This is a genomic window from Aureimonas sp. AU12 (genome assembly GCF_001463705.1).
Classification (GTDB): Bacteria; Pseudomonadota; Alphaproteobacteria; order Rhizobiales; family Rhizobiaceae; genus Aureimonas.
In genome coordinates, this window is record NZ_BBWH01000006.1 from 1 (window position 1) to 43,762 (window position 43,762).

Annotated in this window: 38 protein-coding genes; 23 read left to right on the forward strand and 15 right to left on the reverse strand. The window is 67.9% G+C overall.

The genetic code is table 11. The features are described from left to right. Nucleotides 1-172: 172 nt before the first annotated feature. Entirely contained in the window at nucleotides 173-904 is a 732-nt protein-coding gene (locus tag AUL33_RS03165; protein WP_082652281.1) for a GntR family transcriptional regulator, read from the reverse strand. Between the two features lie 256 nt (nucleotides 905-1,160). Here AUL33_RS03165 and AUL33_RS03170 point away from each other — a divergent pair, with 256 nt between their 5' ends. From AUL33_RS03170 to AUL33_RS03195, 6 genes are all read left to right on the forward strand, one after another. Beyond that, on the forward strand, nucleotides 1,161-2,150 hold the full coding sequence (locus tag AUL33_RS03170) for an ABC transporter ATP-binding protein (protein ID WP_062203573.1): 990 nt from the start codon (nucleotides 1,161-1,163) through the stop codon (nucleotides 2,148-2,150). Between the two features lie 40 nt (nucleotides 2,151-2,190). Continuing rightward, nucleotides 2,191-3,501 (forward strand): PotD/PotF family extracellular solute-binding protein, encoded by a 1,311-nt coding sequence (locus AUL33_RS03175; RefSeq protein WP_156419262.1) that lies wholly within the window; start codon nucleotides 2,191-2,193, stop codon nucleotides 3,499-3,501. Nucleotides 3,502-3,724: 223 nt separating this feature from the next. Beyond that, nucleotides 3,725-4,609, forward strand: a complete 885-nt coding sequence (locus tag AUL33_RS03180; protein WP_244491919.1) for an ABC transporter permease — start codon at nucleotides 3,725-3,727, stop codon at nucleotides 4,607-4,609. Nucleotides 4,610-4,612: 3 nt separating this feature from the next. Next, complete coding sequence (locus AUL33_RS03185; RefSeq protein WP_062203579.1) at nucleotides 4,613-5,497, forward strand: ABC transporter permease; 885 nt, start codon at nucleotides 4,613-4,615, stop codon at nucleotides 5,495-5,497. Between the two features lie 24 nt (nucleotides 5,498-5,521). Then, a complete protein-coding gene (locus AUL33_RS03190) occupies nucleotides 5,522-6,172 on the forward strand; it encodes an aspartate/glutamate racemase family protein (RefSeq protein ID WP_062203582.1) in 651 nt (216 codons plus the stop codon). A gap of 273 nt (nucleotides 6,173-6,445) precedes the next feature. Beyond that, entirely contained in the window at nucleotides 6,446-8,806 is a 2,361-nt protein-coding gene (locus tag AUL33_RS03195) for an EAL domain-containing protein (RefSeq protein ID WP_062203583.1), read from the forward strand. A 14-nt stretch (nucleotides 8,807-8,820) separates the two neighbouring features. On the opposite strand, the gene AUL33_RS03200 is transcribed toward AUL33_RS03195, so the two are convergent. The 4 genes from AUL33_RS03200 to AUL33_RS03215 all read right to left on the reverse strand — a co-directional run bounded on the left by AUL33_RS03200 (nucleotide 8,821) and on the right by AUL33_RS03215 (nucleotide 14,100). Beyond that, nucleotides 8,821-9,753 (reverse strand): sugar phosphate isomerase/epimerase, encoded by a 933-nt coding sequence (locus AUL33_RS03200; protein ID WP_062203585.1) that lies wholly within the window; start codon nucleotides 9,751-9,753, stop codon nucleotides 8,821-8,823. An 81-nt stretch (nucleotides 9,754-9,834) separates the two neighbouring features. Then, complete coding sequence (locus AUL33_RS03205; RefSeq protein WP_062203587.1) at nucleotides 9,835-11,376, reverse strand: glycerol-3-phosphate dehydrogenase; 1,542 nt, start codon at nucleotides 11,374-11,376, stop codon at nucleotides 9,835-9,837. After that, nucleotides 11,373-13,019, reverse strand: a complete 1,647-nt coding sequence (locus AUL33_RS03210) for an FGGY-family carbohydrate kinase (RefSeq protein WP_062203589.1) — start codon at nucleotides 13,017-13,019, stop codon at nucleotides 11,373-11,375. Before AUL33_RS03210 ends, AUL33_RS03205 begins: the two co-directional genes overlap by 4 nt. A gap of 118 nt (nucleotides 13,020-13,137) precedes the next feature. Continuing rightward, a complete protein-coding gene (locus tag AUL33_RS03215; RefSeq protein WP_062203591.1) occupies nucleotides 13,138-14,100 on the reverse strand; it encodes a sugar-binding transcriptional regulator in 963 nt (320 codons plus the stop codon). 721 nt (nucleotides 14,101-14,821) lie between these two features. Here AUL33_RS03215 and AUL33_RS03220 point away from each other — a divergent pair. The 5 genes from AUL33_RS03220 (at nucleotide 14,822) to AUL33_RS03240 (ending at nucleotide 20,158) form a co-directional block, all read left to right on the forward strand. Beyond that, entirely contained in the window at nucleotides 14,822-15,478 is a 657-nt protein-coding gene (locus AUL33_RS03220; RefSeq protein ID WP_062203594.1) for a DUF2291 family protein, read from the forward strand. After that, entirely contained in the window at nucleotides 15,475-17,016 is a 1,542-nt protein-coding gene (locus AUL33_RS03225) for a sugar ABC transporter ATP-binding protein (protein ID WP_062203596.1), read from the forward strand. Before AUL33_RS03220 ends, AUL33_RS03225 begins: the two co-directional genes overlap by 4 nt. A gap of 26 nt (nucleotides 17,017-17,042) precedes the next feature. After that, a complete protein-coding gene (locus tag AUL33_RS03230) occupies nucleotides 17,043-18,161 on the forward strand; it encodes an ABC transporter permease (RefSeq protein ID WP_062203641.1) in 1,119 nt (372 codons plus the stop codon). Between the two features lie 76 nt (nucleotides 18,162-18,237). Then, nucleotides 18,238-19,191, forward strand: a complete 954-nt coding sequence (locus AUL33_RS03235; protein ID WP_062203598.1) for a D-ribose ABC transporter substrate-binding protein — start codon at nucleotides 18,238-18,240, stop codon at nucleotides 19,189-19,191. 85 nt (nucleotides 19,192-19,276) lie between these two features. Further along, complete coding sequence (locus AUL33_RS03240) at nucleotides 19,277-20,158, forward strand: DeoR/GlpR family DNA-binding transcription regulator (protein ID WP_062203600.1); 882 nt, start codon at nucleotides 19,277-19,279, stop codon at nucleotides 20,156-20,158. A gap of 101 nt (nucleotides 20,159-20,259) precedes the next feature. Here AUL33_RS03240 and pqqE read toward each other — a convergent pair whose 3' ends face one another. The 6 genes from pqqE to AUL33_RS03270 form a co-directional block, all read right to left on the reverse strand. Further along, a complete protein-coding gene (gene pqqE / locus AUL33_RS03245; RefSeq protein WP_280137795.1) occupies nucleotides 20,260-21,378 on the reverse strand; it encodes a pyrroloquinoline quinone biosynthesis protein PqqE in 1,119 nt (372 codons plus the stop codon). Continuing rightward, nucleotides 21,375-21,668 carry a pyrroloquinoline quinone biosynthesis peptide chaperone PqqD gene (gene pqqD, locus AUL33_RS22005; protein WP_062203602.1) on the reverse strand — a complete coding sequence of 98 codons (294 nt, stop codon included), beginning with the start codon at nucleotides 21,666-21,668 and terminating at the stop codon, nucleotides 21,375-21,377. Before pqqD ends, pqqE begins: the two co-directional genes overlap by 4 nt. After that, entirely contained in the window at nucleotides 21,665-22,423 is a 759-nt protein-coding gene (pqqC, locus tag AUL33_RS03255; RefSeq protein WP_062203645.1) for a pyrroloquinoline-quinone synthase PqqC, read from the reverse strand. Before pqqC ends, pqqD begins: the two co-directional genes overlap by 4 nt. Further along, entirely contained in the window at nucleotides 22,423-23,397 is a 975-nt protein-coding gene (pqqB, locus tag AUL33_RS03260; RefSeq protein ID WP_306302787.1) for a pyrroloquinoline quinone biosynthesis protein PqqB, read from the reverse strand. Before pqqB ends, pqqC begins: the two co-directional genes overlap by 1 nt. Nucleotides 23,398-23,812: 415 nt before the next feature. Beyond that, on the reverse strand, nucleotides 23,813-25,015 hold the full coding sequence (gene uxuA / locus AUL33_RS03265) for a mannonate dehydratase (protein WP_062203607.1): 1,203 nt from the start codon (nucleotides 25,013-25,015) through the stop codon (nucleotides 23,813-23,815). A gap of 42 nt (nucleotides 25,016-25,057) precedes the next feature. Next, nucleotides 25,058-25,786: a GntR family transcriptional regulator gene (locus AUL33_RS03270; RefSeq protein ID WP_062203609.1), complete on the reverse strand. Its 729-nt coding sequence runs from the start codon at nucleotides 25,784-25,786 to the stop codon at nucleotides 25,058-25,060. Nucleotides 25,787-25,911: 125 nt separating this feature from the next. On the opposite strand from AUL33_RS03270, the gene uxaC reads away from it, so the two are divergent. The 11 genes from uxaC (at nucleotide 25,912) to AUL33_RS03325 (ending at nucleotide 38,539) form a co-directional block, all read left to right on the forward strand. Further along, complete coding sequence (gene uxaC, locus AUL33_RS03275) at nucleotides 25,912-27,312, forward strand: glucuronate isomerase (RefSeq protein ID WP_062203610.1); 1,401 nt, start codon at nucleotides 25,912-25,914, stop codon at nucleotides 27,310-27,312. A gap of 55 nt (nucleotides 27,313-27,367) precedes the next feature. Then, nucleotides 27,368-28,546 (forward strand): ABC transporter substrate-binding protein, encoded by a 1,179-nt coding sequence (locus tag AUL33_RS03280; RefSeq protein WP_062203612.1) that lies wholly within the window; start codon nucleotides 27,368-27,370, stop codon nucleotides 28,544-28,546. A gap of 240 nt (nucleotides 28,547-28,786) precedes the next feature. Continuing rightward, the gene (locus AUL33_RS03285) at nucleotides 28,787-29,899 is read left to right on the forward strand and encodes an ABC transporter ATP-binding protein (RefSeq protein WP_062203615.1); all 1,113 of its coding nucleotides are present in this window, start codon (nucleotides 28,787-28,789) and stop codon (nucleotides 29,897-29,899) included. After that, entirely contained in the window at nucleotides 29,896-30,804 is a 909-nt protein-coding gene (locus AUL33_RS03290) for an ABC transporter permease (protein WP_062203617.1), read from the forward strand. Before AUL33_RS03285 ends, AUL33_RS03290 begins: the two co-directional genes overlap by 4 nt. Nucleotides 30,805-30,808: 4 nt before the next feature. After that, complete coding sequence (locus tag AUL33_RS03295; RefSeq protein WP_062203619.1) at nucleotides 30,809-31,654, forward strand: ABC transporter permease; 846 nt, start codon at nucleotides 30,809-30,811, stop codon at nucleotides 31,652-31,654. Nucleotides 31,655-31,661: 7 nt separating this feature from the next. Next, a complete protein-coding gene (locus tag AUL33_RS03300) occupies nucleotides 31,662-33,137 on the forward strand; it encodes a mannitol dehydrogenase family protein (protein WP_062203622.1) in 1,476 nt (491 codons plus the stop codon). Nucleotides 33,138-33,777: 640 nt separating this feature from the next. Further along, nucleotides 33,778-34,668 carry a dihydrodipicolinate synthase family protein gene (locus AUL33_RS03305; RefSeq protein WP_062203624.1) on the forward strand — a complete coding sequence of 297 codons (891 nt, stop codon included), beginning with the start codon at nucleotides 33,778-33,780 and terminating at the stop codon, nucleotides 34,666-34,668. Nucleotides 34,669-34,693: 25 nt separating this feature from the next. Then, nucleotides 34,694-35,380: a GntR family transcriptional regulator gene (locus AUL33_RS03310; RefSeq protein ID WP_062203647.1), complete on the forward strand. Its 687-nt coding sequence runs from the start codon at nucleotides 34,694-34,696 to the stop codon at nucleotides 35,378-35,380. Nucleotides 35,381-35,449: 69 nt separating this feature from the next. Continuing rightward, a complete protein-coding gene (locus AUL33_RS03315; RefSeq protein WP_062203626.1) occupies nucleotides 35,450-36,787 on the forward strand; it encodes an ABC transporter substrate-binding protein in 1,338 nt (445 codons plus the stop codon). Next, the gene (locus AUL33_RS03320; RefSeq protein WP_062203628.1) at nucleotides 36,787-37,707 is read left to right on the forward strand and encodes a carbohydrate ABC transporter permease; all 921 of its coding nucleotides are present in this window, start codon (nucleotides 36,787-36,789) and stop codon (nucleotides 37,705-37,707) included. The genes AUL33_RS03315 and AUL33_RS03320 overlap by 1 nt, the downstream gene beginning before the upstream one ends. A gap of 31 nt (nucleotides 37,708-37,738) precedes the next feature. After that, on the forward strand, nucleotides 37,739-38,539 hold the full coding sequence (locus tag AUL33_RS03325; RefSeq protein WP_374754401.1) for a carbohydrate ABC transporter permease: 801 nt from the start codon (nucleotides 37,739-37,741) through the stop codon (nucleotides 38,537-38,539). Between the two features lie 16 nt (nucleotides 38,540-38,555). On the opposite strand, the gene eutC is transcribed toward AUL33_RS03325, so the two are convergent. From eutC to AUL33_RS03340, 3 genes are all read right to left on the reverse strand, one after another. Further along, entirely contained in the window at nucleotides 38,556-39,338 is a 783-nt protein-coding gene (gene eutC, locus AUL33_RS03330; RefSeq protein WP_062203632.1) for an ethanolamine ammonia-lyase subunit EutC, read from the reverse strand. Then, nucleotides 39,335-40,747: an ethanolamine ammonia-lyase subunit EutB gene (locus AUL33_RS03335; RefSeq protein ID WP_062203634.1), complete on the reverse strand. Its 1,413-nt coding sequence runs from the start codon at nucleotides 40,745-40,747 to the stop codon at nucleotides 39,335-39,337. Before AUL33_RS03335 ends, eutC begins: the two co-directional genes overlap by 4 nt. A 102-nt stretch (nucleotides 40,748-40,849) precedes the next feature. After that, complete coding sequence (locus tag AUL33_RS03340; protein WP_062203636.1) at nucleotides 40,850-41,887, reverse strand: NADP-dependent oxidoreductase; 1,038 nt, start codon at nucleotides 41,885-41,887, stop codon at nucleotides 40,850-40,852. A gap of 194 nt (nucleotides 41,888-42,081) precedes the next feature. Here AUL33_RS03340 and AUL33_RS03345 point away from each other — a divergent pair, with 194 nt between their 5' ends. Then, a complete protein-coding gene (locus tag AUL33_RS03345) occupies nucleotides 42,082-42,783 on the forward strand; it encodes a spermidine synthase (protein ID WP_062203637.1) in 702 nt (233 codons plus the stop codon). Here the strand turns inward: AUL33_RS03345 and AUL33_RS03350 are convergent. After that, nucleotides 42,773-43,678 carry an NAD(P)-dependent oxidoreductase gene (locus AUL33_RS03350; RefSeq protein WP_062203649.1) on the reverse strand — a complete coding sequence of 302 codons (906 nt, stop codon included), beginning with the start codon at nucleotides 43,676-43,678 and terminating at the stop codon, nucleotides 42,773-42,775. The two genes, AUL33_RS03345 and AUL33_RS03350, sit on opposite strands and share 11 nt — an antisense overlap. Nucleotides 43,679-43,762: the final 84 nt, after the last annotated feature.

Below are 43,762 nucleotides of genomic sequence, written 5' to 3' on the forward strand. Positions count from 1 at the left end.
GCTGGCCCTGATATCGCGGCGACCGGTCCACTGACGACGAGACATGGGGTCCGACCCGAAAGGCCGGCGTCGGACGTCCAACTCCTTGCGCGGTTCAACGATCGGCAGCGGCCTCCAACCCGCAGGCTCGCCTCGCACCGCAGTCCGAGGTCGCCCAAGCGCCGTGCCGGGATCAGGACGCCGTCGGCGCGCGCATCGACAGGGCGTTGGCGAGGCTGGTCCGGCGCGCCGGCTCGGCGCCAAGATCGAGGCCGGCGAGAAGCTCGACGAGGTGGCGTTCCATGAGCGCTGCCGCGCGCCCGCCGTCGCGGCGTTCCAGCGCATCCACAAGGGCGTGGTGCGCATGGCTTTCGCACAGCGTTTCCGGTCGCCGCCAGTAAAGCGCCACGACGAGCGAGGAGCGTGACAGGAGGTCGGCAAGAATGCGTTCGAGCACCCCATGCCCGGCGATGCCGGCGATGACGCGATGGAACTCGGCCGAGAGATGCACCGCCTCCTGCGGCCGGTCGGCTTCCACGGCGGCGTGCTCGCGCTCAAGGCAGGCGCGCAGGCCGGAGACGTCGTCCGGTTTGATCCGGGCCGCGGCCATCCGCACGAGATGGGGTTCGACGAGACCCCGCGCCTCGAAGATGCCCCGCGCCTCCTCCGGGCTCGGCCGCGCCACGCTGGCGCCGCGATGACGCCGGATCTCCACCACGCCCTCGCGCGCCAGCGCCTGCAAGGCAGCGCGTACGATCGTGCGGCTGACGCCGAAATGCGCGGCGATCTCGTCCTCCACGAGCTTGGCGCCGGGATCCAACCGATGCCGCACGATCGCCTCGTGCAGCCGGGCGTGGATCGTCTCCCAGGTGGCGCGCGGCGAAGATGGGTCCGGAGGTGGAGCCTGAGGATCGACAGGGAGCATCGGAGCTTTCGCGTTCGGCGTCGCGGAAAGTGTCGCAGATCCGCGCGATCAACCCAAGCAAAACTGTCGACGAGGATTGTACACAATTGAGGCTCAAGGCTGCCGTTTCCATAGGCAGAACTCCAAGCCATCCGTGGCACTCGCTGCCGTGAGAGCCACCGATCCCCGCAACTGTCGGTTTCAGGGGTGTCAAACCCAGTTGGCACGCCGCCTGCTTTAGCTGAGGAGACCAGACCTCCAAGGCAAGGGATCGCTCGTGGCCGGCGGACAGCTCGAACTCGTCAAGCTCACCAAGCGCTACGGCCAAGCCACGGCCGTTGACGCCATCGACCTGCGCATCCCCGAAGGCACCTATTGCTGCTTCCTGGGGCCGTCGGGCTGCGGCAAGTCCTCCACCCTGCGGATGATCGCGGGCCACGAGACGGCGTCGGAAGGCGACATCCTGCTCGGCAGCGCCAACATCACCAATCTGGTGCCGGCCCGGCGCGGAACGGCGATGATGTTCCAGTCCTATGCGCTGTTCCCGCATCTCACCGTCCTCGACAACATCGCCTTCTCGCTGAAGATGAAGGGCGCCTCCAAGGCCGAGCGCCACGCCAAGGCGCGCGTCGTCATGGAACTCGTCGATCTCACGAAGTTCGAGAGCCGCATGCCGGCGCAGCTTTCCGGCGGACAGCAGCAGCGCGTGGCGCTCGCCCGCGCGCTCGTCACCGATCCCGGCATCCTGCTGCTCGACGAGCCGCTCTCGGCACTCGATCCGTTCCTGCGCCTTCGCGTTCGCACCGAGCTGAAGCGCCTGCAGCGCGAACTCGGCATCTCCTTCCTCCACGTCACCCACGGGCAGGACGAGGCGATGGCCCTCGCCGACCTTGTGGTCATCATGAAGGACGGCCGCATCGAACAGGCCGGCACCCCGCAGGACGTATTCCACCGCCCCGCCAACGCCTTCGTCGCCCGCTTCATGGGCGGCCACAACGTGCTGACCCTCGACGGGCGACCGGTCACGGTGCGCGCCGACCGGGTGCGCCTCGGCACCGGCGGCGAAGCGGCCCGCACGATCAGCGGCGAGGTGCGCGGCGTCGAGTATGGCGGCGCCACCGTCACCGTCGTGATGGCCGCCGGGGAGGCCGGCGAGATCACCGCCGTGATCCCCGAGGAAGACTACGCCCGCACACCGGCCGAACTTGGCCAGAACCGGCCGATCCACTGGGCCCGCGCCGACGAATACGCCCTCGCGGCGGCCTGACACCACCCTTCGATCCCACGTTCCAGAGGAGATGCAGTCCATGACCGACACGAAGCAGCCTTCGACGCAGACGACCGGCGTCAGCCGTCGCACCTTCCTCAAGACCGGCACCGCCGCGGCGGGCGTCGCCTTCGTGTCGGGCGCCGCCGTTACCGGCTTCCCGTTCATCTCCTCCGCCCGCGCGCAGGAAGCCAAGACGCTGCGCTATCTCGGCACGGCCGTGAACCAGTCCACCGAGATCGCCGCGAAGGTGAAGGAAGATCTCGGCATCACCATCGAGTACATCCCCGTCACCACCGACGAGGTGACGAAGCGCATCATCACCCAGCCCAACACGTTCGACATCGTCGACACCGAGTACTTCGCCCTCAAGAAGTTCGTGCCGACCGGCAACCTGATGGGCATGGACGCCAAGCGCATCAAGGAATTCGACAACATCACCACCGTCTTCACCAAGGGCGAGGTCGACGGCAAGAAGATCGGCAACCAGGGCACCGCGCCGTGGAAGGTGCTCTACCTCGCCGGCAACAAGTCGAAGGAATTCTCGGCGACGCCGACCGAGTGGATCTCGCTGATCCCGACCACCTACAACGCCGACACGCTGGGCATCCGCCCCGACCTCATCAAGCGCCCGATCACCTCCTGGGCCGAGCTGCTGAACCCCGAGTTCAAGGGCAAGGCGTCGATCCTCAACATCCCCTCGATCGGCATCATGGACGCCGCGATGGTGATCGAGGCCACCGGCAAGTACAAGTATCCCGACAAGGGCAACATGACCCGCGACGAGATCGACATGACGATCGACACGCTGATCGAGGCCAAGCAGGCCGGCCAGTTCCGCGCCCTCTGGTCCGACTTCAACGAGAGCGTCAACCTGATGTCCTCGGGCGAGACCGTGATCCAGTCCATGTGGTCGCCTGCCGTCACCGCCGTTCGCGCCAAGGGCATCGACTGCGTCTTCCAGCCGCTGAAGGAAGGCTACCGCGCCTGGGCCACCGGCTTCGCGCTGCCCGCCACGCTCGAGGGCCCCAAGCTCGACGCCGCCTACGAGTTCGTCAACTGGTTCCAGTCCGGCTGGGCCGGCGCCTTCCTCAACCGGCAGGGCTACTATTCCGGCGTTCTCTCCACGGCGCAGAAGTCCATGGAGCCCTACGAGTGGGCCTACTGGATGGAGGGCAAGCCCGCGAGCCAAGACATCAAGTCGCCGCAGGGCCAGACGATCGCCCTCAAGGGCGCCACGCGCGACGGCGGCTCCTTCAACGAGCGCATGGGCGCCGTCGCCTGCTGGAACGCGGTGATGGACGAAGACGCCTACATGATCCGCAAGTGGAACGAGTTCGTCGCAGCCTGACGCGGGACCGGCAGGGGACAGCCGTCCCCTGTACCCCTGCCAAGGGGCTTGAAGCCCCTTGGGACCCACTACTCGTCTTTCGACCATTGGGAAGGGCCGGCGGCCCTCTCCAATGGTCGACACATGAAAAGAAGGGTCCGGGAGTTCGTTCCCGGGCGAGGATCGGGGCGGTAGCCCCGCCTTCCCGCGCATGCCCTTGATCCCGAGCCCGACTGGAGTCCCGATGGCCGCGTCCCGACGTGCCGGCATGGTGCCCTACCTTCAGGTGGCGCCTATGATGCTGGTGTTCCTGATCTTTCTCGTGGTTCCGCTGGTCTTCATCGTCCTCGTCAGCTTCTGGACCTACGAGAACTACCAGATCCAGCCGGCCTTCGAGTTCCAGAACTATCTCGACGTGTTCGACCGCTGCATCGTGCGGCTGCCGACGCTGTGCACGACCTTCAAGACCTATCTCTCGACGCTGGGCTTCTGCGCGATGGTCTGGGGCCTGACGCTCGTGATCGGCTTCACGATCGCCTATTTTCTCGCCTTCGAGGTGCGCTCGAAGGAGATCCAGTCGGCGCTCTTCCTTGTCTGCACCATTCCGTTCTGGACCTCCAACGTCATCCGCATGATCTCGTGGATCCCGCTTCTCGGTCGCTCGGGTCTGGTGAATCAGACGTTGATGGGCGCCGGGCTGATCGACCAGCCGATCGAATGGCTGCTCTACTCGTCCTTCTCGGTGACGCTGACCTTCGTCCACCTCTTCACCTTCTTCATGGTGGTGCCGATCTACAATTCGATGCTGCGGATCGACCGCTTGCTCATCGAGGCCGCGCGCGACGGCGGTGCCTCGGGCTGGCAGATCCTGTGGAACGTCATCGTGCCCCTGTCGAAGACGGGCATCGCCATCGGTTCGATCTTCGTCATCACCATCGTCATGGGCGACTTCATCACGGTCGGCCTGATGGGCGGCCAGCAGATCGCCTCGGTCGGCAAGACCATCCAGACCGAAATCAGCTACCTGCAGTTTCCCGTGGCGGCCGCCAATTCGGTGGTGCTCCTCTGCACGGTGCTGCTCATCATCGTCGCGCTGACGCGCGTCGTCGACATCCGCAAGGAGCTCTGAGCGATGTCCGACGCACGCACCCCCACTTTCTATGTGCTGGCCGGCTTCTTCGCGCTCTTCGTCCTGTTCCTCTATGGGCCGACGCTGACCGTCCTCATCCTGTCGTTCCAGGGACCGGAGGGTGGCCTCACCTTTCCGATGAACGGCGTCTCGACGCACTGGTTCGGCGTGCTCTGGCGGGGCCTCGGCGTCGTCGACGTCTGGGCCGCGTTCGGGCGCTCGTTCCGGCTGGGGCTGGTGGTGACGGTGCTCACCGTCGTCATTTCGGTGCTGGCGGGGCTCGCCTTCCGCCGTCGTTTCTTCGGCTCGACCTTGATATTCTACACCGCCATTGCCTCGCTGATCCTGCCCTCGATCGTGGTCTCGCTCGGGATCGCGCTGGAGTTTCGCATCTTCGACGACTTCGTGAAGGCCTACGGCCTCGGCGGCGCCGGCTTCCAGTCCTCGATGGGCCTCTTCACCTCGGCGCTCGGCGCGCATCTCACCTGGACGCTGCCCTTCGGCCTTCTCGTGATGTTCGCGGTGTTCAACCGCTTCGACCCCTCCTACGAGGAAGCCGCGCGCGACCTCGGCGCCTCGCCCTGGCAGACCTTCCGCCATGTCGTGCTGCCGATCATCCTGCCCTATCTCATCGGCGTCGCGCTCTTCGGCTTCACCCTCTCGTGGGACGAGATCGCGCGGACGAGCCAGGCTATCGGCGGCCCCAACACGCTGCCGCTGGAACTGCAGGGCCTGACCACCACCGTCACCACCCCGGCGATCTACGCGCTGGGAACGCTGACCACCGCCGTTTCCTTCTTGGTGATCGGGCTGACCCTCGGCACCGGCCTCCTGCTGCGTCGCCGTCGCCTTCGCGGCGCCTCGGATGCCGGCAAGGGTACGCTCTGAACACCGGCCTTCGAGCAGATCTCCATGCGCATCCTCTTCATCAATCCCAACGCCACCGCGTCGATGACCGACAAGATCGCCGCGGCCGCAAAACTGGCTGCCGGTGCGGGCACCGAGATCCTCGCCCTGACCAACCACGACGGCCCCGCCTCGATCCAGGGTGAGGCCGACGGCGAGGCGGCGGTGCCGGGCCTCTTGAAGCTGATCGCCGACAACGAAGCCGAGGCAGACGCCTTCGTCATCGCCTGTTTCGACGACACGGGTCTTGCCCGCGCCCGGACGCTGACGCGCAAGCCCGTCTACGGCATCGGCGAGGCCGCGATGCGCGAAGCCGCCCAGCTCGGCCGCTTCTCGGTGGTCACGACGCTGGCCGTCTCCATTCCCGTCATCGCGGCGAACGTTTTGGCTTATGGTTTTGCCGAGACCTGCGCCCGCGTCCGCGCCTCCGATGTCGCCGTGCTCGATCTCGAAGAGGACGGCAGCGCAGCCCGCGAGAAGGTCGCCGCCGAGATCGCTCGCGCCCTCCACGAGGACCGCCCAAACGCCATCGTCCTCGGCTGCGCCGGCATGGCGGACCTTGCCGACACCTACGCGCGCCGCTTCGGCCTGCCGGTCCTCGATGGCGTCGTCGCCGCGGTCCGGCTGGCGGAGCGGCAGTACGGCGCCGGCGACTGAGCATCACTGGCTTCGAGCCCGAGCGAGGCAGTCCGTCAGGAGTGGCAGGCCGCTCGATCACCGTGACGGGTAGCAAACCGTTCAGCGATCCTTCACGAGACTGAACTTTCCGCGAGGGTCTGCCGGGTTCGGTTTCCGGACATCCTCGCGGTGCATTCGAGGCATCGCCCACCCGAAGTTAACCCTCGTAGATCCTTTCGAGCAACGCTTGTTAACCGGCGTCTTACCAAGCCGGTTCGCCAAACGGTCATACCGCCTGTGCAACATGCGATCATGACCCTGACGCTCATGCAACTTGCGGCCCATCATTCGTTCGGCTTCGTGGCCACCGCGCTGGTCATATGCCTCGTCGCGGGCTGGCTCCTGTCGGTGCTGATCGAGCAATCCGAGCGCTCCTCGACGCTGGCGCGCCGATGGTGGCTCCTGGGGACCGCGATCGTCGCGGGCCTCGGCGTCTGGACGACGCATTTCATCGCGATGCTCGGCTATCGATCGGACATCGTCCTCAGCTACGGCGTGGTGACCACGGCCTGGTCCGCCATCCTCGGGATCATCGCCGTCGGCCTGCCGCTGACCCTGTCGGCGATCGTGCCGTCGATCGCGGCGCGGGCCGCACTCGGCGCCGTCGCGGGCCTCGGCATCGGCGCCATGCACTACACCGGCATGGATGCGATCGAGGGCTGCCTCCAGCTTCATTCCGACACGACCGGCATCGTCGCCTGCCTCATCGGCGCGACCTGCCTCGCGCTGGCGCGCGGCGTCAGGCCGGCGCGCCACGCCAATGCCTGGACCTGCGCCCTCTTCACGCTCGGCGTCTGCGGCACGCATTTCACCGGCATCTGGGGCACCACCTTCGTCAGGGTGCCCGACCTCGTGCCGGTGGCCGACAACAACATCACGCTGAGCATCTTCACCGCGGCCGGCGCCATCGTCATCTTCCTCGGCGCCTTCCTGACGGTGCTTGCCGCCAAGCGCTTCGAGGCACAGGAACGGGCGCATTCGACGATCCTTTCGACGGCGCTCCACAACATGTCGAACGGTCTCCTGTTCATCGACCAGAACGAGCGCGTCGGCCTTTTCAACGAGCGCTATCTCGAAATGTTCGGTGTCGAGGCCGATGGCCTGTGCACCGGCATGCCGCTGGAATCGCTGATGCGCGTCGTCTGCGATGCCAATGGCTGGGACAAGACGCTGCGCAACGCCATCATCCGGGACATCGTCGAGGGCGTCCGCACAGTCAGCGCAAGCCGCTGCGATGCGGAGATGCCGGACGGGCGCATCCTCGACATCGAGGTGCGGCCGGTCCCCGGCGGTGGCGCGATCCTCACCTTCGACGACGTCACCAGCGACCGCGAAGCGCAGGGCAAGATCTCCCATCTCGCCTTCCACGATCCGCTCACCGGTCTTGCCAACCGCCATGCCCTGCAGGTGCGGCTGGAGGGCGAGTTCGGCGCGTTGCAGCGCACCAAGCTCGTGCTGCTCGATCTCGACCGGTTCAAGAGCGTCAACGACACCTACGGGCACGGCGTCGGCGACCAGCTTCTCGTCGAGGTTGCGAACCGCATCCGCACCGTGGTGGGCGACCGGGGATTTGCCGCCCGCATCGGCGGCGACGAGATGGCGCTCCTCCTGCCCGGCGATGTCGACGAGGTCCTTGCGTTGGCCGACGAGATCATCGCGGCGCTGGCGCAACCCTTCGCCGTCGAGAGCATCATGCTGTCGATCGGCTGCAGCATCGGCATCTGCTGCTCGGACGATGCGGACGATCCGATCGAGCTGATGAAGAAGGCCGACATCGCCCTCTACGAGGCCAAGCGCAGCGGACGCGGGCGCACGTCCTGCTATCGCACCGGCATGGTCGAGGCGGCGGCGGCGCGCCACCAGATGGAAGCGGACCTGCGCCGAGCCATCGCCAACGAGGAGTTCCATCTCGTCTACCAGCCGTTCCTGTCTCTCGCCGACGATACGGTCATCGGTTTTGAGGCGCTGATCCGCTGGGATCATCCGACGCGTGGCGCCGTCGCACCGATCGCCTTCATCCCCCTCGCCGAGGAGACCGGCCAGATCCTGCAGATCGGCAAGTGGGTGCTGGAAGAGGCTTGCCGCGAGGCGGCGGGCTGGCCCGACCAGCGCCATGTCGCCGTCAACGTCTCGCCCGTCCAGCTTCGCTCGCCGCTCTTCCTCTCGCACGTCACCTCGGCGCTCGCCGCGAGCGGGCTCCTGCCCGGCCGCCTCGAGATCGAACTGACTGAGACCGCGCTCGTGGAGGATGGCGCCGAAGTCGCCCGGATCCTGTCGGACCTGCGCTGCCTCGGCGTGAAGGTTGCGATGGACGATTTCGGGACGGGCTACTCGTCCCTCGCGCATCTGCGCGACTTCCCGCTCGACCGCATCAAGATCGACCGCAGCTTCGTCGCCGCGGCCGAGACGGATCGCCATTGCATGGCCGTTCTCTTCGCCATCACCCAGATGGGCAAGATGCTGGGCATTCCGACGCTCGCCGAAGGCGTCGAGACCGAAAGCGAGCTGCGTCTCCTGCGCTCGCTCGGTTGCGATGCCGTCCAGGGCTATCTTATTGGCCGCCCGCAGCGCATGCAGGTCCACACGGACGCTGCCAGGCTGATCGCCTCGTAAGGGCCGGCAGCCCGTCAGACGCGCAGGTCGGCGACGCCCGTGTCGATATGCGGTGCCCAGAAGGCGATGCTTTCGGCGATGGCGGGCACGACGCGGCGGTCGTCGGGCTCGCGCTCCTTGAACGAGAGTTCAAGGCAGATCTCGTTGTCCACGGCGCCACCAGCCTTGAACGCCTCGAGCAGCGGTGCCGGCTGGATGCGGCCGTTGGCATTGTGCTCGGCGGTGAACGGGCGGTGGCCCGACTTGTCCATCTTCGACTGCTTGATGTGGATGATCGGCGAGACCGGCGGCACGGCGCGCGCCCAGGCATAGGGGTCGGTGTCGTCGGGGTCGGGCGAGGTCACGTCGCCATGGTCGATATCGGCCATCATCCACATCGGGATGGCCATGCCCGCGCCGGTCAGCCTCTCCTGAAGCGCCATCGTCTCGGGAATCGTGTGGCCGAACTCGCGGCCGACCGACATCGGCTCCCAGAAGATCGAGGTGAGGCCCGCCGCCTTCCCGTGCTCGGCGACTTCGGCCCAGCAGTCGATCGCCGTCTGGATCAGGGCTTCACGCCGTGCCGCGTCGTCGAAATCGTGGAACGTAAAAATCGCGAACTGGGTGCCGACCGAGGTGCCGCCGAGATCGGCGGTGATGTCGGCGAAGGTCTTGAACCAATCGACATAGTAGCGGCGCACGTCGCGGTCGGGATGGCCGAAATGGTTCAGCCGGCCGTAGGGGCCGGTCATGCCCGACGTCACGCGAACGCCGGTGCGCTGGAGGGCGGCCTCCATCTGCCGCGTCAACCGGCGGATCACCGGTGCGGGCCAGGACGGGTTGATGAACTCGTGGGTCAGCTGGAGGTCGCGGATCCGAAGGTCGCGCGCCACCATGTCGATGAGGTCGTCGGGATCGGCGAAGCGGTTCACCAGCGGATTGGTGTTGAGCGAGAGCGTCAGGGGCATCAGCGGGGACTTCGATCGGGAGAGAAGCGGACGGGACGGCCGGTCAGATGAGGACATGACCACCGGATGATCGGGCTCGATTCAGGCGGCAACCACCAGCTCACGCTCGAACCATTCGGCAAAGCTGCGGCGCTCGTCCTCACTCATGTGCAGCCCCTGCTTGGTGCGGCGGAAGAGGACGTCGTCGGCCGTCAACGCCCATTCGTGGGTCACGACATGGCGCACCTCCGCCTCGTAGAGCCGCGCGCCGAAATGCCGCCCGAGACCCGCCATCGAGGTGGCGCCGGCCAGCAGCTTCTCCGTCCGCGCGCCGTAGAGCCGGCCATAGTGCAGGACAAGGCCGCGCGGCAGCCAGGGATGGCGCTCGCGCATCGTCTCGACGAAGCCGACGAAATCGGCATTCTCGATCTCGCCGCCGGGCAGGATCGAGCCGCGCGTCCAGTCGCCGCCCATCTCGGGGAAGAACTTGGCGATCTTCTGGACGGCATGTTCGGCCAGCTTGCGGAACGTCGTGATCTTGCCGCCGAAGATATTGAGGAGCGGTGCGCCGCCGGTCTCGTCGAGATCGAACGTATAGTCGCGCGTGACGGCCGAGGGGTTGCCCTGCCCGTCGTCGAAGAGCGGGCGCACGCCAGAGAAGGTCTCGATGACGTCGGAGCGCCGCAGCTTCTCCTTGAAGTAGCGGTTGACGGCGGCGAGCAGGTACTCGACCTCCGCCTCGTCGGCCTTCACCTCCTCCGGGCGCCCCTCGTAGGGAATGTCGGTGGTGCCGATCAGCGCCTTGTCGCCCTCATACGGGTTGATGAAGATCACGCGCTTGTCGTGGTTCTGGACGAGATAGGCGTGCTGCCCGTCCCAGAACTTCGGCACGATGATGTGGCTGCCCTTCACGAGCCGCACGTTGCGGCTGCTGTTCGAGCCGGCGACGCGCCCGACGATGTCGTTGACCCAGGGGCCGCCGGCATTGACCACCACCTTGGCGCGCACGGTGCGCGTCGCTCCGGTGCGCTCGTCGCGCATCTCGATGCGCCAGGCCCCGTTCTCGCGCCGGGCCGAGGTGCAGGCGGTGCGGGTCAGGATCTCCGCGCCCTTTTCGGCCGCGCCCACCGCGTTGAGCACCACGAGGCGGGCGTCGTCGACCCAGCAGTCGGAATATTCGAAGCCCTTGGGATACTGGTCGAGGATCGGTGCGCCTTCGGGATCGCGCGTCAAGTCGAGCGAGCGCGTGCCCGGCAGCTTCTGGCGACCGCCGAGATGATCGTAGAGAAAGAGGCCGAGCCGCACGAGCCAGGCCGGACGGTCGTCGGGCGAGTGCGGCAGCACGAAGCGCATCGGCCAGATGATGTGGCTGGCCGAGTTCATCAGCACCTCGCGCTCGATCAGCGCCTCGCGCACCAGCCGGAACTCGTAATATTCGAGATAGCGCAGGCCGCCATGGACGAGCTTGCCGGAGCGCGACGAGGTGCCTTGCGCGAGATCGTCCTTCTCGCACAGGATGACCCTGAGACCCCGGCCCGCCGCATCGCGCGCGATGCCGGCGCCGTTGATACCGCCGCCGATGACGAAGAGATCGACGGTCGGCTGGACGGTCGAGGCCGTGCCGGCCGGGAGGATATCGGTCATGTCGTGCTCCTGTGCGCGGCCGTGCTGGCCGTCAGGGTCTTGTTGGTCGGTTCGGCGCCGTGCCCCCAAGTGTGGGAGCGGGCGTCGCCGGCCCGGTTCTCGGCCATGCGGGACCAGACCGGCCGCAGCGCCAGACGGGCCTCGCGGTAGGCTGTGAAGGATCGCTCATAGGTCGCGACGAGCGCGAGGTCGGGCGCCTCGGGCGCGCCCAGAAGCGGCGTCACCCATTCGCCGATGCAGGCGTCCATGTCCGGATAGGCGCGTATCGCCACCGCCGCCATCATCGCGGCGCCGGCCGCCCCCGCCTCCTCGCGCGCCGAGACGCGCACGGGCGCGCCGACGCAGGCCGAGAGCACCGCGCGCAGCGCCCGCGAGCGGGCTGCGCCGCCGGTCATCCGCAGTTCGGCCGGCATCTCGCCCATCGCCGCGTAGCAGTCGCGCGTGGCGAGCCCGAGCCCCTCGACGACGGCGCGCAGGATGTCGGGAAAGCGATGGCCGGCCGAGAGGCCGAGCAGGCTGGCGCGCGCATCGGCATCGACGAACGGGCCGCGCTCGCCGGTTTCGGAGATGTAAGGGTGATAGAGGATCGCGCCGGGGCGGCTGGCGTCGAGCCAGCTTTCGATGCGGGCCACGAGCTCGCCATGCGAAACCTCGCGTCCGGTCTCGGACATGAGGTCGCCGGCCAGACGCAGCGCCCAGTCGAGGTTCAGCGTCGCGGCCATGTTGGTCTGGACCTGCGTCACCATGCCGGGCACCGGCAGCGCGATGACGTAGCCGGTGTTCTCGGCATTGAGCACGACATCCTCGGACCGCACTGCGCGCATGTGGACCCCGGTGGAGCCGACCGTCGAGCAGGCGGCGCCGGGGTCGCCCGTATGCACGCCCGCGCCGAGCGCGGTCATCACCATGTCGACGAAGCCGAGGCTGACCGGCGTTCCCTCGAGGAGCCCGGTGGCCTCGGCCGCCGCGCGCGACAGCGGATGGGTCGTCACGCTGCCGTCGACGATCTCGGGCAGCAGCCGGCGATGCGGGGTGAGGCCGAGCGCCTCGACCACGAGGTCGTCATAGGCGCGCCGGCGGAAGTCGCCGAAAGTAAAGCTCGCCTCGGACGGGTCGGTGGCGCGAATGCCGGTGAGGTTGAGGTAGAGCCAGTCCTTGCAGTGCAGCGCCACTTCCGCGCCGACCAGCAGTTCGGGCGTGGTGGCCGCCATATGGGCGAGCTGCGCGCCCTGCTGACAGGTGTTGAGCCCGGTGCCGGTCGCCTCGAAGCGGCGGCGCGCCAGCGGCGAGGCGGCGAGGCGGCGCACGGTCGGCGCGGCACGGGCGTCGAGCCAGAGCCAGGCGTCGGTCACAGGGCGGTCGCCGGCCCCGACGAGCCACGTGCCGTCGCCCTGTGCGGTGACGGCAAGCGCCGCCGTTCGCGATCCCAGGTTGTCGACGCGAGCGCCCAGCTCGCGCAAGGCTCCGACGCAATCGGCCCAGGTGCGATCGAGCGACTGTCGGGCCGAGCCGTCGGCGCCGGTCACGTAATGGTTGAGAACAGACGCGACGGCGACCTGGGCCCCCTTGAGATCGAAGGCCACCGCCTTGATCACCGACGTGCCGGCATCGATGCCGATGAGAAGATCGCGCGCGTCAGCCATGCCGGGCACTCCGCCAAGCATCGCATCCCGTCTCGAACGTTGTGCCGATCGTCGGCCAGCTGTCTGCGCTCCGCATCGTCTCTCCTCCCGCGTCGTCCATGCGCCGCTCCCTCCCGTCTCAGGCCGTATCGCGGGCGAGCGCCAGGGCGGTCGGCTCGTCGGTGATCAGGCCTTTGAGAAAACCGCTCGCCAGCACCGAACGGATCGCCGAAACCTTCTCCGATCCGCCGGCCACCGCGACGATGCGCCGACCGGCGAGCGTCGCCAGATCGGGCGACAGCGTGCGGGCCGAGAGCGAGGTCCGGACGGCGCCCCCCGCCGCGTCGAAGAAGTGGCCGAGCATCTCGCCGACGCCGCCACTCGCCTCGACCTCGCGGATCTCATCGAGATCGATCATGCGGGAGGCCACGAGCTGCGCGCCGGGATCGGACGTCCCGATGCCGACGATCATCAGGTCGGCGCCTGCCGCGAGCATTGCGACATCCGCGACGCCGCGCTGCGCCAGCAGGATCTCGCGATCGCCCGGCGAGTTGGCGAGGAAAGGCACCGGCATGACATAGGCGACGGCCCCCGTCTTCTCGGCGAGGCGATGCATCACGTCGTGCGGGTTGGCGGCGTAGTTGCGCGTCAGGCCGCCGAGCAGCGACACGAAGCGCACGGTGCCAGCCTCCAGCCTCGGCGCGGCGGCGACCATCGCGGCCAGCGTCCGGCCGTGGCCGATGCCGATGATGCCGTCGGGGTTGGCCTCGATGGCGCGCTTCAGGAAGCCGGCACCCGCGATCCCGAGGGCGCGCAGCGGCAGTCCGGTTTCGTAGAGGTCGGGGACGACCTGACAAGTCTCCAAGCCGTAGCGCACCGAAAGCTGCTCTTCCAGCGCGATGCAGTCGCCGACATCGCCGTCGATCGTCACCTTCACGGCGCCGGACTGGCTGGCGAAGGCGACGAGGCGATGGGCCTTGGCAGCTGACACACCGAGCCGCGCGGCAACCTCGGCCTGCGTCAGCCCGGCGCCGAAATGCAGCCAAGCGGCCCGAATGGCGAGCCCCGCCTCGTCGGCGCGTCGGATCGCGGCTCCGCCCATCTGTCCTCCCGTGACGCGCTGAATTATTTTTCAGATTTCGGAAACTCTTTCATCAGATGGCCAACGTGTCAACGACATCACATAACGACGGCCGGCACGAAGCCCATTTATATGGCGTCGTGACCGAAAAGCGGACTGTATGAGAACGACGCGACAGGCAGAGCTTGAAGAAACGTATTGTTCCAGGCCCGGCCGGTAGGCTTGGATGATCTGTGACGAAACCACAGGGTTTTGGGCGAAATCGGGCCTTCGCGGTCTCAACACATGCAAGGGCTCGATGAGCCTCCGATCTTTTAGCCGTTAGCCAACCTGCCACCGATAACGGCAGCCTTGCGACAAAAGCGCCAAGTTCGTTTGCCATCCCGATTGACAGAGCGGTAGATTTATAACAGCCTGCCATCAGTTGATAACATAAAAATATCACGAGTCCCCGGAGCACCATGAGCATCTCCGGGTCACGAGACGAACTGCCGGAACCGGGAGAGACGGTTCGGGCAGTGGACCGGGAGGATGAGAGACATGCAGCGACCGGATTTCCGCGCGCCCCAATGCGCTGTCGCCTATGCCCCGTGCCCGGCACTTGCCGTTCCGGCGACACCTGCCCGCCCCTCGTTTTCGTCCTGACACGCGTGGCTCGCGCAGCCTGCCCCTGCCCGCCCGCCGGCTCCGTCTCGCGGCTTCACGCCGCATCGGCCCCTTCTTCCATCGAGGCTCTCCCATCATGACCGCTCAGTTCGACACGACACGCCGCCGTCGCGGCGGACCGGGCTTCGGAACCATCGCCGCATCCGCAGTGGCGCTCGCGCTTCTCGTCGGCATCGCCCTCGACACCACCGTCGTGCGCATCGGCTCCGACGCCGCGGCCGGGCCGGCCGGCTTCTCGGCCGAGGGCTTCGGCGGCACCGAGTTTCCCCGCGTGAAAGGCCTGATCGAAGAGCGCGCGGTGGACACCACGACGCTCGCCGCTGCGCTTCAGGCCGACAAGGCCGCGGCGACGACGCAATACGGCATCCCCGCCGGCGGCGCCTCGGTCTTCTCGGTCAAGTTCATGGGCACGGTCGGCGAGGGCAAGGCTGGCAACTACACCGTCGCCGTTCCCGGCTTGCCCGACGGTCAGGTCGTGCGCGTGCAGACGGGACCAGCGATCAACGGCACCGAACTGCGCGATGCCACCGGCACGATCGAGTTCGGCCAGTTCACCAACCAGATCGAATATCAGGACGCGGGGTCGGCGCTGAACACCGCGATGAAGGCCGCGGTGCTGGCCGGCATCGACACGAAGGCTCTGAGCGGCAAGACGGTGACGGTGGTCGGCGCCTTCCGTCTGGTGAACCCGAAGAACTGGCTCGTCACGCCCGTCGCGATCACCGTCCAATGAGCACTGCCGAACCCATCGCCATCGGCGGCACGAAGGGCGAGGTCGTGCTCTCGGCGCGCAACGTCGCGAAGTCCTACGGCAGCGTCCACGCGCTGAAGGGCGTCAACTTCGACATCCATCGCGGACAGGTCACGACGCTGTTCGGCGAGAACGGCGCCGGCAAGTCGACGCTCATGCGCATCCTCTCGGGCGTGACCCCGCCGACGTCCGGCGCCATCGTGCTCGACGGTGCGCCGGTGGTCTTCTCTTCGGCCAACGAGGCGCGCGAGCGCGGCATCTCGATCATCCATCAGGAGCTCAGCCTCGCGCCCAATCTCTCGGTGCGCGACAACATCTTCATGGGCCGCGAGATCCAGACCGCGACGGGCGTCGACTTCGCCCGCGAGGACGAGATCACGCGGGCGCTGATGGAGGAGCTGGAAGAGGACATCGATCCCGCGACCCCGGTCGAGGAGCTTCGCCTCGGGCAGCAGCAGATCGTCGAGATCGCGCGGGCGCTGTCGGTCAAGTCGCGCATCCTGATCATGGACGAACCGACCTCGGCGCTTTCGGCCTCCGAGGTCGAGGTCCTGTTCAAGGTGATCCGCGACCTCACCTCGCGCGGCGTCTCCATCGTCTACATCTCGCATCACCTCGAAGAGGCGCTGCAGATCACCGACCATGCCGTGGTGCTGCGCGACGGCACGATGACCGCCAGCGCCGAGCGCCGCGACATCGATCTCGAATGGATCGTGCGCAACATGGTGGGCGAGAACTTCGACCTCGGCTCACCGCCCAGCGGCTACGCATTCGGCCCCGTGGCGCTCGCGATCCGCGACGCCAGCGTCACCCTGCCCTCGGGCGTCGACGTCGTCGATCGTCTGTCGCTGGAGGTTCGCGCCGGCGAGATCGTCTGCATCTACGGCCTGATGGGCGCCGGCCGCACCGAACTTCTCGAAGCGGTGGCCGGCCGCGTCCAGCTCAGCGGCGGCGATGTCCGCCTGCATGGCGAGGACGTGTCCCGCCTGTCGATCGGCGAGCGCATCGGCGCAGGCCTCGTGCTCGTGCCCGAGGATCGCCAGCGCGACGGGCTGGTGCAGACCATGTCGGTGGGCGAGAACCTGTCGCTCGCCAGCATCAAGGCCTTCACCAGGCGCTTCTTCACCTCGCGCCGCATCGAGGACGAGCTGGTGAACGCCTCGATCCGTTCCGTCACCGTCAAGACCTCCGGGGGCGCGGCCGCCATCGGCTCGCTGTCGGGCGGCAACCAGCAGAAGGTCGTCATCGGCAAGATGCTGGCGACCCATCCGAGCGTCGTGCTCCTCGACGAGCCGAGCCGGGGCATCGACATCGGCGCCAAGGCCGAGGTGTTCAAGCTCCTCGCGGAACGCGCCCGCGATGGGATCGCCGTGGTGTTCTCGACCTCCGAGGTCGGCGAGTGCCTGTCGATCGCGCACCGGATCATCGTGATGAGCCGGGGCCGGATCACCGCCGAGTTCGGATCCGACGTCACGAAGGAGCGGATCATGGCCGCGTCGGGCGAAGCCGTGGCCCATTGATGAAGACCGAGACGGGAACCCCGATCATGACCACCCCCTCCGCCCCCGCCCCCGCCCCCGCTTCCGGCAAATCCGCTGCGCCGGCCAGCCCGGCCGCCGGCTTCGACCTCGCCAGGATCCTTCTCGAAGGACGCGCCTTCTTCGCCCTCGTGGTGATCATCGCGGTCTTCTCGATCCTGTCGCCGTTCTACTTCTCGGTGAACAACTTCCTGATCATGTCCTCGCACGTGGCCATCTTCGGCCTTCTGGCGATCGGTATGCTGCTCGTCATCCTGACCGGCGGCATCGACCTGTCCGTCGGCTCGACGCTCGGCCTTGCCGGCGTGGTCGCGGGCTTCCTCATGCAGGGCGTCAGCCTGCAGCTCTTCGGCGTGGTGCTCTACCCGCCGGTCTGGGCGGTGGTGGTGCTGACCTGCGCGATGGGCGCGCTCATCGGCGTCCTCAACGGCGTGCTGGTCGCCTATCTCAAGGTGCCCGCCTTCGTGGCGACGCTCGGCGTCCTCTACGTGGCGCGCGGCGTGGCGCTGCTGATGACCAACGGTCTGACCTACAACAACCTCGGCGGGCGTCCCGAACTCGGCAACACCGGCTTCGACTGGCTCGGCTTCAACCGCCTCTTCGGCGTGCCGATCGGCGTCATCATCCTCGTCGCGGTGGCGATCGTCGGCAGTATCCTTCTCACCCGCACCGCCTTCGGGCGCTGGGTCTACGCCACCGGCGGCAATGCCCGCGCGGCGGAGTTGTCGGGGGTCCCGGTCAAGCGCACGCAGATCCTCGTCTACGTCCTGTCCGGCGTCTGCGCCTCGATCGCGGGGCTCGTCCTCTCCTCGCAGCTCACCTCGGCCGGCCCGACCGCGGGCTCGACCTACGAGCTCACGGCGATCGCGGCCGTGGTCGTCGGCGGCGCGGCGCTGACGGGCGGGCGCGGCAACATCCGCGGTACGCTTCTGGGCGCCTTCGTCATCGGCTTCCTGTCGGACGGGCTCGTGATCATCGGCGTCTCCTCCTACTGGCAGACCGTCTTCACCGGCGCGGTGATCGTCCTCGCCGTCCTCCTCAACTCCATCCAGTACGGACGCCGGCCCAAGCGCGCGGCGCCGAAGCCGGATGCCCCCGCTTCCCCGCCGCAGGCGATCCAGGCCTGACGGGCCGTCCGACGCCGGGAATACGCAGAGCCGGAAGACCGGCGCCCACCACCACAAACATCTTGGGAGAGAGACCATGTTGAAGAAGAGCAAGAGCCTGCTGCTCGCCGGCCTCGTCGCCATCGCGCCGATCCTCGGCGCCGGCGCCGCCTCGGCCGAGGGTCTGATGACGATCATCGTCAACGACCCCTCGAACCCCTACTGGTTCACCGAGGGCGAGGTCGCCTCGGCGGCGGCCAAGGAACTCGGCTACGAGGCCACCGTCTCCTCGCACAAGGGCGACACGAACACCGAGAGCAACCTGATCGACACCGCGATCACCAACCGCTCGAAGGCCATCATCCTCGACCCCGCCAATGCCGACGGTTCGGTGGGCGCGGTAAAGAAGGCGGTCGCCGCCGGTATCCCGGTCTTCCTCGTCAACGCCGAGATCAACCAGGAAGGCCTCGCCAAGGCACAGCTCGTCTCGAACAATGCGCAGGGCGCGGCGCTCGGTGCCCAGCAGTGGGTCGAGACCCTCGGCGACACCGCCAACTATGTCGAGCTCCTCGGCGCCCCATCCGACAACAACGCTGCGACGCGCTCGAACGGCTACAAGACCGTGCTCAGCCAGTATCCCGACCTGAAGCTGTCGGGCTCCGAGGTCGCCAACTGGGATCGCCGCCAGGGCTATTCCAAGATGCAGAGCCTGCTGCAGGCCAATCCCGGCATCACCGGCGTCATCTCCGGCAATGACGAGATGGCCCTCGGCGCCATCGCCGCACTGAAGGAGGCCGGCGCCCTCTCGAAGATCACGGTCGGCGGCTTCGACGGCTCGCCGGACGCGGTCGCCGCCATCAAGGCGGGCGAACTCGCCTACACCGTGCTGCAGCCGGTGGCCGTGTTCTCGAAGGCGGCGGTCCAGCAGGCCGACTCCTTCCTCAAGACCGGCAAGACGGGCGTCGCCACCGAGAAGCAACTCTTCGACTGCGTCGTCATCACCAAGGACAATGTCGACCAGTACGGCTCGCCCTTTGTGATGAAGGACTAAGCTCGATCGATCGGGGCGCCCCTCGCCGGGCGCCCTTTTTTCTTCAAGGCACGACGGCCGAACCCATGGCGATCCCGGAGGCTTCTTGAGCGAACAGGGCGAGAGAACTGCAGCCGGGCTCGAGGGCTTCCTGCCGGACGAACTGCCGGGCGACACCCGCCAGACCCGGCAGCTCAACCGGCGGCAGATGATCGCCGAAGCCGTGATGGCCGAAGGCGCCATGCGGATCGAGGACCTGACGACGCGCTTCGGCATCAGCCTGATGACCGTCCACCGCGACCTCGACGAACTGATCGGCCGCGGCCTCCTGCGCAAGACGCGCGGCGTCGTCTCGGCCGCCCCCACAAGCCTCATCGAATCCAGCGACGTCTATCGGTTCAGCCGGCAGCTCGACGAGAAGCGCGCCATCGCGCAGGCCGCCATGCGCTTCGTCGAGCCGGGACAGGCGCTCTTCCTCGATGATTCCACCACCGTCCTCCAGATGGTGCCGCATCTTCACGCCAAGGCGCCGCTCACCGCCATCACCAACTCGCTGACGCTGATGACCGAACTGCGCGGCGTGCGCGAGATCGACATCGTCGGGCTCGGCGGCCAGTATTTCTCGTGGTGCAACGCCTTTATGGGGGGCATGACCACGGCCGAGATCGGCCGGCTGCGGGCCGACACGCTGTTCGTCTCGATGGCCGCGATCATCGACGACATGGTGTTCCACCCCTCGTCGGTCGTGGTCGACATCAAGCGCGCCATGTTCGAATCGGCCTCGCAGCGCATTCTCCTTGCCGACTACACCAAGTTCGAGCGCCGCGCGCTGCACGGCTTCGCCGCACTCACCGACTTCGACGTGGTGATCGTCGACGACGCCACGCCGGACCGCCATCTCACCCGGATGAAGGCCAAGGGCATCAACGTCGTGGTGGCGCCGGTCAAAACGACGGCGCAGGCCGCCAACGACGCGGCCGCGCGCTGACAGCGCCTCGTGGGACGGCGTGGGCCGGGTCGGTTTTCCGGTATGATCCGACCCACCGACCGCGCGGCAGGCGGTGCCTCCGCGCAATACGGCGAGCGGCTTCAGGCCAGCGTGTCGACGAAAGCGCCGATTCGACGGTAGGTGAACTCCGTCGTGGCGCTGGCCGCGTCCGCTTCGGCAAGCGCCAGAACCTTGCCATGCAGCGGCGAGAGCGAGCAGGCGGGATCCGTAGCCGCCGCGTCGCCGGCCAGGATCATCGCCTGACAGCGACAGCCGCCGAAGTCGATGTCCTTGCGCGCGCAGCTTCGGCAGGGATCCTTCATCCAGGCCGTGCCGCGGTAGGCGGCGAAGGCCGAGGACGATCGCCAGATCTCGGCCAACGGGCGAGCAGCCGCATTGTCGAAGCTGAGGCTCGGGATGCTGGCGGCGGCGTGGCACGGCATCACCGTGCCGTCCGGGGTGATCATGAAGGCGTCCTGCGCCCAGCCGCCCATGCAGGCCTTGGGATAGCGCGCGTAATAGTCCGGGGCGACGAAGTCGATCGCCAGCACGCCGCGCAGCCGCGCGCGCGCCGCTTCCACGATCTCCACCAACCGCGCGACCTCGTCGCGCGAGGGCATCAGGGCCGGGCGATTGAGCAAGGCCCAGCCGTAATATTGCACGTTGGCGATCTCCAGCCGCTCCGCCCCGAGGTCGAGGGCGAGTTGGATGAAGAGGTCGGCCTCGCCGATGTTCTGGCGATGCAGCGGCGCGTTGATCGTCAGCGGCAGCCCGGCCTCGCGCACGAGGCGCGCGGTCGCGAGCTTCTTCTCGTGCGCGCCGCGCAGGCGCCCGATCAGTTCCGTGGTCTCCGGCCGTCCGCCCTGAACGCTGAGCTGCACGTGATCGAGTCCGGCCTCGGCCAGCGCCGCCAGCGTTCCCGGCTTCAGCCCGACGCCGGCCGTGATCAGGTTGGAGTAGACGCCGCGCCGGGCCAGACCCGACACGAGTTCGGGAAGATCCGGCCGCAGCGTCGGTTCGCCGCCCGAGAGATGGACCTGCAGGATGCCGAGATCGGCGGCCTGCTCGAAGATCGAGGCCCAGGTGGCGGTGTCGAGTTCGCGATCGGCCTTGAGAAGGGCGAGCGGGTTCGAGCAGTAGGGGCACTGCAGCGGGCAGCGATGCGTCAGCTCGGCGAGCATGCCGATCGGCGGGCCGGGCGCGTCCGTCACGTCGCTCACAGGCGCACCACCATGCGGTCCGACCAGTCCTGCAGGAAGGCGACGACATCGGCGCGAACCGTCTCGGCATCGGCGCCATATTCGCGCGCGAGTTCGTCGGCGATCGTATCGACGCCCGCCGAACCGTCGCAGCGCCGCAGGATGGCGAGGCTCGTCTCGTCCGGCCACAGGATCTTCTCGGGCGAGAGCAGCGCCCAGGCCTGACGGACGGGATCGAAGTGCAGGCGGACATGGCGCGGCAGCGTGGGCCGGGACGCTCCTGTCGCCATTCGTCTGATCGGTATGGTCATGATCGCACGGGATCCTGCGGCACGAAGGCGCCGGGCGACACATGCCGCGGCTCGACATAGGCGAAATGCAGGGCGTCCAGCATCGCCCAGAGGATGTCGCACTTGGTCACGAGCGCATCGACGACTGCCTGCTGCGTCTCGCGCGTCACGGCATGCTGGCGCACGTAGCCGAGCGCGAGATCGACGTCGCGCGGGGCCTGCGTCAGGCGCGGCGTGAAATAGCCGAGCGTGTCGGCATCGATATAGGGGTAGCGCTGGAGGATCGCCGAGACGCGCTCGCCGATCACCTGCGGTGAGAACATCTCGGTCAGCGAAGAGGCGATCGCCTCCAGGAGCGAGCGCTTTTCGACGAAGGTCAGATAGGCGTTCACCGCGAAGCGCGTCGCCGGCAGGGCGAAGCGCTCGGCCTCGACGTCGGCGGCATCCAGCCCGAGACCGGTCGCGAGCTTCAACCAGCGCTTGATGCCGCCGGGCTGCCCGGCAACGCCGTCGTGATCGAGGATGCGTTCGCGCCAGGCGATCCGCAGATCGCGATCCTCGATGCGCGACAGGATGATCGCGTCCTTTCGCGGGATTACGGCCTGATAGCAGTAGCGGTTGAGCGCCCAGGCCTGCATCTGGCCGCGGCTGAGCCGGCCCTCCACCATCAGCCGGTGGAACGGATGGTTGATGTGGTAGCGCTCCGACCCGACGCGGCGGAGCAGGGCTTCGAGATCCGCGGTGGAGAGCGCGGCATCGATCCTGAAGTCCGCCATCATAGGGCGATGTCCATTCCGTCGTAGGCGACCTCCCAACCCTTCGCTTCGACGCGCGCGCGCTCGGGCGAGGCCTCGTCAAGGATCGGATTGGTGTTGTTGATATGGATGAAGATGCGGCGGCCGGCCTCGACCTCCGCCAAGGCGGCAAGCGAACCATCCGTGCCGTCGATGGCCAGATGGCCCATGCGCTGTCCGGTCTTCGCGCCGACCCCGGCCTCGGCCATCTCGTTATCGGTGAAGACGGTCCCATCGAAGAACAGGACGTCGCCTCCCCGGATCCGCTCGCGCAGCCGGTCGTCGACGGCGGCGCAGCCGGGAATGTAGTGGACGCGAGCCGCCGCCCCGTCCGCCGTGATCCGCAGGCCGATCGTGTCTTCCTCGTTCGCTCGGAAATCCGCTGCCGCATCCCCCGTTTCGAGGAAGAGCGCAACCTTGCCGGGCACCGCGAACAACTCGATCGTCAAGCCGGTCGGCCCGTCCGGCCCATGGATCGCGCAGGGATTGGCGAGCGTCAGGGGAATGCGGGTGACGTAGGCGGGATCGAGAACGCGGAAGATCGGGTTTTCGGCGAGAACGACGAGGACGCGGGCGGTGGCGTAGAGATGGAATGCCTGACGCTCGCGCAGCGACAGGAGGCCGGCAAGATGGTCGACATCGGCATTGGTCAGGACGACGGCGCGGATCGGCGTCGAACGCAGCGGCGCGTCGGGCGCCGGTTGAAGCTCGGGCGTTTCGTTGATCTGCTGGCGAATGTCGGGGGACGCGTTGAAGACGACCCAGCCCGCGTCGTCACCGGCGGACGCCGCGATGCTCGACTGCAGCCGGGGCATGACCCGACCGGCGCCCTCGCGCGCCGCCCGACTCAGCCGAAAATTGCAATTCCATTGTGGCACGCCGCCGCCTGCGGCCGAGCCGAGAACCTTTACGCGCAAAGCGTCGTCTTCCCCATGTGAGATCGGATCACGCCGCACGTCCTGCAGAGATGGTCTCGCTGGATCGGTGCATCCACCGAGGGCGTCATCCCGGCACGCGCCACGCCAGTTTGTGTAGCTTCCGTGCGGAGCGTCTCGTTCCATCGCCGTCGGCGAGCGTCGAACGCAGTTCGGGCGCAGATCCTGCGACCTGCGCCCGTCGACCGCCTACTTGGCGGTGTCGGCCTTGCGGACCTCGAGTTCGGCTTCCGCGTAACGCGAAATCTCGAAACCGGCGGCCACCTGGCACATCTGCGGCTTGCTCCAGGACTTCGTCATGTCGGTCTCCTTCTCGACGATCGAGCGACTGCTCGAACCATGACCGACGAAATAGGGACGACCGGCGGCAGAACCACCACGAGGCGCTTCAACACGTTTTGATACGCGAAATGATCGCGCGCGTGGAACCGCCGTCTCAGGCTGCCGATGGTTGTTCCGGTGGGTGCCCCAGCGCATGGAGAATGCCGCGCAGTTCGGCGAGGCCGCGCATCCGGCCGATGGCCGGATAGCCCGGCGTCACCACCTTGTGGAGGTCGTCGAGCATGCGATGGCCGTGGTCGGAGCGGATGACGATCGTCTGGCCCTTGGCCCGGGTGCGATCCTCGGCGACGAGTTCGCGCAGCACCGCCACCATATCGACGTCTCCCTCCAGATGCGCCGACTCGTGGAACGTGCGGGGATCGGCCTCGCGCGTCGTGGCGCGAAGATGCGAGAAGTGGATGCGCGGGGCGAAGCGGCGAACCATGGCCGGCAGATCGTTGTCGGCGCGCACGCCAAGACTTCCCGTGCAGAAGCACATGCCGTTGGCCGGCGACGGCACGGCGTCGAACAGGGCGGCATAGTCGTCTTCCGTCGAGGCCACGCGCGGCAGGCCGAAGAGCGGGCGCGGTGGGTCGTCGGGGTGCAGCGTCAGCTTGACGCCGAAGGCTTCCGCCGCGGGCGTCACGGCGGCTAGGAACTCGACGAGGTGCTGGCGAAGCTTGCCCGCGTCGACGTCGCGATAGGTTGCCAGCCGATCGCGAAAAGCCGGGATGGTCATCGGATCGGTGGTGGAGCCCGGCAGCGCGCTCGCGATGTTGCGCACGAGATCGGCGGCGGTGGCCTCGTCCATCGCCTCGAAAACGGCCTTGGCGCGCGCCTGCTCCTCCGGGGTGTAGTCGCGCTCGGCGCCGGGACGCTCCAGGATATGCAGCTCGAAGGCGGCGAACGTGTCGAAGTCGAAGCGCATGGCGGTCGCGCCGGTCGGGGTAACGAAGTCGAGATCGGTGCGACACCAGTCGACCACCGGCATGAAATTGTAGCAGACGATGCCGATGCCCGCCTTGCCCACGCTCTCCAGGCTGGCGATCCAGGCTTCGATCTCGGCCTTAGCCGCCCCGCCGGTGCGTTTCACCGCGTCGGGAATGGGGATGCTTTCGACCACCGACCAGCGCAGCGGCACGCGGCCGGGCGGCGTCGTCTCGATGAGGTCGCGGCGGCGCTCGACGGCCTCGCGGGTCCACACCGCGCCGATCGGCTCGTCATGCAGCGCGGAGACGATGTCGCTCGCCCCAACCTGCCGCACCTCGTCCAGGGTCACGGGCGCCTTCGGCCCGAACCAGCGCCAACCTTGCCGCATCGATCTTTCCTCCAGTGAAACGGGCCGTCGGCACGAGGCCGATCAGGCGAAATAGTCGGGGAAGCGTCCGCGAAGCGCCGCGACGTCGGGCAGCACCGCGCCGAGATGCACGTCGATCGCCCGACGCGCCTCGGCCTGGTCTCCGGCCGCGATCGCGTCGCGGATCACGACATGCTCGGCGATCACGTGGTTCATCCGGCCGAGCGCCGGCAGGGTCAGGCGCCGCGCCCGGTCGATCTGCATCTTCACCTGCATCAAGAGGCGCCAGATGCCGGGATGACCGCCGATCGCCGCGATCTCGGCATGGAAGGCCTCGTCGGCCTCGTGAAACAGCCCGAGTTCGCCGTGCTCGGCAGCAAGGCGCTGGCGCAGGATCACCGCGTCGAGGCGCAACGCCCGGCGCGGATCGCCCGATGCGGCCGCAGCCTCCACGGTGATGCCCTCCAGCGCCTTGCGCACGAGAACCGCCTCGGGAATCGCGGTGACGGGAATGCGCGAGACGAAGGTGCCGGACTGGGGAAAGACGTCGACCAGCCCCATCTCGGCCAGCCGGATCACCGCCTCGCGCACCGGCGTGCGGCTGACGGCAAATCGGTCGATGATCGCCTTTTCCTGCAGCGGCGTCCCCGGTGGAAGCTCGAGCGATACGATCTCGCCGAGCAGAGTGTCGAAGATCAGCCCGGCCGAGGTGACACGGCGGCGCATCGGTCCGGTGGCGGCACGGCGGGTCGAAACCGTCGACGCCAAAGCGCCCTCGCCTTCGTCCCGCATGCCGTCCTCCTCGCATCGCCGCTTCGGCGGTCGTTGACATTCTAGTATATCAATCGTTAGTTGATGCCAAGCGCGACCCCGAGGGTTTGCCGAGCCGGAAACCGGCCGAAGGGAGGACGTGGATCATGGCGCTCAATCCGGACCGGCTCCTGCCGATCGAGCCCGAGGCACGCGCGATCGCCCGTCGCCTGTTCGAGGGCGTGGCCAATCTGCCGATCGTCTCGCCGCACGGCCACACCGACCCGCTCTGGTACGCCGACAACCAGCCCTTCCCGGACCCCGCGGCGCTCTTCGTGGTGCCCGATCACTATATCTTCCGCATGCTCTACTCGCAGGGCGTGCCGCTCGAAGCGCTCGGCGTGCCGCGCACCGACGGGGGACCGAGCGAAACCGATCCGCGCGCCATTTGGCGCATCTTCGCGGAGAACTATCCGCTCTTTCGCGGCACCCCCTCTCGCCTCTGGTTCGAGCATTCGCTGGAGACGGTCTTCGGCATCGAACAGCGCCTGACCGCCGGAAATGCCGACGCGCTCTACGAACTGATCACGGAGCGGCTCGGCGACGACGACATGCGGCCCCGCGCGCTCTTCGACCGCTTCGGGATCGAGGCGATCTCCACCACTGACGCCGCGATCGACGATCTCGCCGCCCATGACCGCATCCGGCAGTCGGGCTGGAGCGGCCGGGTTCTTCCCTGCTACCGTCCCGACGCCGTGATCGACGCCGACCGGCCCGACTTCGCCGCCTCGCTCGACCGCCTGTTCGAACTGACCGGCCAGCCGCGCACCTACGCCGGCTATCTCGAAGCGCACCGTATCCGCCGCGCCTATTTCAAGGCGCGCGGCGCCACCGCCACCGATCACGGGCATCCGACGGCACGCACAGCCGCGCTGACGCCGGCGGAAGCCGCGCTGCTCTTCGACAAGGTCGTGTCGGGACGCGCGGAACTCGCCGAGACCGAGCTGTTCCGGGCGCAGATGCTGACCGAGATGGCGCGCATGAGCCTCGAGGACGGGCTGGTGATGCAGATCCACCCCGGCTCGATGCGCAACCACAACCCCGCGCTCTTCGCGCGCTTCGGGATGGACAAGGGTGCCGATATTCCGACCCGCACCGACTACGTGCGGGCGCTCAAGCCCTTGCTCGATCAGGTCGGCAACGAGCCGCAGCTCACCGTCATCGTCTTCACGCTCGACGAGACCGTCTATTCGCGCGAGCTCGCGCCGCTGGCCGGCCATTATCCAGCGCTGCGCCTCGGCCCCGCCTGGTGGTTCTTTGACAGCCCGGAGGGCATGCGCCGCTTCCGCGAGACCACGACCGAGACCGCCGGTTTCTACAACACGGTCGGCTTCAACGACGACACCCGCGCCTTCCTGTCGATCCCCGCCCGACACGACGTCGCACGGCGGGTGGACTGCGCCTATCTCGCCCGCCTCGTGGCGGACGGGCGTCTCGACGAGGACGAGGCCCACGAGGTGGCCGCCGATCTCGCCTACCGGCTCGCCAAGCTGGCGTACCGGCTCTGACAATCCGGCCCGCGGACGGGAGACCGCGCAAGGGCCCTTCGGGAGGAACACCACCATGCACCTGACACGCAGACGGTTCGTCGGCGGCGCGGCCGCGGGTTTTGCGGGCGCCACCCTCTTCGGCGGCAAGGCCTTCGCGGCGCTCGCCAAACCCTCCTCGCCGGTGACGATCACCGTGGTCGACGTCGCCGGCAATCTGGCGCTGACGCAGGCCGCGATGCAGCGCTACACCGAGATGAAGCCCGAATGGGCGAGCCGCATCGCCTTCACCAAGGCGCCTGCCCCCGAGCTTCCCGCCAAGCTGAAGGCCCAGCAGAACGCCGGACGCCTCGACATCGACCTCGTCCTCACCGGCACCGACGCGCTCTCGGCCGGCCTCGACCAGGATCTCTGGACGGACCTGACGCCTTACAAGGCGGACTTGCCGAACCTCGAGGTCCTCTACATCCCGCAGGCCTTCAAGATGCAAGCCATGGCCAAAGACCGGGGCGTCGTCGTCTCCTACTATCCGTCCGGACCGCTCATCGAATACATGCCCGACCGGGTGCCGACGCCGCCGAAGACGGCCGAGGAGCTGCTGGCCTACACCAAGGCCAACCCCAACAAGTTCATCTATGCCCGCCCCTCGAACTCCGGGCCGGGCCGCACCTTCCTCATGGGTCTGCCCTACCTCCTGAAGGACGCCGATCCGCGCGATCCCGAGAAGGGCTGGGACAAAACCTGGACCTTCCTCGAAGAGCTCGGCCAGAACATTGAGTACTACGCCTCCGGTACGACGCAGACGATGCGCGAACTCGGCGAGGGCACGCGCGACATCGTGGTCTCGACCACCGGCTGGGACATCAACCCCCGCGTTCTCGGCGTCGTGCCGGCGGAAGCGGAAGTCGGCACGCTCGCCGGTTTCCACTGGGTTACGGACGCCCATTACATGGTGGTGCCGAAGGGCGTCTCCGAAGAGAAGCTCGCCGTGCTCCTCGACCTCATGAACTTCATGCTGACGCCGGAGTCTCAGGCCTACGCCTACGACCAGGGCTATTTCTACCCCGGCCCGGCGGTGAAGGACGTGCCGCTCTCGATGGCGCCGCAGGAGAGCCAGGACGCCATCAAGGAGTTCGGCCGGCCGCAATACGACCAGTGGATCGCCGAGAACCCGCTGGAAACGCCCCTCGACGCCGACAAGCTCGTCGCCGCCTTCCGCATCTGGGACGAGCGGATCGGCGCCAAGAAGAGCTGAGTCGTTTAAGGGCGCAGCCGATGTCCCGCTGCGCTCCGGCGAACCGACAGCCCTCGTCCCGAACCCATCGAGGGACGAGGGCGCCGACTTTGATCGACCCACCCCCATCGCCCATCGAACCGTTCGGGACGGGGTGGATGAAGGTTCAAGCGCTCGATGACCTCATGCGGCCGACGACCGCTTCCACCGCCGGCGCGATGCCGGCGCTTCCCCTGACGAGCCGTTCCCGGAGCCCACGCCATGAACGCCCATTCCGCTTCCGTGAAGCCCAACGGCCCCGCAGGCTCGCCCCGCACCGGGGGCGGCCGGCTTGAACTTCTCGGCCTCCGGCGCTCCTTCGGCTCCTATAACGCGCTGGCCGGCATCGACCTGACGGTGGAGCGCGGCGAGTTCATCGCGCTGCTCGGCCCGTCCGGTTGCGGGAAGTCGACAGCGCTCAACTGCATCGCCGGCCTCCTGCCGCTGACCGGCGGCGAGATCCGTCTCGACGGCCGACGCATCGACGAGTTGCAGCCCGAGGAGCGCGGCTTCGGCATGGTGTTCCAGAGCTACGCGCTCTTCCCGCACATGACGATCCGCAAGAATGTCGGCTTCGGCCTGACGATGCAGGGCGTCGCGAAGGCCGAAGCCGAGGAGCGCATCGATCGGGCGCTCGACCTCGTGCGCCTGCGCGAACAGGGCGACAAGCTGCCCGGCCAGCTGTCCGGCGGCCAGCAGCAGCGCGTCGCCATCGCCCGCGCCATCGTCATCCGCCCGCCGCTCGTGCTCATGGACGAGCCGCTGTCCAATCTCGACGCCAAGCTGCGGCTGGAGATGCGCGCCGAGATCCGCGCCATCCACGACGCCATCGGCTCCACCACCATCTACGTCACGCACGATCAGGACGAGGCGCTGTCGCTCGCCGACCGGATCGTGGTGATGAGCGGCGGCGTGATCCGCCAGACCGGCACGCCCGAAGACCTCTACGAGCGGCCGAACCATCTCGACGTCGCCGACTTCATGGGCTTTCGCACCCGCATCGAGGGGCGCGTCGCCGACGCAGGCGTCGGGCGCACCACGATCGAGGCCGGCGGAAGCCGCTTCGTGCTGCATCGCTCGACCGACCTGCCGCAGGGCGCCCCGATCGTCCTCTCGATCCGCCCGGAAGATCTCGTCGCCGCACGCTCGGGCGAGGGCCTTCGCGCCGTCGTGCGATCCAGCGAGTACCGGGGCCGCGCCTATTTTGGCGTCGCCGTCCTGCCCGGCGAAGCATTGGCCTATTTCCGCTCCGACAGTCCGGTGGCGAACGGCGAGACGATCGTGCTCTCGCCCGATCCGCAGCGCACGCTGATCTTCGCGGGCGACGCCCGATGAGCGACCTTGCCCTTTCCTCACGTGCGCAGCCGCGCAACTCGCTGCGCACGCGGCTTGCGGCCAAGGGGTTCGACGCCACGACCCTCCTCGTGCTGCCCGGGCTCGTCTCGATCCTCGCCCTCTTCGTCTACCCGTTTCTGTATGGGCTGGTGGATTCGCTGACCCCCGAGACCGGCGCTTGGTACGAGAACTACCGGCGCTTCTTCTCCGACCCGTTTCTCTACAACACGATCGGGGCGACGCTCTGGCTGGCGCTGCCTGTGACGATCCTCAATCTCGCACTGGCCGTGCCCATCGCCTTCCGCGTCCGGCTGATGCGCCGGCAGAAGCTGCTGACGATCCTCCTCGTCCTGCCGATCACGCTCGGCACGGTGCTCGTCGCCGAAGGCTTGCTGAACTTCCTGGGGCCGCAAGGCTGGTTCAACCGGACGCTGATCCTCATCGGCCTCCTCGACACGCCCATTCGCCTGACGAACAACTACTGGGGCGTTTTCGCCTCGCTGCTGATCACCGGCTTTCCCTTCTCGTTCCTGCTGACGCTTTCCTACGTCTCCGGCATCGACCCCGCGATCGAGCATGCGGCGGCGACGCTCGGAGCCAACGCGTGGCAGCGGTTCCGCCGCGTGTTCCTGCCGCTGCTGGTGCCGGGGCTCGCCGTCACCTTCTGCCTTGCCTTCGTCCAGGCCTTCGCGGTCTTCCCCTCGGCGGTGCTGCTCGGCGCGCCGGCCGGGCCGACGCGCGTCATCTCGATCGCCGCCTATTCGGCGGCCTTCGAGGAGTACAATCACTCGCTGGGTTCGGCGATCGCGATCATCATGGGCGTGGTGCAGCTCGTCGTGGTGCTGGCCGTCCTGGCGCTGCGCCGCCTGTTCTATCGCGGCCCCACCGGCGGAACGAAGGGTTGAACCGATGATCAGGGATCGCGGCCTCGGGTCGAAGCTCTGGCGCGCCGCCGTCTGGGGCGTCACCATCCTCTTCGTCCTCAACCTCCTCGGCGTCATCGGTGCCGTCGTGACCAATTCGCTGGCGACGCGCTGGCTCGGCACGTGGCTGCCGACCGGCTGGACGACCCGCTGGTATTTCGACGCCTGGCGCGAGTTCCAGCTGACGGAGGTGCTTCTCGTCACCTTCCAGATCGTCTTCCTCGTCACGATCCTGTCGGGCCTCATCGGCATCACCACGGCCTATGCTCTGGCGCGACGCGAGTTCGCCGGCAAGCGTTTCGTGGTGCTGGTCTTCCTCCTGCCGCTGCTCGTGCCGCCTCTCACCTACGGCATCCCGCTGGCGACGCTGCTCTATCAGGTCGGCCTCGGCGGCACCTTCTGGGGCGTCGTCATCATCAACCTCGTGCCGTCCATTCCCTTCGTCGTGCTGGTGATGATCCCCTTCATCGAGCAGATCGACCCGCGCATCGAAGCCGCGGCGCGTGTCTTCGGCGCGCGCACCGGCAGCCTCTTCCTGCGCATCCTGCTCCCGCTTCTGCTGCCGGGGATGCTGGCGGCGCTGCTCCTGGTGCTGGTGCGCACGATCGCGATGTTCGAGCTGACCTTCCTCGTCGCCGGCCCCACCAGCCAGACGCTCGTCGTCTCGCTCTATTATGCCGTCTTCGCGGCGGGCGTTCGCGCCTCGCAGTCGATCGACGCGATGGCGGTGGTCTATATGGTGACGACGCTGTTCTGGCTCGTGCTCGCGCTGCGTTTCGTCAACCCAACCCAGATCGTCGCCCGCGCCAAGCAGCCTTCGAACGCACATTGAGACCCTCATGACCCGCCTCAGCAACCAGACGATCGACACCTTGCCGAAGGGCGTCGAGACACCCGCCTACCGCCGCGCCGACCTCAAGCCCGGCATCGTCCATCTTGGCCTCGGCGCCTTCCACCGTGCTCATCAGGCCGTCTACACCGAACGGGCGCTCGCTGCCGGGGACCTGCGCTGGGGCACGGTCGGCGTCTCGCTCCGCTCGCCCGACACGCGCGATGCACTGGCCCCGCAGGACGGGCTCTACACCGTGGCGGTGCGCGACGGGGCCGGCGACCGGTTCCAGGTGATCGGCGGCATCATCGGCCAGCTCGTGGCGCCCGAAGATCCCGCCGCCGTGCTGGCGGCGCTGGCCCATCCCGATGCGCGCATCGTCTCGCTGACGGTGACGGAAAAGGGCTACTGCCACCGGCCGGCGACGGGCGAACTGGACGAGGCGCATCCCGACATCGTCCACGACCTTGCCCATCCCAATGCGCCCCGCTCGGCGCCGGGCTTTCTCGTCGAGGCCATTCGCCTGCGCCGTGACGCCGGCCTGCCGCCGCTGACGGTGCTTTCGTGCGACAATCTTCCCTCGAACGGCCACACCGTCGCGAAGGTCGTGCGGCAGCTGGCAACCCTGCGCGATCCCGCCCTCGGCGCCTTCGTCGAGGCCGAGATCGCCTTCCCCTCGACGATGATCGACCGCATCGTACCGGCCACCACGGACGTCGACCGCGAGACCGTGGCTGCCGCGCTTGGGCTCGACGACGCCTGGCCGGTCATGACCGAGCCCTTCTCCCAATGGGTGGTGGAGGACCACTTCCCGAGCGGGCGGCCGGACTGGGCGGCGGCGGGCGTCACCTTCACCCACGAGGTCGGCGCCTTCGAGACGATGAAGCTGCGGCTTCTCAACGGCAGCCATTCGACGCTCGCCTATCTCGGCTATCTCGCCGGCCACGAGACTGTGTCGGAGACGATGGCGGCCGAGGGGTTCGACGCGCTCGTGCGGGGCCTGATGGAGGACGAGGTCTCGCCCACCCTGCCCGACCTCGCCGGCTTCGATCTGCCGGCCTATCGTGACGATCTGCGCGCCCGTTTCCGCAATCCGGCGCTGCGTCATCGCACCTGGCAGATCGCGATGGACGGCTCGCAGAAGGTGCCGCAGCGGCTGCTCGGCACGATCCGAGACCGGTTGGCCAGCGGGGCCGGCTTCGACCGTCTGGCGCTCGGCCTTGCCGGCTGGATGATCTATGCCGCTGGGCGCGACGAGCGCGGCGTCGAGATCGACGTACGCGACCCCCTCGCCGCGCGCCTGCGCGAAGCCGCCGGTGGCGCTGCGACCCCGGACGAGCTGGTCGCCGCCTATATGGGCTTCGGCGAAGTCTTCGGCACCGATCTGCCGACGTCGGCCGTTTTCCGCGACACGGTGGCCCGTCAGGTCGCGGCACTGCGCGAGAACGGCGCGGCTCGAACGGTGGCGGGCTTCGGCCCGCGGTAGGTATGCGGCGGGAGGCATGCGGCTTCGACGTTCTTGCGAGTAGCGGCATCGCACCGGACGAGGATCGTGTTGGCCTCCAACACTTCTTGACCCTCAGATCTCCGGCGCCCGCCGTCGCCCCATAGGCGCCCCCCATCAGCATCGTCATCCCGGACTTGATCCGGGATCCATGCCGAGGCGTGCGTCATACACGCTTAAGTGTGTCGTCATAGCCTGCCGGTCCAACAATAGACACGACGTGGCATGGATCCCGGATCAGGTCTGGGATGACGAACCGGGATGGGTTGAGGGTTGGGCCCGCCAACTTGAACAGAAGGACGCACTTGACCGGCGGACAGGTTGGCGTCGGTCTGAACTTGCTCCGGGCCTGAACCGGCCATCGATCATGGTTGATGGTCCGACATTGTCGGTCCATCTGTCTCGAGAGTCAGACGGTCAGAACCGTTCACCCCTTTTGGATGGCCTGTCCACCCGCCGTCATAGGAAACGTATCCGACGCCGCACCCCCCTCCAACCCCAGCCAACCGAACGACACCCACGCTGCAACGCAGCACAACCACCGCGGGCTCACATCGCGAAACACATTGACAGCCCACTGACATGTCAGTCACATGTTGGCAACGTTTCAAAGGATCCCGCGATGTCCGCCCAGCCCTTCGGCCTCTCCGCCGCCCTCACCGTCGCCTTCGCCGAAGACGGGTCGATCGATACGGCGCGGATGATCCGTCACGCGTCTTGGTGCCTCGACAACGGCTGCGCCAGCGTGACGCTGTTCGGCACCACCGGCGAGGGGTCGTCGATCTCCCGCACCGAGCGCACCGCCGTCCTGAAGGCGTTTCTCGATGGCGGCATTCCCGGCGATCGCATCGTGGGCGGCGTCATGGCCAATGCGGCGGCGGACGCGGCCGAGCAGTCGGCCGAGATCCTCGACGCCGGCGGGCGCGGCGTGCTGCTGGCGCCGCCCTCCTACTTCAAGGGCGTCTCCGAGGACGGCGTCTTCGGCTGGTTCTCCGACGTGCTGACGCAGCTGGGATCGAAGGCCCGCGGCATCATTCTCTACAACATCCCGTCCGTGACGGCGGTGGAGCTGTCGGTGGCGCTGATCGGCCGTCTTCGCCGCGCCTTCCCTGCCGCGATTTCGGGCGTCAAGGATTCGTCGGGCAACTGGCCCTACACGCAGGCGCTGCTCGCCGAGCACAAGGACCTGTCGATCCTCATCGGCGACGAGCGCTCGCTCGCGGCCGGCGTCCGGCTCGGCGCCGAGGGTGCGATCTCGGGCATGGCCAACATCTGCCCCGAGCGGCTCGTACCGATGATCCGCGACGGGCGCGACGATCACGGCCTCACCGATCTCGTCGCCGAGGTGCTGAAGAACCCGGTCACGCCGGCGGTGAAGGCGCTGCTCGCCCACCGGCTCGGCGATCCCGCCTGGGCCCGCGTGCGCGCCCCGCTCCTGCCGACCCCGGCGGCGCCGGCCGCGCAGCTCGGCGCGGCGCTTGGCTCGCTGAACGCCACGGCCGCCGCGGCCTGAGAGCGACTTGAACGCCGGCCACCTCATCGCCGAGCTCACCGAACCGGCCCCGCTCCCGCGCGAGGCCGACACCGGCAAGCTGCGCGAGCGCGCCTATGCCAGCTTCATCGAGCGGCTTCTGGCGCGCGAGTTCCTGCCCGGCCAGTTCGTCTCGCAGCGCCAGCTCGTCGCCGTCACCGGCCTGCCGCTCGGCGCCATCCGCGAGATCATCCCGCGGCTCGAGTCGGAGGGGCTGCTGACCGCGATCCCCCAGCGCGGCATCCAGATCGCGCATGTCGACGTCAACCTGATCCGCGAGGCCTTCCAGTTCCGCCTCTTCATCGAGAAGGAAGCCGTCGCGCTGTTCACGACGAGCGCCAGCGACGCGACGCTGGCGCGGCTGCGGGCGCAGCACGAGGCGATCTTGGAGCGGGCGCTGTCGCGCGACCTTACGAAGGACGAAGAGGACGAGGCGCAGGCCGTCGACTGGAACCTCCACGACAGCTTCATCCGCGCGCTGAAGAACGAGATTATCGCCACCGCCTACAAGGTGAACTCGGTGAAGACGCGGCTCATCAACCAGGACCGCTTCCGCATCGACGGGCGCGTGGTGCCGGTGATGCGCGAGCATCTCGCCGTCGTCGCCGCCATCGAGACCCGCGATCCCGCCCGCGCCGTCGCGGCGATCGCCGACCACATCAACAATGCGAGGGCATTGGCCCTGACCGTGTAGGGTCGATGTGCGAGACCAATCATCGAAGGGCCGACAAGAGCCCGCGAGCCATTCGGGAGGAGATCCACCATGACGAACCATCATCTCACCACCACACGCCGCCGGTTCCTGGCGGGCGCCGCCGCCATCGGTGCATTGGGCCTTGCCGGCGTTCGCCCCGGCTTCGCGCAGGCCGCGGTGGACTGGAAGAAGCACGCCGGCACGACGCTCGAGGTCAACCTGATCAAGAGCCCGCGCGGCGACCTCCTGAAGAAGTACCAGTCGGAATTCGAGGAGCTGACCGGCATCAAGGTCAATTCCGAGGCGACGCCCGAGCAGCAGCAGCGCCAGAAGGCGGTGATCGAGCTGACATCCGGGCGCCCGAGCTTCGATGTCGTCCACATCAGCTTCCACGTGCAGAAGCGCCAGTTCGAGAAGGGCAAGTGGCTCGCCGACCTGACGCCCTTCATGGCGGACGCGACGCTGACCGACGCTGCGCTCGTCGAGAGCGACTTCGCGCCGGCCGGCATGGCCTATGCCAAGGACACGGCCGGCGCGATCCGGGCGCTGCCGTTCTCGGTGGACTACTGGATCGTCTACTGGAACAAGGAGCTCTTCGCCGCCAAGGGCCTCGCCTATCCCGAGACCTACGACGCCATGATCGCGGCCGCCAAGACCTTGCAGGACAAGGACGCGGGCACCTCGGGCTTTGTCGCTCGCGGCATGAAGAACGCCAACACGCCGGTCTGGACCTCCCTGATGCTCGGCTTCGGGCAGAAGGCGGTCGGCGACGACGGCGCGCTGATGACCGACAACGACAAGGCGGTCGAAGCGGCGAAGATCTACCAGCAGCTGATGACGGAAACGGCGCCGCGCGGCGTCACCGGCTTCAACTGGTCGGAGTGCCAGTCGGCCTTCCTGCAGGGCAAGGTCGGCATGTGGCTCGACGGCATCGGCTTCGCCGCGCCGCTGGAGAACCCCGAGCTGTCGCGCGTCGTCGGCAAGGTCGGCTACGGCGTCATGCCCGCCGGCCCCTCGACCCGGGCCGCGCCGACCTTCGGCGACGGGCTCGGCGTCACCGAGGCGTCCGAGAAGAAGGAAGCGGCCTATCTCTACTGCCAGTGGGCGATCTCGAAGGAGATGGGCGCCCGCCTGTTCCAGACCGGCGCCGGCGTTCCCTTCCGCAATTCGATCGTCAACGATGCCGAAGTGCTCAAGGGCGTGAAGATGCCGGGGGACTGGGCGACGGCGGTCTCGGAGTCGGCCAAGATCAGCCAGATCTCGCTCCCCGTTATCATCCCCGTCACGGAGTTCCGCGACGTATTCGGCGTGGCGCTGACCGACCTCCTCGGCGGCGGCGACCCGGCTGCGGCGCTGACCAAGGCGACCGAGCAGTTCAAGCCGATCCTCGCGCGCTCGGAAGCCTGATGAGCGCCATCGCCCAGACCGAAACGGGAGCGGCGGCGCGAGCCGCCGTTCCCTCCCGAACGTTCGGCCCGTCCTACTGGCCCTTCGTCGTGCCCGCCCTCGTGGTGGTGGTCGGCGTCATCGTGTTTCCGTGGGCCTATACGCTCTGGATGAGCGCCAATGCCTGGCAGGTCGGCAGCGCGCCGGTCTTTGTCGGTTTCGAGAACTACCTGCGCCTCGCCTCGGACGCCCAGTTCTGGGAGTCGATGATCCACACGCTGCTCTACACGGCGCTGTCGGTGATCGCGCCGCTGATCCTCGGCACGTTCGCGGCGATCCTCTTCGATTCCAAGCTGCCGATGCGCGGCGTGCTGCGCGCCATCTTCGTGATGCCGATGATGGCGACGCCGGTGGCGATCGCGCTGGTCTGGACGATGATGTTCAACCCGCAGCTCGGCGTTCTCAACTATCTCCTGTCGCTTGTCGGCCTGCCCGAGCAATCCTGGATCTACGACCAGTCGACGGTGATCCCGTCGCTCGTCCTCGTCGAGACCTGGCAGTGGACGCCGCTGATCATGCTCATCGTGCTCGGCGGTCTCGCCTCGCTGCCGCGCGAGCCCTATGAAGGCGCCGAGATCGACGGCGCCAACGCCTGGCAGCAGTTCCGCTACATCACGCTGCCGCTCATCGCGCCCTTCATGATGGTGGCCGTCATCATCCGCTCGATCGACGCGCTGAAAAGCTTCGACATCATCTTCGCGATGACGCAGGGCGGCCCCGGCACGGCCTCGCAGACGATCAACATCTACCTCTACAACGTCGCCTTCGCCTATTACGACATCGGCTACGGCTCGGCGATCGCGGTGGTCTTCTTCGTGCTGATCATCATCCTGTCGCTCGTGCTGCTGCATCTACGCCAGCGCGCCAAATGGAACGACTGAGGAGATGCGCGCCGTGAACCTCCGCCGCATCATGGGCCGGATCGGCATGGGCTTCGTCGGGCTCGTGCTCGTCTCGCCGGCCGTCTTCTTCTTCCTCTGGATGCTGTCGCTTTCGCTGAAATACGAGATCGACAACGGCGCCTATCCGCCGATCTTCATCCCCGAGCGCTTCGCCTGGACGAACTACACGAAGATCTTCGCGGAAAACGACTTCCTCCTCTACTTTTGGAACTCGATTCTCGTCACCGGCACGGCGACGCTCTTCGCACTCGCGGTCGGCGTGCCCGCCGGCTACGGCATCGCCCGGCTGAAGGCCAACAAGGCGGCGATGGTGATCATGATCGCGCGGATGACGCCGGGCCTCTCCTACCTCATCCCGCTCTTTCTCCTGTTCCAGACGCTCGGCCTTCTCGGCACGCTCTGGCCGCAGATCATCATCCATCTCGTCGTCACCGTGCCGATCGTGATCTGGGTGATGATCGGCTATTTCGAGACGACGCCGATCGAGCTGGAGGAGGCTGCCGTCATCGACGGCGCGACGAGCTGGCAGGTCTTCTACAAGGTGGCGCTGCCGATCGCGCGACCTGGCATCGTGGTGTCGCTGATCCTGTCGGTGATCTTCTCGTGGAACAACTTCGTCTTCGGAATCGTGCTCGCCAGCCGCGAGACGCGGACCCTGCCGGTCGCCGTCTACAACATGCTCTCCTTCGAGCAGGTGAGTTGGGGCCCGCTCGCCGCCGCCGCCATCGTCGTGACGCTGCCGGTGCTCGTGCTCACCCTCTTCGCGCAGCGCCAGATCGTGGCGGGACTGACGGCGGGCGCGGTGAAATGACGATGCGGCGTCGCCCTCAGCCGAGGCGCGGCGCCTCGGGCTCGGCTGTCACCGCCGAACCTTCGTCTTCCTTCAGCTCGACACCGGTCAGCCCGCGCTTCAGCGCCTCGCGCACGAGCCAGGCCAGCTTGCCGGCGGCCTGCTCGTAAGTCAGCCCGCCGAGCCCGTGGACGTTCGAGATGCAGTTGCGCTCGGAATCGCGCCGGCCACGTCGCGGCTCGTAGGTGAGATAGACGCCGAGGCTTTCGGCAACGCTGAGGCCCGGCCGCTCGCCGATCAACACCGCGACGAGACGCGCGCCGAGCATTTCGCCGACATCGTCGCCAAGCGCCACGCGCGCCTGCGTCGCCACCACGACGGGCGCCACCGCGAGATCGCCGAAGCGTCGGATGCTCGCCTGGAGCAACGGCGCGGCATGGTGCTCGACGGCGGTGGCCGAAAGCCCGTCGGCGATCACGAAGGCGATGTCGAAGCAGGTCCCAACCTCTGCCAACGCTGGACGGGACTCCGGCGCGAGCCGGCGCCCGAGGTCGGGGCGTCGGAGATAGGTGGCGCGATCGCCCGCCTCGCTCGCCAGCCGGATCACCCGGTGCGGCGCCAGAGCAGCCTCCAGCGCCTCGACGTCGAGCGGCGCATGCACGGCGTCGCGCGCCTTGGCGTGAGCGGCCTGGAACTCCAGAACCGAGCGCAGCGGCATCGCATCGCCCTGCCGCCCCAGCCCGATGCGGGCGGTGGTGGCGAGGCGCAGCGCGCTCCACGGGTCGCTGGCGAGGGTGACGGGGGCCTTGGGCTCGCTCATGCCGCAGCGCCCGTCACGCGCGGGATGCGGTCGAGCATCCGGGAGACGCGGGGGTCGCGCAATTCGAGTTCGCGCATCCGCCCCTCTCCCGAGACCATGCCCATCTTCTCCAGCCACGCCTCGAACTCGGGCGCCGCCTTCACGCCCATCACCGAGCGCAGGTACAGCATGTCGTGGAAGGAGAGCGACTGGTAGTTCAGCATGATGTCGTCGGCGCCGGGCACGGCGATGAGGAACGTGCAGCCGGCCGCCGTCAGCAGCGTCATCAGCCCGTCCATGTCGTCCTGGTCGGCCTCGGCATGGTTGGTGTAGCAGACGTCGCAGCCCATCGGCAGGCCGAGCAGCTTGCCGCAGAAATGATCCTCCAGCCCGGCGCGCACGATCTGCTTGCCGTCGTAGAGATATTCCGGGCCGATGAAGCCGACTACGGTGTTGACGAGCAGCGGATCGAAGGCGCGGCAGACGGCGTAGGCGCGGGTTTCCATCGTCTGCTGGTCGACGCCGTGATGGGCCTCGGCCGAGAGCGCAGCGCCTTGGCCCGTCTCGAAATACATGACGTTCTGGCCGACCGTGCCGCGCTTCAGGCTCTGCCCGGCCTCGTGCGCCTCGCGCAGCACGTTGAGATCGACGCCGAAGGAGCGGTTGGCGGCCTCGCTGCCGGCGACCGACTGGAACACCAGATCCACCGGCGCGCCGCGCTCGATGATCTCGATGCAGTTGGTGACATGCGTGAGGACGCAGGTCTGCACGGGAATCTCGTATTGCTGGCGCAGCCCGTCGAGCATCTCCATCAGCGCCACCGCGTTCGGCACGTTGTCGCTGGCCGGGTTGATGCCGATCACCGCGTCGCCCACGCCGTAGAGCAGGCCGTCGAGCACCGAGACGGCGATGCCGCGAGGGTCGTCGGTGGGGTGGTTCGGCTGGAGGCGCGATCCCAGGCGGCCGGGTAGGCCCAGCGTCGTGCGGAAGGCGGTGACGACGCGCACCTTGCGGGCCACCGCAATGAGATCTTGGTTGCGCATCAGCTTCGAGACGGCGGCCGCCATCTCCGGCATGAGCCCCTTGGCGACGCGCGCGAGCGCGGCCGCATCCGCCTCGTGCGACAGGAGCCAGTCGCGAAAGGCGCCGACCGTGAGATGGGAGATCTCCGCGAAGGCCACGGCGTCATGCGTGTCGACGATCAGCCGCGACACCTCGTCGGCCTCGTAGGGCACGAGGAGATCCCCAAGGAAGACGCTCAGCGGCAGGTCCGCCAGCGCGATCCGCGCCGCGATCCGCTCGGCGTCGCTGCCCGCGGCAAGGCCCGCGAGCTCGTCGCCCGAGCGACGGGGCGAGGCCGCCGCAAGAAGGGTCTTGAGGTCGGCGAAGACATGGCGCTCGCCGCCGAGATTCGCGTGATAGGCCGCCATCCCGCCTCCTGATTGTGCCGCGATTCACCGCAATTTTTCTCGTAGCATAATCCTTCGGCAGTCGGCCACAACGGTTCCGCCGACGGCCCATCGATCGGGCCGTCAGTCGTCGGCGACCTCAACCACCAGCTTGCCGAAGTTGCGGCCTTGCAGCAGGCCGATGAAGGCGTCCGGGGCCTTCTCCAGCCCGTCCACCACATCCTCGCGAGGTTGGATGCGCCCCTCGGCGATCCAGCCGCCCATGCGCTGCTGAAACGCCTCGTAGCGACCGTCGCCATAGTGATCGCTGATGATGAAGCCGTGCACGAGCAGGCGCTTGCGCAGGATCGCGCCCATCAGGCCGGGCAGGCGGTCGGGCCCTTCCGGCGGCGCGATGTCGTTGTAGCCGGCGATGAGCCCGCAGACGGGAATGCGGGCATGGACGTTGAGCAGCGGCAGCACGGCTGCAAAGACGGCGCCGCCGACGCTCTCGAAATAGACGTCGATCCCGTCCGGGCAGGCGGCCTTCAGCTGCTCGCCAAAGTCGGGCGCGCGGTGGTCGATGCACGCATCGAAGCCGAGCGTTTCCAACGCATAGCGACATTTCTCCGGCCCGCCGGCAATGCCGACCGTGCGGCAGCCCTCGATCTTGGCGATCTGCCCGACCACCGCCCCCACCGCGCCGGTGGCCGCGCCGACCACCACGGTCTCGCCGGCCTTGGGAGCGCCGATGTCGAGAAGGCCGGTATAGGCTGTAAAGCCGGGCATGCCGAGAACGCCGAGCGCATGAGACGGCCTCGCCAGATCCGCCGGCAGCTTGCGGAGCGTCGCACCGGGCAGCACCGCGAAATCCTGCCAGCCGCCGCCGGCGAGCACGAGATCGCCCTCCGTGTAATCCTTGTGGCGCGAGGCGACGACGCGCCCGATCGTTCCGCCCTCCATCGGCGCGCCGATCGCCACCGGCGAGGCATAGGACGGTGCGTCGCTCATCCGGCCCCGCATGTAGGGATCGAGCGACAGGAAGAGCGTGCGCACCAGCACCTCGCCCTCGCCGGGCTCGGGCCGTGCTGCCTCTTCGAGGCGAAAGTTCTCGGGCGTCGGCGCGCCCGAGGGGCGCGAGGCCAGGACGATTCGGCGGTTTGTGGTCGAGGTCTGCGACATCGGTGGGTCTCCATGCGTTCGCAGACCCGCCTCCGGTCGAACCGGTGCGCGGCCCTGCAACAGGGGTTTAAGGATAGACGGGAAGGACGCGGCGGCGAGGCCCCTGCCCGAGATCACCCAATGCTGGCCATCCCGATTGGCCATCGTCGCCCGCTTCTGGCAAAGCTCGCGCTTCCCAACGCCGGACCCTGCCGATGATTCCCTGGATCCATCTCGACACCGCGACGATCCCCGGCGACGGGGGAACCCTGAAGCTGATGCGGCGGGGCGCGGAGTTCTCGATCATGCTCGGGTCGAACGAGCTGATGAACAGCCGGCTCAGCGGCTCCGAGGAGGCGCTGGCGACCCTCTCCATCGGGCGCCTCGCCGGCCGTCAAAGTCCCCGTCTTCTCGTCGGCGGCCTCGGCATGGGTTTCACGCTGCGCGCCGCGCTGGCGCACCTGCCGACAAAGGGGTCGCTCACCGTGGCCGAACTCGTGCCGGCGGTCGTCGCCTGGGCTCGCGGGCCGATGGCGGAGTTTCACGGGACGAGCCTCGACGACCCCCGCGTGACGATCGACGAGCGCGACGTCGCCGCCGTCATCGCGGAGGCCAAAGGCCGGTTCGATGCCATCCTCCTCGACGTCGACAACGGCCCGGAGGGGCTGACGGCCCAAGCGAACGACCGGCTCTACGATTATGCCGGCCTGGAAGCCGCGCGCCGGGCGCTGACGCCCGGCGGCATCCTCGCCGTCTGGTCCTCGGGCCCGAATCGGGGCTTCACCGGGCGCCTGAAGCGCTCCGGCTTCACGGTCGAGGAGGTCACCGTGCGCGCCAACGGCAAGCGCGGCGGGGCGCGGCACGTGATCTGGTTGGCCGAGACGCCCGCCGTCGGCTCAGCGTTGCCTACCGCTTGATACCGTTGAGTTCGGCGACCACGTCGGTGAGCATCGGCACGAAGTCGTCGCCCCGCCCGATCGCCTCGGCGGTGGCGTAGCTGTTCTTCACCGCCGAGCCGACATGGCTGGCGATGCCGGCGGCATTGGCCATGGAGACGAGGTAGCGCGTGTCCTTGTGGGCGTTGCGCAGGGTAAACTTGTGCGCGTCGCGGTCGCCCTCGACGACGTATTTCATGAAGGTCTGGTAGAACCCGCAGTCCATCCGGCCGCCGGTGATCACGCCGTGAAACGTTTCCGCGGATACCCCGGCCTTCGCGCCGACCGCCAGCGCCTCGGCATAGAGCGCGCCGTAGCCGAGCGAGAGGAAGTTGTTGAGCAGCTTCATCGTGTGGCCCGAGCCCGGCCCGCCGGTGCGCACGATCTTGCCCGACCAGGTTTCTATGAGGGAGCGGACGCGGTCGAACGCGGCGTCTTGCGCGCCGACCATCGAGTCCAGCGTACCCTCCCAGGCCTCCTTCGGCGTGCGCCCGAGCGGCGCATCGACCAGCGTGACACCCCGCTCGGCCGCGAGATCGAAAAGCTTGCGGGTGGAGACGGGATCGGAGGTCGAGGCGTCGATGATGGTCAGGCCGGTCTTCGGCGCAGCCAGCAGACCGTCCGGCCCGGCGATCACAGCCTCGACCTGATCGGAGCCGGGCAGGCAAAGCACGACGACGTCGCAGATCTCGCCGAGCCGGCGCGGCGAGGTCGCCTCGCGCGCGCCGCGCCCGATCAGATCCTCGATCGCCTCGCGCCGGCGATTGGCGATGGCGTGAAGCTCGTAGCCGGCCTCGACGATATTCTTCGCCATGCCGTGGCCCATGTAGCCGAGCCCGATGAAGCCGACGATGGGTCTTGCCCCGTCCGTTGTCATGCACATCCTCCCACCGGGCGTTCGTCGCCCGTTGCCGCTTTATAGCAGCCGGGCGCGAGCGCGACAGGCGGGCGGGCGGGCGGG

Coding starts and splice junctions, on each gene's coding strand:
- AUL33_RS03270 (WP_062203609.1), bottom strand. CDS start 25,786: ATGCGGGACGAAGGCGAGGGCGCTTTGGCGTCGACGGTTTCGACCCGC.
- AUL33_RS03285 (WP_062203615.1), top strand. CDS start 28,787: ATGAACGCCCATTCCGCTTCCGTGAAGCCCAACGGCCCCGCAGGCTCG.
- AUL33_RS03350 (WP_062203649.1), bottom strand. CDS start 43,678: ATGACAACGGACGGGGCAAGACCCATCGTCGGCTTCATCGGGCTCGGC.
- AUL33_RS03325 (WP_374754401.1), top strand. CDS start 37,739: ATGGGCCGGATCGGCATGGGCTTCGTCGGGCTCGTGCTCGTCTCGCCG.
- AUL33_RS03315 (WP_062203626.1), top strand. CDS start 35,450: ATGACGAACCATCATCTCACCACCACACGCCGCCGGTTCCTGGCGGGC.
- AUL33_RS03225 (WP_062203596.1), top strand. CDS start 15,475: ATGAGCACTGCCGAACCCATCGCCATCGGCGGCACGAAGGGCGAGGTC.
- AUL33_RS03340 (WP_062203636.1), bottom strand. CDS start 41,887: ATGTCGCAGACCTCGACCACAAACCGCCGAATCGTCCTGGCCTCGCGC.
- pqqC (WP_062203645.1), bottom strand. CDS start 22,423: ATGGCGGACTTCAGGATCGATGCCGCGCTCTCCACCGCGGATCTCGAA.
- AUL33_RS03220 (WP_062203594.1), top strand. CDS start 14,822: ATGACCGCTCAGTTCGACACGACACGCCGCCGTCGCGGCGGACCGGGC.
- uxaC (WP_062203610.1), top strand. CDS start 25,912: ATGGCGCTCAATCCGGACCGGCTCCTGCCGATCGAGCCCGAGGCACGC.
- AUL33_RS03295 (WP_062203619.1), top strand. CDS start 30,809: ATGATCAGGGATCGCGGCCTCGGGTCGAAGCTCTGGCGCGCCGCCGTC.
- pqqD (WP_062203602.1), bottom strand. CDS start 21,668: ATGACCATACCGATCAGACGAATGGCGACAGGAGCGTCCCGGCCCACG.
- AUL33_RS03165 (WP_082652281.1), bottom strand. CDS start 904: ATGCTCCCTGTCGATCCTCAGGCTCCACCTCCGGACCCATCTTCGCCG.
- AUL33_RS03200 (WP_062203585.1), bottom strand. CDS start 9,753: ATGCCCCTGACGCTCTCGCTCAACACCAATCCGCTGGTGAACCGCTTC.
- AUL33_RS03280 (WP_062203612.1), top strand. CDS start 27,368: ATGCACCTGACACGCAGACGGTTCGTCGGCGGCGCGGCCGCGGGTTTT.
- AUL33_RS03335 (WP_062203634.1), bottom strand. CDS start 40,747: ATGGCGGCCTATCACGCGAATCTCGGCGGCGAGCGCCATGTCTTCGCC.
- AUL33_RS03230 (WP_062203641.1), top strand. CDS start 17,043: ATGACCACCCCCTCCGCCCCCGCCCCCGCCCCCGCTTCCGGCAAATCC.
- AUL33_RS03185 (WP_062203579.1), top strand. CDS start 4,613: ATGTCCGACGCACGCACCCCCACTTTCTATGTGCTGGCCGGCTTCTTC.
- AUL33_RS03205 (WP_062203587.1), bottom strand. CDS start 11,376: ATGACCGATATCCTCCCGGCCGGCACGGCCTCGACCGTCCAGCCGACC.
- AUL33_RS03345 (WP_062203637.1), top strand. CDS start 42,082: ATGATTCCCTGGATCCATCTCGACACCGCGACGATCCCCGGCGACGGG.
- AUL33_RS03235 (WP_062203598.1), top strand. CDS start 18,238: ATGTTGAAGAAGAGCAAGAGCCTGCTGCTCGCCGGCCTCGTCGCCATC.
- AUL33_RS03210 (WP_062203589.1), bottom strand. CDS start 13,019: ATGGCTGACGCGCGCGATCTTCTCATCGGCATCGATGCCGGCACGTCG.
- AUL33_RS03215 (WP_062203591.1), bottom strand. CDS start 14,100: ATGGGCGGAGCCGCGATCCGACGCGCCGACGAGGCGGGGCTCGCCATT.
- AUL33_RS03320 (WP_062203628.1), top strand. CDS start 36,787: ATGAGCGCCATCGCCCAGACCGAAACGGGAGCGGCGGCGCGAGCCGCC.
- AUL33_RS03180 (WP_244491919.1), top strand. CDS start 3,725: ATGGCCGCGTCCCGACGTGCCGGCATGGTGCCCTACCTTCAGGTGGCG.
- eutC (WP_062203632.1), bottom strand. CDS start 39,338: ATGAGCGAGCCCAAGGCCCCCGTCACCCTCGCCAGCGACCCGTGGAGC.
- AUL33_RS03190 (WP_062203582.1), top strand. CDS start 5,522: ATGCGCATCCTCTTCATCAATCCCAACGCCACCGCGTCGATGACCGAC.
- AUL33_RS03290 (WP_062203617.1), top strand. CDS start 29,896: ATGAGCGACCTTGCCCTTTCCTCACGTGCGCAGCCGCGCAACTCGCTG.
- AUL33_RS03175 (WP_156419262.1), top strand. CDS start 2,191: ATGACCGACACGAAGCAGCCTTCGACGCAGACGACCGGCGTCAGCCGT.
- AUL33_RS03305 (WP_062203624.1), top strand. CDS start 33,778: ATGTCCGCCCAGCCCTTCGGCCTCTCCGCCGCCCTCACCGTCGCCTTC.
- uxuA (WP_062203607.1), bottom strand. CDS start 25,015: ATGCGGCAAGGTTGGCGCTGGTTCGGGCCGAAGGCGCCCGTGACCCTG.
- AUL33_RS03300 (WP_062203622.1), top strand. CDS start 31,662: ATGACCCGCCTCAGCAACCAGACGATCGACACCTTGCCGAAGGGCGTC.
- AUL33_RS03195 (WP_062203583.1), top strand. CDS start 6,446: ATGACCCTGACGCTCATGCAACTTGCGGCCCATCATTCGTTCGGCTTC.